Below are 55,048 nucleotides of genomic sequence, written 5' to 3'. Positions count from 1 at the left end.
TGGTGACGCAGGGGTTGGCACACGTGATCGAGTCTCACCGTCATACGATTCAGGCCACCCTTGGCACTTCATACGAATGTAAACGGTCAGACTCGAACCGTTTCAGTATGAACATATGAAGCGTTGATCGCTATCTCCGCGCGTAGACGCTTGCGGCGTCCGGGCCCAGGGTCCCGGCCGTACCGGCTCCGATGCCTCGTAAGCTGTGCGCATGGCGAAGTGGACCCCCCAGCACGAGGCGCCGGAGCCCCTTGAGGGCCCCGTGGTCGCCACCATCACCGGCGGCACGATCCTGTGGTTCGTCCTCTTCCTGGCCCAGCTGCCGTTCTACGGCTGGTTCCACGACCACGGCCGCACCTGGTGGCTGTGGACCTGCCTGGCGGGCGGGGGCCTCGGCCTCATCGGCATCTGGTACGTCCGCGGGAGGGACGCCGCCATCAAGCGTGCCGGGGCGGCTCGGCAGTAGGCCTCCGGCGGCTCGGCAGGCAGGTCGGCGAGCAGGCCGAAACGGCGCGCTCCTCGGCGGGTGAAGCGGCACGCCCGCACGTACCGTCGAAGGCATGACGCACATCGACGCGGGCGCCGAGCTGGACCCCGTGCACCCCGTCCCGGTGCCGGGCCCGACGCGGGGGCTGTCCGCCGCCGAGGTGGCGGAGCGGGTCGTCCGCGGCGAGGTCAACGACATCCCCGTCCGCAGCAGCCGGTCCCTGGGCGAGATCGTCCGCGCGAACGTCTTCACCCGCTTCAACGCCATCATCGGCGTGCTCTGGCTGATCATGCTGTTCGTGGCGCCGTTCCAGGACAGCCTGTTCGGATACGTGATCATCGCCAACACCGGGATCGGCGTGATCCAGGAGTGGCGGGCCAAGAAGACCCTGGACTCGCTCGCGGTGGTCGGCGAGACCCGCCCGACCGTGCGCCGGGACGGGGCGGCCGCCGAGGTCGGCACCTCCGAGATCGTGCTGGACGACATCATCGAGATCGGCCCCGGCGACAAGGCCGTGGTCGACGGCACCTGTGTGGAGTCCGACGGCCTGGAGATCGACGAGTCCCTGCTGACCGGCGAGGCCGACCCCGTCGTCAAACGGGCCGGCGACCCCGTGCTGTCCGGCAGCTTCGTCGTCGCGGGCGGCGGCGCCTTCCGGGCGACCAAGGTGGGCCGCGAGGCCTACGCCGCCCGGCTCGCCGAGGAGGCGGCCCGCTTCACCCTGGTCCACTCCGAGCTGCGCAGCGGTATCTCCACCATCCTCAAGTACGTGACCTGGATGATGGTCCCGACCGCGATCGGCCTCGTCGTCAGCCAGCTCGTGGTCAAGCGGAGCGACTTCAAGGACTCCGTGGCCCGTACCGTCGGCGGGATCATCCCCATGGTCCCCGAGGGGCTCGTCCTGCTGACCTCCGTGGCGTTCGCCATCGGGGTGATCCGGCTCGGGCGCAAGCAGGTGCTCGTGCAGGAGCTGCCCGCCATCGAGGGGCTCGCCCGCGTCGACACCGTCTGCCTGGACAAGACGGGCACGCTCACCGAGGGCGGCATGGACGTCACCGAACTGCGCCCCCTCCAGGGCGCCGACGAGACGTACGTCCGCAAGGTGCTCGGGGCGCTCGGCGAGTCGGACCCGCGCCCCAACGCCTCGCTCCAGGCGATCATCGACGCCTACCCCGACAGCGAGGACTGGCGCTGCGTGGAGGCCATGCCCTTCTCCTCCGCGCGCAAGTACAGCGGGGCCTCGTTCAGCGAGGGCGGCGGCGAGTCCAGCACCTGGCTGCTGGGCGCCCCGGACGTGCTGCTCGACCCCGACGACCCCGCCCTGTCCGAGACCGGGCGGCTGAACGAGCAGGGGCTGCGGGTGCTGCTGCTGGCCCGCGCCTCCCGCGACCTGGACGACCCCCACGTCACCTCCGGCGCCCGGCCCACCGCCCTGGTCGTCCTGGAGCAGCGGCTGCGCCCCGACGCCGCCGACACCCTGCGCTACTTCGGCGAGCAGGACGTCCGGGCCAAGGTGATCTCCGGCGACAACGCGGTCTCCGTGGGAGCGGTGGCCGGGAAGCTCGGGGTCGCGGGGAACGTCGTGGACGCCCGGCACCTGCCCACGAACCAGGACGAGATGGCGAAGTCCCTGGACAAGGGCACCGTCTTCGGCCGGGTCACCCCGCAGCAGAAGCGCGACATGGTGGGCGCGCTCCAGTCGCGCGGGCACACGGTGGCGATGACCGGGGACGGGGTGAACGACGTGCTCGCGCTCAAGGACGCCGACATCGGCGTCTCCATGGGGTCGGGCTCCGAGGCCACCCGGGCGGTGGCGCAGATCGTGCTGCTCGACAACAGCTTCGCGACGCTCCCGGCGGTCGTCGGGGAAGGCCGGCGCGTGATCGGGAACATCACGCGGGTGGCCACGCTGTTCCTGGTCAAGACGGTGTACTCGGTGCTGCTCGCGGTGCTGGTGGTGTGCTGGCAGGTGGAGTACCCGTTCCTGCCGCGGCATCTGACGCTGCTGTCGACCCTGACGATCGGCGTCCCGGCCTTCTTCCTGGCGCTGGCCCCCAACACGGAGCGGGCCCGCCCGCACTTCGTACGGCGGGTCATGCGCTCCTCGGTCCCCGGCGGCGTGGTGGCGGCCGTGGCGACCTTCGTCACCTATCTGATCGCCCGCCACCACTACGCGGGTCCGGGTTCCCTGGACGCCGAGACCAGCGCGGCGACCCTCACCCTCTTCCTGATCTCCCTGTGGGTGCTGGCCATCGTCGCCCGGCCCTACACCTGGTGGCGGATCCTGCTGGTCGGCGCGATGGGCGCGGCGTTCCTGGCCGTCCTGGCCGTGCCCTGGCTCCAGCACTTCTTCGCGCTCAAGCTGGTCGGGGTCGCGATCCCGGGGGTCGCGGTCGTGATCGCCGCGGTGGCGGCGGCCGCCCTGGAGCTCCTGTGGAGGTGGGTCGGCCGCCGCTTCCCGGCGTGAGCGGGAGGGTCTCCCGACTACTTGACGTCGACGAAGTCGGACGTGGAGGTGACCGCCGAGGTGGTCGAGTTGCCCGCGAAGGAGTAGCGGAAGTAGCCGTCCGCGGACGCCTTGAGCGTGGTCTTCAGGTTGCCCGCGCTGTCGGCCTTGACGGTCGTGAGCGTGGTGTAGGTGGTGCTGCCCTTCTTGGCGAACTGCAGCTTCACCGACTGGCCGCCGTAGGCGCCGTAGTGGTTGGTCTCCCAGTTGGCACGGGACAGCTTGCCCTTGACGGTGAGCGTCGCGCCCTTCTTCACCGGCTCCGGGGAGGCGTCGGTCGTCAGGGTGGCGTTGCGCTGGATCAGGGTGGTGCCCAGACCGTCCGTCTCGGCGTAACCGATCTTGGAGTAGTCGGGGTTGGTCTTGCCCTGCTGCCCGTTCCACTTGATGGCCACGGCGCCGGCGCTCCAGGAGCCCGCGTCGCTGTTCATCAGGTAGCCGTCGGCCGGGTAGACGTCGATGTCGCCCTTGCAGGTGGCCACCGTCGAGGAGACGGCGGTGCACGTGGCCGGCTCCTCCCCGCCGAGCTCGTTGACCCGCGCGGTGCTCGACCCCTTGTAGATGATCGGGCCGGTGTTGAAGTCGGAGGACTTGATGTCGACGTCGGCGCCGTGCGTCAGCGTGTACGACACCGAGAACGCGACGTGGTTGGTGGTACCGACCTTGTACGCCTTGCCGATCGTGAGCTTCGAGAAGCCGACCTTCAGGGCGTAGGGCTTGGCGACGGCGGGCCTGTCGGCGGTGAAGGCGGACATGCCGTGGGTGGCGTGAGCGGCGCGAAGGACGCCGGCGACGCCCTGCTGGTACGACGACGCCTGGGCGCCGGCGGCCTGCGCGGCCGGCACGGCGAGAGCGGAGAGGGCCAGGGCGCCGGAGACGGCGGCCACGGTGGCACGAATGCGCATGCGTTCCCCACATGGAGAAAGGGGGCCCACGGATTGACCTCACGTGGGACCCGAGTGTCTGGCGAGTCTGCTGACTCGTGACATCAGATCCCTGACCCGGCCCGACGGTTGTACACAATCCCAACAGATTTTCGCCACACCGTCGGACCGGGTACCGGACACCAGCCGCACACCGCCGCCCCTCTCAGGGGCGGGCGGTCAGTCGAACCAGCGGTCCCTGGCCAGTTCCTCGGTGCGGGTCGGGTCCTCCAGCAGGGCCGCCACCTCGAAGCGGCGGGGCCACTGGTGGGCCGCCCAGGCCAGGCCGGCGGCCACGCCCTCCAGGGTGGCGGCGTGCAGGACGCCGTCCGTCGTCAGGCGCCAGTCGACCTCGACGCCGTCCACCACCAGTTCCTCGTGCTCGACGTACGACGCCGGGGTGGCCGGGCCGAGCAGGACCCGTACGGAGTCCGGCACCTCGTGTGCGGTGCCCTCGGAGGTGACCTCGCCCGAGACCGACTCGCTCAGGCGGCGCACCTGGAACAGGTCGGCCAGGTCGGCGGCGCGGGCCGGGGGGACGGGGAGCAGCGGGACGCCCTCGGTGAAGGGCAGCAGGTCGGGCGAGTCCACGACCACCGCCTCGGCGGCGTCCACGACGACGACCCGGCCGTCCGCCACCGCCCGCAGCTCGTCCGGCAGGGTCACCTGCTCCGGGTCCAGTTCGGCCAGGGCTCCGTACAGGGCGTGCAGCTGGGAGGGCGTGACCGTGCGGTCGGGGTCGGCGAGGCGGTCGAGCAGTTCGGCGGCGCCGCCCGGCTCGTCCAGCAGCGCGGCCACGGTGGTGCGTACGCCGAGGGCGCGCAGCACCTGCTCGTCGTCGAAGCCGGTCGCGTCCGCCTCGTCGTACAGCCCGGCGAGCAGCGGATCGCCGCCGGCGGCGCGCAGTCCGGCGGGACGCCGCCCGTCGAGCACCGGGTGATCGCGCAACCACCAGGCCGTGTACGGCCGTACGATCTCGTGGGTGCCGTCCGGCAGCAGGACGCGCACGGGCTGGGTGAGCGCGTCGCGCAGCGGGGGCCGGGACAGGAGTGCGAGGGCCTCGGGCCAGCGGTCGTCGGCCACGAGGTCGAGATCCCGCACGGCGACGATCTCGGTCGCCACCGGCGGCACGGGGGCCTGTGGCAGCCGGTCCAGGACGTCCTCGCACCACACGTCCACGGCGTCGAGCAGACCGGCGTCGTCGGGCTCGGCGAAGTCCGTGTCGTGGGGCTCCAGTTCGTCCGGGTCCAGGACGACGTCGGTGGCGCGGACCAGGGCGAAGTTCGCGAGCACCCCGCAGGCGGTCAGCGGCTGCTCGCCCCACCGCTCGGCGTACTCGGCGTCCACGAAGGCAAGTTCGCCCTCGCTCATGACACGCGCGAAGGCACTTGCGGGCAGGACCAGTTCCCCGGCGGGCGCGAGTTCGCCTTCCTCGTCGGGCAGGGCCAGGGCGCCGAGCCACGGCTCGTCACCGGGTTCGAGCCCGGCGTCCCGGACGAGGGCGAGCACGGTGTCCGCCAACTCCTCGGTGTCCAGCCCCTCCTGGTCCCAGCCGGTGCCCTCGTCGTCGAGGGAGGCGGCGACCGCGGCCCGCACCTGCGGGGTGGTGAGCACCGCGCGGGGGGTGGCCGGGAGGCTGCCCAGCTTCTCCAGGAGGGGGTGGGCGGCGTCCGGGTGCGCGATCTTCAGACCGAGCCGGGCGAGCGACCCGGGGGCGACGGGGGAGCCGTCCGCGGTGGGCAGCAGGACCTGGCGGGGGCCGATGGCCGTACGGGCCGCCGTCCGGAAGGCGTCCGACGGGGCGTCCCCGGCCAGCGGGACGGGCAGCCCGGACAGCCGGTCCGGGTCGACCCCGGCCAGGCTGTCGTACAGCCGCCACCACCAGCCGGGTTCCTTCTCCAGGCCCGCGAGCCGGTCGACCGCCTCCGTCAGCGGCACCCTGGCCACGCCCAACGTCCGCAGTTCCGCGCGGCGTTCCAGGCCCGCGGGCAGCAGGCTCGGCAGCACCTCGGCGAGGACACGCACCGTCTCGGCTCCCGCGCCCTCCACGACCTCGGCGTCCCGGGGACGCAGGGCCTCGGGCAGGTCCGCGTCCTCGACCGGGCCGGCCGCCGGGGGCAGGAAGGCGGTGCGCGGGAGCAGTTCGAGGATGGCCTGGCGAAGAGCCCCGTCCAGTTCGCCCTTGCCGAGCGGTCCCGGGACCAGATCGATGACGTCGGCCGTCACCGGCCGCCAGGAGGCGAGGAGTTCGGCGTACGCGTCGGCCGCGCGCCGCACCAGGAAGTCGGTCAGCGGCCCCGGCGCGGCATGGCGCCGGGTGGGGTCCAGCGGGAACGCGGCGATGAGCAGGGCGGGCACGCCCAGGGCCTCGTCGCTCGGGGTGGGGGCGTGCACGACCGGCGCCGTACGGGGGCGGGCCGGGGTGCCGTCGTCGTTGACCGGGACGGCCCAGGTGAGGGACCAGTGGGGGCGCAGCCGCTCCTCCACCGGGCGGTCGGCGAGGAGTTCGGGGGTGAGGGGCCCGTGTCCGCCGGCGGTGCGCCAGCGGGTGATGCCGTCCCGGGAGTCCTCCACGACGGTGTCGGCGCCGTCGGTGCGGCGGCTCAGGGTGCGGGGGGCCTGCCCCTCGATCTCCACGACGACCTCGTCGAGGCCGGGCAGGGCCAGGAGCAGCGCGTCGTCCACGGTGCTCAGCAGCCGCTCGGCGAGGTCGGCGGCGGGCGCGTCGCGCAGCGGCAGGATGACGGCCGTGTCGTACGACTGCGGGGCGGTGCCCTCGGCGGCGAACGGCAGCCTGAGCAGGGGCACATGTCCGTCGCGGCGGCGGATCTCGTCGCCGAGGCCGGGGCTGCGCCGGGCGGTGTCCTCGGCGAGCTCCCGGGCCTCGGCCAGGGACCAGCGCACGCCGCCGTGCCGGCTGACCACCGCGGGTTCGTCGCTGACGGCGAGGACGGCCGCGAAGCCGACGCCGAAGCGGCCCACGGCGCTGTCGTCCGTGTCGCGCTTGGCGGAGGCACGCAGGGTGGACAGCGACTCGGCGCCGGCGGCGTCCAGGGGGGCGCCGGTGTTGGCGGCGATGAGCACGCCCTCGCGGAGGGTGAGGCGGAGCCGGCCGGGGGTCTGGGCGCGGGCGGCGGCGTCGGCGGCGTTCTGGGCGAGCTCCACGACCAGGCGGTCCCGGTAGCCGCCGAGGACGAGGTCCTCCTCGGCGTTGGCGTCCTCACGGAACCGGGCCGGGCTGGCGGCCCAGGCGTCCAGCACGCCGCGGCGCAGGCGGGTGGTCCCGAAGGGGTCGGCGCCCTCGGCTGCGGGCTGCACGAACTTGGTCACGTTCACTCTCCTCGTCGGGTGCGGCCGAAGGTACCGGGTTGCTGCGCGGGGTGCGGGGGCGGGGGATTTGCGCGGTTCCTCGCGCCCCTGAATGGGTGCGTCGTCGGCCGCGGGGCCGTGGTGGGGTTTCGCGCAGTTCCCCGCGCCCCTGATCGGGTGCGTCGTCGGCTGCGGGGCCGTCGTGGGGATTGCGCAGTTCCCCGCGCCCCTTAACCGGTGCGTGGGCGGCCGCGAGCCTGTGGTGGGGTTTCGCGCGGGTCCCCGCGCCCCTGGACGGGCGCGGGGGACTGCGTGACGAGCCGTGGCTCAGGAGTGGCCGAGTTCGGCTGATGCCTCGTCGGGGAGCGGGGGGACCGAGCCCGAGTCGGGGGACGGGCGGAGGGGGAAGGGCTCCACCCGCGTCTCGTCCACCACCGGCGGAGCCGGCCGCGGAGTCTTCGGCATCACGGCCGCCTCCGAGTGCGCCCCGCAGCCGTACGACAGGGACACCATGCGCCCGTCCGCCGGAGAGAACTCATTGGCGCACACGCCGAACGCCTGTCCGAGCGACCCGCCGACCGGCACCAGGAACGCGCAGCTGACGCAGGTCGAGGGCGCCGCCTGGGCCATCGGGGTCCGGGGCCCGAACGCGTCCTCCCAGCGGTCCGCCGCCGTGTGCAGCCCGTAGCGGGACAGGACCCGGGCGCGGCGCATGCCCAACTCCTCGGCCACGGCCGCGATCGACCCGCGCATCGGCGCGAACGGCAGGTTCGCGGGCACGCCGCCCGTCACCTCCGCGTCCTCCGCCTCGACCAGCTCCGCCATCTCCCCGGAGACCGCGGCGTTCGAGGGCGGCTCGTCCTCCCCGGAGAAGCCGGGCTCCAGACGCAGGTCCTCGGCGTCCGTCGGCAGCAGGTCGCCGGGCCCGAGGTCGCCCGGACGCAGCCGCTCGCTCCACGGCACCCACTCCGGGGCCAGCAGCGCGTCGGAGTCGGGCAGCAGCACCGTCTCGTCCAGCGTGACCACCTTGGCGCGCGAGGCACGCGCCACGGTCACCGCCCAGCGCCACCCCCGGTAGCCGAGTTCCTTGGACTCGAAGAAATGCGTGACAACACGGTCGCCCTCGGACACCGTCCCGAGGTGTTCGCCGACGACGCCGGGGGCGGCGGCCTCCTCGGCGGCCGCGCGGGCGAGGTCGACCGCCTCGGCGCACAGGCGGTCAGGGGTGCGGCTTCGCGTTGTCGCTGCGCTCACAGGTATCGCTTCTCTCCTACGCCGTCTCACGGGTGCGCCCTGGTTCTGGCTAGGGGAGCGGACGGAGCGGACCAGCGGGCCGCGTCGACGTCCGCGCCCGATCGCGCTCGGGCACACCTACACCACCCATTCTGCGGGATGGATGAGAGGCGCGCGGCCGAGAACGATCGCCACGGCGCGCTACGCACGCTACCTTCTCCCGGGCGCTGGGCCCACACCGAGGCACCGGCACGTCCTCGGCCGGGTCCACGGCAAAGCCACAGCAAAGCCGCGGATCCGCCCTCCGGGCGGGAGACACCCCCCGCTCCCCCACGCGCGGTGACCGCGCTACCCGGGCCGTTCTCGGGGCACTATGACGGGGTGGCAACCGCGAGGTCGTCCCAGGGAACCGCCCGAGCGGGCGGCCCGGAGGGGCGCGGTCGAAGGGGCGGTTCGGGCCGGTTCGGCGGGTCCGTCCGTGCGATCGGGCGTGCCCTGCACCTCCCGGTGACGGGCACCGCCCGGGGCATCCGCAAGGCGACCCACGCGCACGGCGCGGGCGAGTCCGGCCTCGGCAAGCTGATCGAACTCCACGCCGTGAACGGCGCCGGCGACGTCATGATCACCGTCGCCCTGGCCTCCACGGTCTTCTTCTCCGTACCGACCGACGAGGCCCGCGGACGCGTCGCCCTCTACCTGGCCATCACCATGGCGCCGTTCACCCTCCTGGCCCCCGTGATCGGCCCGCTCCTGGACCGCCTCCCGCACGGCCGCCGCGCCGCCATGGCGGGCTCGATGCTGGCCCGCGCCCTGCTCGCGCTGATCATCTCGGGGGCGGTCGCGAGCGGCGGCCTGGAGCTGTACCCGGCGGCGCTCGGCGTCCTCGTCGCGTCCAAGGCGTACGGCGTGGTCCGCAGCGCCGTGGTGCCCCGGCTGCTGCCGCCCCGCTTCTCCCTGGTGAAGGCCAACTCCCGGGTGACCCTCAGCGGGCTGCTCGCGACCGGTGTCGCCGCGCCCGTCGGCGCCGCGCTGCAGGCCGCCGGTGTCGCGTGGCCGCTGTACGGCGCCTTCGTGATCTTCGCCGCGGGGACGTTCCTGTCCTTCTCGCTGCCGCCCAAGGTGGACTCCGCCAAGGGCGAGGACAGGGCGCTGCTCGCGGCGGACGCCGAGCACCTCCACGGGCCGCGCCGGAGCGCGGCACAGCGCCGTCCAGGGCTGCGCACGGTCGGTCCCGCCGTCACCCATGCCCTGGGCGCCAACGCCGCCCTGCGCGGCCTGTCCGGCTTCCTGATCTTCTTCCTGGCGTTCCTGCTGCGCGAGCACCCGCTCGCCGGTCAGAGCGCGGCGGTGTCCCTGGGCGTCGTCGGTGTCACGGCGGGCGCGGGGAACGCGCTGGGCACGGCCGTGGGTGCCTGGCTGAAGTCCCGCGCCCCCGAAGTGATCATCGTGACGGTCGTGGGGTTCGCCCTGGGCACGGCGATCGTCGCGGCCGTCTTCTTCGGTACGGTCCTGGTGGCGTGCCTCGCCGCGGTCGCCGGGTTCGCCCAGGCCCTGGCCAAGCTGTCGCTGGACGCGCTCATCCAGCGGGACGTGCCCGAGCAGGTGCGCACCTCCGCGTTCGCCCGTTCCGAGACGCTCCTGCAGGTGGCGTGGGTGCTCGGTGGCGCGATCGGCATCGTGCTGCCGCTGAACGGAGTACTCGGTCTGGCGGTGGGCGCCGCGATCGTCGCGGCGGGCTGGCTGACGACGGCCCGCGGCCTGTTCGCCTCGGCCCGCCAGGGCACTCCTTTCCGCCCCCGGGGCACGGTCCGGTAGGAATCGGACACCCGGTGGTGCGAGGACCCACCTGATCGCACCACCGCCCGGCACGTCGCGCCCCCCAGGTGGGACCCGCGCCGGACGTGCCCGATAGCCTTCGGCCATGACCGCACTGCGTTCCCGCCGCGCCGTAGCCGCTTTCGGCGCCGTATCCGCCGGCCTTCTCCTGCTGTCCGCCTGTGACAAGCCGACGCCGATGGCGACCGTCACGGTCGGCACGAACTCGGTGAGCTCCCAGACCGCCTGCTACAACGACGGCCAGCAGGTCTCGGAGGCGGATCTGACGAAGTGCCTCAAGTCCAAGGACAACAAGTCGATCAAGGTCGCCGCCGATGACACGGTCCGCTTCGGCGTGGACCCGAGCATCGCGGACGAGGGCTGGACGATCCTGCTCAACGGTCAGCCGCTGACCGAGTCCAGCAAGGAGACCTACCGCACGATCCCGGGCAGCGTGTTCTTCAACTCGCAGTACGGGGCCAGCGGCAACTCCACGCTCGTCTCCATCCGCGAGGGCACCACCAAGGTGACGGGCCTGTGGAACTTCAAGTTCGAGAAGAAGGCTTCCTGATCACGTCCTCCTCGCGTGCCCTGGTGGTCACCGCGGTCCCGGTGGAACGGGACGCGGTGGCCCGGGCGTTCGCACCCGGGGCGCAGGAGGTGGCGCTGCCGGGAGCGGTCCTGCACCGCGTCCACGGCGGCCCTGACCTGCTGGCGGCAGGCGTGGGGCCCGGCCGCGCGGCGGCCGCCACGGCCTCGGCCCTCACCGCCGCCGCCCTGCGGGGCGCCCCCTACGGCCTGGTCGTCTGCGCCGGCATCGCGGGCGGCTTCGCGCCCCACGCCCCGGTGGGCTCGCTCGTCGTCGCCGACGAGATCATCGCCGCCGACCTCGGCGCCGAGACCCCGGACGGCTTCCTGCCCGTCGCCGACCTCGGCTTCGGCACCAGCGCCCACCGGCCCCCCGCATCACTCGTACGGGACCTCGCCGACGCCACCGGCGCGCGCACCGGAGCCGTGCTGACCGTGTCGACCGCGACCGGTGGCGCGGCCCGCGCCACCGAGCTGCGCGCCCGTCACCCGCAGGCGCTCGCCGAGGCCATGGAGGGCTTCGGCGTGGCCGAGGCGGCCGCCGCGCACGGCACGCCCGCCGTGGAGGTCCGTGCCGTGTCCAATCCCGTCGGCCCCCGCGACCGTGCCGCCTGGCGCATCGGTGACGCCCTGACGGCCCTCACCGAGGGCTTCGCGGCGCTGGCACCCGTACTGGAGAGCTGGAGAGTGGGAGACGCGCATGACCGCAGCACCCGGTGAGCCCCTTCGGATCGCCTACTCCCCCTGCCCCAACGACACCTTCGTCTTCGACGCCTGGGCCCACGGCCGCCTGCCGGGCGCGCCCGCGCTCGACGTCACCTTCGCCGACATCGACGTCACCAACGGCATGGCCGAGCGCGGCGAGCTCGACGTCCTGAAGGTGTCGTACGCCGTCCTGCCCCACGTCCTGGACGAGTACGCCCTGCTGCCTTGCGGCGGTGCGCTCGGCCGGGGCTGCGGCCCGCTGGTGCTCACCCGGGAGCCCTCGGCCGGGGCGCCGGCCGGCGGCCTCCGGACGGTCGCCGTGCCGAGCGAGACCTCGACGGCGTACCTGCTGTTCCGGCTCTGGGCCGCGGACGCCCTGCCCGACGGGGTCGGCGAGATCGTCGTGATGCCGTTCCACGAGATCATGCCCGCCGTGCGGGACGGCAAGGTCGACGCGGGGCTCGTCATCCACGAGGCGCGCTTCACCTACCAGGACTACGGGCTGCACAAGCTGGCCGACCTCGGCGAGCACTGGGAGTTCACGACCGGCCTGCCGATCCCGCTCGGCGCGATCATCGCCAAGCGCTCGCTGGGCGCGGACACCCTGAAGCTGCTCGCCGAGTCCGCCCGCGCCTCGGTCCGCGCCGCCTGGGAGGACCCCGAGGCGTCCCGCGCCTACGTCATGGAGCACGCCCAGGAGATGGATCCGGCGGTGGCGGACCAGCACATCGGGCTGTACGTCAACGAGTTCACGGCCGACCTGGGCGAGGACGGCTACGCCGCGGTCAGGGGGCTGCTCACCCGCGCGGCGGCCGAAGGGCTTCTGCCGCCCCTCGGCCCGGACGCGCTCGCCTTCCCCTGACCGGGATCGGACGTCCGGTGGCCGGGATCAGACGTCCAGCTGGTCGGCGACCGCGCGCAGCAGGCCCGCGATCTTCTTGCCGGAGGCCTTCTCGGGGTAGCGGCCCTTCTCGAGCATCGGGGTGATGTTCTCCAGGAGGGTCGTCAGGTCCTGGACGATGGAGGCCAGTTCGTCGGGCTTCTTCCGCTGCGCGGCGGCGACCGACGGGGCCGGGTCCAAGATCGCAACCGAGAGCGCCTGGTCGCCACGCTGACCTGCGACGACACCGAACTCCACCCGCTGGCCCGGCTTCAGGGCATCGACTCCGGCGGGGAGAACCGAGGAATGGACGAAGACGTCTCCGCCGTCGTCGCGGGAGAGAAAGCCGAAGCCCTTCTCACTGTTGAACCACTTGACCTTGCCGGTGGGCACGTCTGTCCTCGTCCTCGTACTCGTCGGAAACTGCGTCTGCAAAGGGCCGGAAACCGCGCCCGGACAACACTTGAGCGGGCCGCACGGACCCGCCGGTACCAAGGCTAATGGTCCTGGGGCCGGTGACAAGACCGTCGCCGAGTGGTTCCTCGCGCAGGGAACTACCCTGGTCCGGTGCGTGACAAAACCCAAGCGAATTCCCCGGCGGCCGGCGACCGGCTGATCCGTGCCGGCGCCCTCGTCTTCTTCGCCGGAGCAGTGGCCACTCTGGTCACCATGGCCCCACTGCTGCTCGGCACGAAGCCTTTCCCGACGTACATGTACGGCCTCTGCATGCTCATGGCCGTCGGGTTCGTGATGGCCGGAACCGGCATACTGCAGTCCATCGCGCAGGGCCGCCGCCGCGCCCGCGAGGCGAGCCGCCCGTAGGGGCCCTTTCGGGGCGCCTGTTCAGGTCGTCCGCTCATCCGCGCGCGAGCCACGCCGGGAACTCCCCGAGGTCCCGCAGCACCACGTCCGCTCCCGCCGCGCGCAGTTCCTCCTCGGAGCACGGCCCGGTGGCCACGGCCACGGACAGCGCGCCGGCGGCCCGCGCCCCCCGGACGTCCCCGGTGTGGTCCCCGACGTAGACACCCGCGCCGTGCGCGATCAGCGCCTGCGCCTTGCCCTCGGCCCACAGGTCCCCGATCACCGCGTCGGGCTCGATCCCCAGGTGCTCCAGGTGCAGCTTGGCGTTCGGCTCGTACTTGGCGGTGACGACGATCGCGCGCCCCCCGGCCGCCCGCACGGCGTCGATCGCCTCCCGGGCCCCGGGCATCGCGGGCGTCTCGGTGATCGCGATGGCCACGTACATCTCGCGGTAGAGGTCGGCCATGGTGTCCACCTGGTCCGCGGGGAACCAGTTGGCCAGCTCCTCCACCAGCGGCGGGCCCAGCCGGGTGACGGTCAGGTCGGCGTCGATGTACGTCCCCGTACGCGCGGACAGCGCCCGGTAGCAGGCGTGGATACCGGGCCGGGAGTCGATCAGGGTCATGTCCAGGTCGAAGCCGACCGTGAGCGCGCGAGGGGCCATACGGACGATTGTCCCAGGGGTGGCGCGGCCGCCCCGGGTGGATCAGCCGCGGCCCCCGCGCTGCGAGCGCCAGGTCAGGTACAGCGCCGAGGCGATCGCCGCCCCCTTGATCACCCAGGGCCAGGTCTGGGTGGCCGCCTCGTCCAGGTGGCCCGCGGCGACGGGGGTGCCCCAGCGGCCGGTGGAGCGGCCCCACAGCCAGAGGACGGCGGCGCCCGCGACCAGTCCGGGCAGGCCCATGACCGCCCACTTGGACTCGGCGGGGGTCAGCCGCCGCGACAGCCAGGCGATGAGCCAGCCGAGGCCGAGGGCGATCCAGTTGCCGGCCGCCGCGCCGGCGACGAGCAGCACGGCGGCCAGGAGCAGCAGCGGGTTGCGCCGTACGGCGACGCGGGGCAGCCGGCGCCGGCGGAACACGGTCCCCTCGATGGCCGGTTCGACCTCCCCGGCCGGGTCGGGCCCCGGCTCGGGCTCCTCGGGGTCCGCGCCGCGCCGGGGCACGTCACGCGGCGGGGGCTTCAGCAGCTCCGGGATCTCCACGCCGCCCACGAACCCCGGCACCTCGTCACCGAGCCCGAACGCCGCGCCGGGGCCGCCGCCGTCGGTGCGCCACCAGTCGGCCCGGCCCGCGCCCGGGTCCAGCTCGTGCGCTCCGGCCAGGTGCGGTGGCGAGGGGGCGTTACCGGCGGTGCCGGCGGTGCCGGCGGTCCCCGGGGCCGGGTCGGCGTCCGCGGGCGCGGGGCTCCTGCGGGGGCGGGGCACGACGCGCCGCAGGCCCCGGGGGCGGTCCTCGGCGCCGTCGTCGCCGGCCCGCTGGACCGGGACCGCGGCGGGGCGGCCGGGCTCGGCACCGCCGGGGGCGTCCGTGGACGCGGCGGTCACGACGTCGTCGGGCGAGCCGAGGCGGGAGAGGATGCGGCGGACCGCGGCCGGGCTGTCGACCGGGGACTGCGCGCGGCGGCGGTCGATCTCCTCGCGCAGCCCCGACACCAGGCGCATGCGCGCGGCGGAGGGCAGTTGGTGCTGGTGGGCCAGGTCTCCGACCCGGCTCAGGTAGTCGAAGACCAGGCGGTCGCTGTCGATCCCCACGGCGCCCCTCCGGGTGGGCCTGTATTGACCCGTACCGTATCCCGATCCCGGGGCCGGGTCCGGGGAGGGCGGTCCCGTCCTCGGACGCGGGACAGGCCGGGAGTTGCGCCCCCGGGCGCCAGGGGTGCCGCACCCGCTACCGTGGGCCGGATGACCCCCGAGGAGCGCTCACCCACCCGGGCCACGGTCGCCGGCCACGCCGCCCCGCGATCACTGGCCGAGTCGCTGCGCGCACGGGACGACGTCTCGCTCGCCGCTCTCCTGCGGGACCGCCCCGACCTCGTCACCCCCGTCCCCACCGACATCTCCCAGCTCGCCGCGCGGGCCGCGACCCGCGCCAGTGTCGTCCGGGCCCTCGAACGGCTGGACCGGTTCGCGCTGCAGACCGCGGAGGCCCTGGCGATCGCCCCGGAGCCGGCGTCCTACGACGTGCTGCTCGGGCTGATGGCGGGGGACGGGGCGGCCGAGGCCGACCCCGCGGTCGCCGAGGCCCTCCCCCGCGCCCTCGCCTCGCTGCGCGAACAGGCCCTGGTCTGGGGGGACGACCAGCGGCTCAGACTGGTGCGCACCGCGCGGGAGCTGCTGGCCCCCTCGCCCCAGCATCCGTCCCCGACCGGGCTCGGGCCCACGGCCGCCGAGGCCGCCGCCGGGATGTCGCCCGGCCGGATCCAGGAGCTCCTCGCGGCCACCGGATTGCCCAGCACCGCCGACTCCGTGTCCGCCCTCACCCGCCTCGCCGAACTGTTCGGCGACCGCGCACGGATGGCGGCCCTCCTGGACACGGCCCCGGCGGAGTCCCTCGACGTCCTCGACCGGCTGGTCTGGGGGCCGCCGTACGGCCAGGTCACCCCGGATCCGGCCCCGCGGCTGCGCTGGCTGCTCGACCGCGGTCTGCTGCTGCCCACCGCGCCCGGCACCGTCGTCCTGCCCCGCGAGGTGGCCCTGCACCTGCGGTCGGGGCGGGCGCACCGCGCCACCGAGCCGCTGCCGCCCGCCCTGGAGACCGCCGCCGCGCACCGCCCGGACATCGTGGACGCGACGGCGGCCGGACAGGCGTACACGGCGCTCGCGACCGTCGAGGAACTGCTCAAGGACTGGGACGAGGGCGGCCCGGCGGTACTGCGGGCCGGTGGGCTGAGCGTGCGGGACCTGAAGCGGACCGCGGTGGCGCTGGACGTGCCGGAGCCCGTGGCCGCCTTCTGGGTCGAACTCGCCTACGCGGCGGGGCTGCTGGCCTCGGACGGCGAGGCGGACGAGCGCTATGCCGCGACCCCCGCCTACGACGACTGGCTCGAACTGCCCCCCGCCGAACGCTGGGCCTCGCTGGCCACCGCCTGGCTCGCCGTCACCCGTGTCCCGGGGCTCGTCGGCGGGCGCGACGCGAAGGAGCGCGCGCTGTCCGCGCTCGGCCCGGGACTGGACCGTTCGGCCGCGCCGGAGGTGCGGCTGCGGGTGCTGGGGCTGCTGGCCGGGCTGCCCGAGGGCGCGTCGGCGGCCCCCGAGTCGGTGCTGGCCCGGCTGCGCTGGGAGCGGCCCGCGCGCGGCGCCCAGCCCTCCGAGGGCGACCTGCGCTCACGGCTGGCCCGGTGGGCGCTGTCCGAGGCCGAGGCCCTGGGCCTCACCGGCCGGGGCGCCCTGTCCACGCACGGCCGGGCCCTGCTGGGCGAGCATCCGGAGCCCGAGCCGGCCGCCGAGGTGCCCGGACCGGGCGACAAGCTGCCCGTGCACCACCGGCACCCGCAGCGCCCGGGCCGGCGCGAGGGCCTCAGCGCGGCCGAGCGGACGGCCGCCGCGGCGCACGCCGCCCGGCTGCTCGCCCCGCGGCTCCCGGAGCCCGTCGACCACGTCCTCCTCCAGGCGGACCTGACGGCGGTGGCCCCGGGCCCGCTGAAGCGGCCCCTGGCCGACACGCTGGGTGTGCTCGCGGACATCGAGTCGAAGGGTGGCGCGACGGTCTACCGGTTCACGCCCGGCTCGGTGCGCCGCGCGCTCGACGCCGGCCGTGCCGCCTCCGACCTGCAGGCCTTCCTCGCCGCGCACTCCCGCACCCCCGTCCCGCAGCCGCTCGCCTACCTGATCGACGACGTGGCGCGCAGGCACGGCCATCTGCGGGTGGGCGCGGCCTCGGCGTACGTGCGCTGCGACGACGACTCCGTCCTGAACGAGATCCTCGCCGACAAGCGTGCGGCCGGGCTTCGGCTGCGCCGCCTGGCGCCCACGGTCCTGGCCGCCCAGAGCGACCCGGCGGCCCTGCTCGAGGGGCTGCGCGCGATGGGGTTCGCACCGGCCGCGGAGTCCGCGGAGGGCGACGTCCTGATCGCCCGCGCGCACGCCCACCGCACCCCGCCGCGCACCGCCCCTCAGCCCGTCCCGGACGGTCCCCCGACGCCGGACGCGACCCTGCTGGCCGCCGCCGTACGGGCCATCCGCGCCGGGGACCTGGCGTCCACGACCCCGCACAAGAGCACCCCCGGTGCCCCGGACCGGCCCGGCGAGCTGCCCCGCACCACCTCCGCCGAGACCCTCGCCACGATGCAGGCGGCCGTCCTCACCGGCACCACCCTGTGGATCGGCTACGTCAACGCCGAGGGCACCGCCAGCCAGCGCGTGATCGCGCCCATCCGTGTGGAGGGCGGCTTCGTGACGGCGTACGACCACACCGCCGACGAGGTCCGCACCTATCCCCTGCACCGGGTCACCGGGGTCGCCGAACTCGCGGACGACCAGGTCTGACCGCCCGCCGCCGGCGCGGCCCCCTCAGCCGTCGTGCCCGACGCCGCGACCGGGCGCGCTCATGTCCCCCGTCGCGGGGATGCCGTCGGCGAGCCCGTAGCGCAGGTGCACGACGCCCTTCGGGCCGGCCTCCGGCGGCTGGAGGAGGGCGAGGTTGGCGGGCACCACGCCGCCGTCGAACACCTTCTTGCCCACGCCGAGCACGATCGGGTGCACCCAGAGGTCGAGGCGGTCGAAGAGCTTCTCGCGCAGGAGGGTCTGCACCAGGTCCAGGCTCCCGACCACCTTCACGTGCGCGTGCCGGTCGCGGATCTCGCGCACCGCGCGGGCCAGGTCAGGGCCGAGGTGGGTGGATCCGGCCCAGGACAGGTCGGGCCTGCCGCGGGAGGCCACGTACTTCGGGACGCTGTTGAAGAGGGTGGCGATGGCGCCGTCCTCGCCGCCCTTCTGGTGGGGCCAGTAGGCGGCGAAGATGTCGTACGTCCGCCGGCCGAGCAGCAGGGCGTCCGTGCCCTCGTACGCGGCGTCGACCTGCGCCCCGAGGACGTCGTCCAGCAGGGGCGCCTGCCAGCCGCCGAACGGGAACCCCACCGGGTCCTCGTCGGGACCGCCGGGCGCCTGCCCGACGAGGTCGAGGGTCGTGAAGAGTTCGAGGTGGATGAGGCCCATGTCCTGCTCCCTGTCGGTCGTCTTTCCACAGAGGTGGACCGGTGGGCGGCGGCGGACTCATCGGCGGCCACGGGAATGCGTCGAGCGGGCGGGACGCCGCTCACACCCGTTCCCACATTTTGCCGGAGTAGGGCAGACTTTAGGTTTGGCCGCACGAAGGGGTGACCAGTGAATTCAGGTCCGCTTATCGTCCAGTCGGACAAGACTCTGCTCCTCGAAGTCGATCACGAGCAGGCGGACGCGTGCCGCCGCGCCATCGCGCCGTTCGCCGAGCTGGAGCGGGCGCCCGAGCACATCCACACCTACCGGGTGACCCCGCTCGGCCTGTGGAACGCGCGGGCCGCCGGGCACGACGCCGAGCAGGTCGTGGACGCGCTCGTGCAGTACAGCCGGTACCCGGTGCCGCACGCGCTGCTCGTCGACATCGCCGAGACCATGGACCGCTACGGTCGGCTGACCCTGAGCAAGCACCCCGCCCACGGGCTGGTCCTCGCGACCACCGACCGGCCCGTGCTGGAGGAGGTGCTGCGCTCCAAACGGATCGCGCCGCTGGTCGGGGCCCGGATCGACCAGGACACCGTCGCCGTGCACCCCTCCGAGCGCGGCCAGATCAAACAGGTGCTGCTCAAGCTGGGCTGGCCCGCGGAGGACCTCGCCGGCTACGTGGACGGCGAGGCGCATCCGATCGCGCTGCGGGAGGACGGCTGGGCACTGCGGCCCTACCAGAAGCAGGCCGTGGAGAACTTCTGGCACGGCGGCAGCGGCGTCGTCGTGCTGCCGTGCGGGGCGGGCAAGACGCTCGTCGGCGCCGGGGCCATGGCCGAGGCCAAGGCCACCACCCTGATCCTGGTCACCAACACCGTCTCCGCCCGCCAGTGGAAGCACGAGCTGGTCAAGCGGACCTCGCTCACCGAGGACGAGATCGGCGAGTACTCCGGCACGCGCAAGGAGATCCGGCCGGTCACCATCGCCACCTACCAGGTGCTCACCACCCGGCGTAAGGGCGTGTACCCGCATCTGGAGCTGTTCGACTCGCGCGACTGGGGGCTCATCGTCTACGACGAGGTGCACCTGCTGCCCGCGCCGGTCTTCAAGTTCACCGCGGACCTCCAGGCGCGGCGGCGGCTCGGCCTGACGGCGACGCTCGTACGGGAGGACGGCCGCGAGTCGGACGTGTTCTCCCTCATCGGGCCCAAGCGCTTCGACGCCCCCTGGAAGGAGATCGAGGCCCAGGGCTACATCGCGCCCGCCGACTGCGTGGAGGTGCGGGTCAACCTCACCGACTCCGAGCGGCTCGCGTACGCCACCGCCGAGGCGGAGGAGAAGTACCGGTTCTGCGCGACCACCGACACCAAGCGCAAGGTGACCGAGGCCCTGGTGCGGCGCTTCGCCGGGCAGCAGATCCTCGTCATCGGGCAGTACATCGACCAGCTCGACGAGCTCGGCGAGCACCTGAGGGCGCCCGTCATCAAGGGCGAGACCTCCAACGCCCAGCGCGAGAAGCTCTTCGACGCGTTCCGCGAGGGCGAGATCAACGTGCTCGTCGTGTCCAAGGTCGCGAACTTCTCCATCGACCTGCCGGAGGCGACCGTCGCCATCCAGGTGTCGGGCACGTTCGGGTCGCGGCAGGAGGAGGCGCAGCGGCTGGGGCGGGTGCTGCGGCCCAAGGCCGACGGGCACCAGGCCCACTTCTACTCGGTCGTCGCGCGGGACACCATCGACCAGGACTTCGCCGCGCACCGGCAGCGCTTCCTGGCGGAGCAGGGCTACGCGTACCGGATCGTGGACGCGGACGAGCTGCTGGCCGAGAGCTGAGGGGGGTGGGGCGGGGGCCGGGGTCGGGCCGTCAGCGGTGGCTGCGGACCCCCGACTCCTCGCCGTACTCACCCAGGAGGACCACGTCGACCACGGCGCCCGCGAACACCCTCAGGGCGCGCAGGGAGTCGCCGAAGCGGTGCGGGCGGTGGTTGCCGTCGAAGGCGGTCGCGCCCGGCGGCGGGCCCTGCTGGGCGGGGGTGAAGGTTGCTGCGCTCATGTCTCCATGGTGGTCCCGCGGCACCCGAATGGCGTCGGACCAAGGTCGGAGCCTCCCCGGGTTGCGGATAGGCCTCCGGTCGGGTCCGGCATCGTCCTTCGGGGGGACCCCGCCCCTGACCCTGCCCCTAGGGACCGTCCGTCAGGCCCCGAGGGCCCTTCCCCCGGGCCCGCCCGAAAATTCCGGGCCCCCGGGAAGCCCATCCCCTAGAATCTCCTCTCTTGCCCGCCTCCTGCCACGGAGAGCCGCCGCCCGGCCGGAAACCGGACGGCACCACCGCCACCCGTCACCGTGACGGCCGACGGCGCGCGCACCGCGCCCGCCCGGCCTGCCTCCCCCGGCTCCCGGCCCCGCCGGAGCGGGGGACCCACCGCCCCGGAGGCACCTTTCCGTGTCCACGTCGTCCACGTCGTCCGCCGCCCCCTCCGCGTCCGCCGCCCCGGACCCCCTCGACCGCGAGCGCTCCCACCTCTCCTCCTCCCGGGCCGCGCTGCGCGCGATGCGGGAGGACGTGGAGAACCTGGACATCCGCGACGTCACCGCGAACTGGGTCAACGCCGCCGTCCTCGCCCGCCAGATCGACGACCGCATCAAGGCGCTCGCCGACCTCAGCCACACGCCGCTGTTCTTCGGCCGCCTCGACTACCTGCACGCTCCCGGGGCCGACCGGGCCGAGGGCGCCGAGGGCGAGCGGTTCTACATCGGGCGCCGGCACGTCCACGACGCCGACGGCGACCCGATGGTGATCGACTGGCGCGCGCCCGTGTCGCAGCCCTTCTACCGGGCCTCGACGAAGGACCCGATGGACGTCGGCCTGCGCCGCCGCTTCGGCTACACCGGGGGCGACCTGACCGCGTACGAGGACGAGCACCTTTCCGACCCGGCCGAGGCCGCCGCCACCAGCAAGCTGCTCCAGCAGGAGATCGAGCGGCCGCGCGTCGGCCCGATGCGCGACATCGTGGCCACCATCCAGCCCGAGCAGGACGAGATCGTCCGCAGCGGGCTGTCCGGCACGGTCTGCGTGCAGGGCGGCCCCGGCACCGGGAAGACGGCCGTCGGCCTCCACCGGGTCGCCTACCTCCTCTACGCCCACCGGGAGCGGCTCGCCCGCACCGGCACGCTCGTCATCGGGCCCAACGCGTCCTTCCTGCACTACATCGAGCAGGTGCTGCCCGCGCTCGGCGAGCTGGAGGTCAGGCAGGCCACGGTGGACGACCTCGTGGCGCACGTCGAGGTGCGGGGCACGGACAGCGCGTCCGCCGCGGTCGTCAAGGGCGACGCCCGGATGGCGGAGGTGCTGCGCCGGGCCGTCCGCGCGCACGTGACGATGCCGACGGAGCCCGTCGTGGTGGTGCGCGGCTCCCGGCGCTGGCGGGTGCCGGCGTACGAACTCGAAGAGCTCGTGAAGCAGTTGCTCGACCGGGACATCCGCTACGGTGCCGCCCGCGAGGCCCTGCCGCAGCGGATCGCGCACGCCGTCCTGGTCCAGATGGAGCGGGCCGGGGAGGCGCCGGACGACCGTGTGCAGGACTCCGTGGCCCGCAACCCGGCCGTGAAGGCGGCGGTCAAGGCGATCTGGCCGCCGGTCGACCCCGCGAAGCTGGTGCTGCGGCTGCTCACCGACGCGGACTTCCTCGCCGAGCACGCGGACGGGCTCCTCGGCGCCGAGGAGCAGCAGGAGATCCTTCAGGCGAAGCCCGCCCGCTCCGTGAAGTCGGCCCGGTGGACCGCCGCGGACGCCGTCCTGGTCGACGAGGCCACCGATCTGGTCCAGCGCACGCACTCCCTCGGCCATGTCGTGCTGGACGAGGCGCAGGACCTGTCGCCGATGCAGTACCGGGCGGTCGGCCGGCGGTGCACGACCGGTTCGGCGACCGTGCTCGGCGATCTGGCGCAGGGCACCACGCCCTGGGCCACGCGCAGCTGGCCGGAGGCCCTGGCGCACCTCGGGAAGGGGGAAGCGGTCGTCGAGGAGCTGACGGCCGGCTTCCGGGTGCCCACGGACGTGATCACGTACGCCTCCCGGCTGCTGCCGCACATCGCGCCGGGCCTCACACCGGTGGCGTCGGTCCGGGAGAACCCCGGGTCCTTCGACGTCCGCCCGGTGTCCGGCACGTCCGACGTGGTGGCCGCCTGCGAGGAGTCGCTGCGCAACGAGGGCTCGGTCGGCCTGATCGCGGCGGACGCCCGCGTCCCGGAGCTGGCCGAGGCGCTCACCGCCGCGGGCCTCGGCCACCTCGGCCCCGGCGAGGAGACGACCCGGGACACCCGTCTCACCCTGGTACCGGCGTCCCTGGCCAAGGGCCTGGAGTACGACTACGTGGTCCTGGACGACCCCCAGGCCATCGTGCGGGCCGAACCGGACGAACGCACGGGCCTGCGGCGTCTGTACGTGTCCCTGACCCGAGCGGTCTCCGGCCTGACCGTCACCCACACGGACCCCCTGCCGGCCCAGCTGGCCCAGGCCTGACGGCGGTGCGCGGGGGCCGCCCTCGACGGGCCCCCGCGGCGAGCCGCGGGCTACCGCGTGCCGTCGACGGCCGCCCGCCACTCCCGGACGGCCTTCGCCGACACCGGTGTGTCCCAGCCCCCCACCCGCGCCGCGCCGCCGACGTGGAACGCGTCCACCCCGGCGGACCGCAGCCGCGGCACGTGGTCGAGCCGCAGCCCGCCGCCCACGAGGAGCCGCTGGGCGTAGCCCGGCTCGCCGCGCCGGGCGGCCGCGGCCTCGGCCAGCAGGGTGGGCAGCCCGGCGTCCACGCCGTCCGGTGATCCGGCCGTGAGGTAGGTGTCCAGGCCCGGCAGGTCCGCGAGCCGCCTGCGCAGGGCGTCGCGGTCGGCGGCCCGGTCGATGGCACGGTGGAAGGTCCAGCGGCAGCCGTCCAGTTCCGCGACCACCCGCTCCACGGCGTCGGCGTCGGGACCGCCGTCCGCGCCGAGGAAGCCGAACACGAACTCGTCGGCGCCCGCCGCCCGCAGCTCGCGCGCGGCGCGCACCAGGCCGCCGACGTCACCGGCCGCGAACCCGTCGTGCAGCCGGAGCATCACCCGCAGCGAGACGTCCACGGCGGCACGGACCCCGGCGAAGGTCTCCACGGGCGGGGTGAGCCCGTCGGCGGCCATGTCGGTGACCAGCTCGAGGCGGTCCGCCCCTCCGGCCTGGGCGGCGACCGCGTCCTCGGCGTCGAGCGCGATCACCTCCAGGACTGCGCGCGTGGTCATAGGACCCCTTCCGTCGGCGTTCGGCGTATCTGAGCGACTACAGGTCTAGTCCAATCTCAGGGTACGCCGCCGGACCCGCGTCGGCCCTGGCAGAACCCCCCGGTCACCCGAAGAGGTTCAACTCCAGGGGGCGTGGGGCCAATCCGATGGCCAGGGCAAGCACTTCGGGGTGAGCATGGACGCATGCTGCTTCCCGACGCCGCCGCACGGACCGAGTTCCTGGAGGTCATCCGCATCACCTCGGCCATGGGCGATCCCTTCGCGCGCTCCCTGGCCGGCGAGGAGGCCGGCCTGTGGGTGGCGGACGAGGCCCGGCAGGTCCTCGATCGGATCGCCGGGCTGCCCGACGGCGGACTCCAGCGCTGCTTCGTCCCCGGATGGGGCGTCAGGGCGCACGACGACACGGACCTGCTGTTCGAGATCGCCTTCTGCTTCCGCTGCCACGGCGCCCGGCTGTGGGGCCCGGCCGTCCCCGCCGAACTGGCGGGCATCCAGGCCTTCGACGCGCGGACGGAGGCCGGCCGCGCCCTGCTCGACCTCTTCCGTGCCCGGGCGCGGGAGGAGTCCCGGCAGCCCTCCAAAGGGCCCGCATAGCATCTGTCCATGACAGCCACGCCGTTCACGGAGGTCGCCGTATGACCGACCTCGACGCGTTGCGTTCCCGCTGGGTGCGTGCCCTGACCGCGGTCCGCGAGGACCCGTGCCACCCCGACCGGCCCGACCCCCACCGGTACGCCGACGAACTGCTGCGCCGCTGGTCGGAGCCGCAGCGCCACTACCACACGGTCAGCCATCTGACGGCGGTCCTGGACCACGTCGACGTGCTCCAGGAGTACGCGGACGACCCGGATCTGGTGCGGCTCGCCGCCTGGTTCCACGACGCGGTGTACCTGCCGGAGCGCTCGACGAACGAGGAGCGTTCGGCGCGGCTGGCCGAACGCGCGCTTCCCGAGGCGGGGGTGGCACGGGAGCCGACGGGCGAGGTCGCCCGGCTGGTGCGCCTGACCGTCGGCCACGCCCCCGAGCCCGGCGACGCCAACGGCGCCGTCCTGTGCGACGCCGACCTGGCGATCCTCGCGGCGCCCCCGCGGGCGTACGCCGCGTACACGGCGGCGGTCCGGCGGGAGTACGGCTTCGTCCCCGACGAGGCGTTCCACGTCGGGCGGGCGGCCGTGCTGCGTCATCTGCTCGATCTGCCCAGCCTGTTCCGCACCCCGCACGGACGGCGGGAGTGGGAGGAGGCGGCCCGCCGCAACCTCACCGCCGAACTGGCCGCGTTCCCGTGAACGCCCCTGGTGGCGGGCGCCCGCGGCGTGTGGTCGAGCGGGCCGGATTCACCCAGGCGGGTGAGGACCAGGGGCGATAGGCCTACACGCCGCGCCGCTGATCGCGGGAGCCGGGGCCGGGCCGGAAGCCGGGGCCCGGCCCCGGACCGCTCGCCCGCGCCCGCCCGCCGGGCACCCGCTCCTTGCGCCTGCGCAGTCCCGACGCGTGCAGCAGCCGCACCACCTCGCGGCTGGGGACCGCGACCGCCCCGGCCCGCACCGCGTCGTCGTAGCGATGCGAGGGCAGGTCGTAGTGGTCGCGGTCGAAGGCACGGCGCGGTACGCCCAGGAGCGCCGCGAACGCGTGCAGTTCGTCGTACGAGACGTCGCTGATCAGATGCGACCACATGCGGCCGTGGCCGGGCCAGGACGGCGGATCGACGTAGATCGTCACGAGGACGGCATCCCGCCGATGGCCTGCCCGAGCGCGCCCACCGCCGCGACCTTCACCCCGGCCTTCGCGCACACCCAGTGCGGGTCGGGCCCCAGTTCCGGCTCGACGTCGAGGGCGTGCGGGTCGCCGGAGCCGCAGACGGGGCACAGCGGCCAGCGCCCGTAGCGCTCCAGCAGGGCGTCCTGGACGTCCTGGGCGACCAGTCCGGCCACGTAGTGCGCGCCTTCGGGCCACTGTTCGACCCACCAGCGGCGCTGGGTGACCGAATCCTCGACGAGCGAGACGACGTCCGCCTCGGCGACCTGGCCGGCGACCAGGTCGGCCAGCACGAGGGCGCGGGCGGCGTGCAGGGCCTGCTCCATGGGGCTGATGGGGTCCATGCCCCCATTGTGCGCACTCTTGACCGGAGGTCCGAGCGGAAAATATCTTTCACGATGTGCCTCGCGAGATGAAGGAAACTTCCCGGAGGGCGACGGGGGCCCGTTCCCGGACATCGCCGCCCCCGCCCGCGCCCGCCGCCCTCGCCGCGAAGGTGCGGACCCTCGCGCCCTCCATGACCCGGTCCATGCGGCGGGTCGCCGAGACCGTCGCCGGGGACCCGGCCGGGTGCGCGGCGCTCACGGTCACCGGGCTCGCCGAGCTGACGGGGACCAGTGAGGCCACCGTCGTCCGCACGGCCCGCCTGCTCGGCTATCCCGGCTACCGCGACCTCAGGCTCGCGCTCGCGGGGCTCGCCGCCCAGCTGCAGTCGGGCCGCGGGCCCGCCGTGACCGCCGACATCACGGTGGACGATCCCCTCACCGAGGTCGTGGCCAAGCTCGCCCACGACGAGCGGCAGACCCTCGCCGACACGGCGGCCGGGCTGGACGTCGCGCAGCTCGACGCCGCCGTGACCGCGCTCGCCGCCGCGCGCCGCATCGACGTGTACGGCGTCGGGGCGTCCGGGCTCGTCGCGCAGGACCTGGTCCAGAAGCTGCTGCGGATAGGGCTGGTCGCCCACGCGCACAGCGACCCGCACCTCGCGGTCACGAGCGCCGTCCAACTGCGCGCGGGGGACGTGGCGGTCGCCGTCACGCACTCGGGCTCCACCGGCGACGCCATCGAACCGCTGCGGACCGCCTTCGAGCACGGCGCGACCACCGTCGCCGTCACCGGCCGCCCGGACGGCCCCGTGACGCAGTACGCCGACCACGTCCTCACCACGTCCACGGCCCGCGAGAGCGAGCTGCGACCGGCCGCGATGTCCTCCCGCACGGGTCAACTACTGGTGGTGGACTGCCTGTTCGTGGGTGTGGCGCAGCGCACCTACGAGCGGGCCGGGCCCGCGCTGTCCGCGTCCTACGAGGCCCTGGCCCACCGCCACCACCCCCGCGGACCGACGAAGAGGTGAGGCGCCTGCGCCCCTAGGCCAGCGGCGTCGGCCTCTCCCCCGTCAGCCCCGGTCCGCCCGATGGGAGCTGGTCCGGTAGCGGCCGCGGAACTCGGCCAGCAGCTCGTCGGTGGCCTCGGCCCCGGAGCTCACCGCGGCGTGGACGTCACGGAAGTAGTCCTCGTATCCGGCGGGGGTGTACAGGCACAGGGCGCGCACGGTGACCGCCCCCGCGTTGCGGAAGCCGTGCGGGGTGCCGCGGGTGGCGGCGAGCAGGTCCCCGGGGCCGGCGGCTGTCTCCCCGTCGCCGGTGTGCAGCGTCAACTGGCCCTGGAGGACGTAGAAGTACTCGTCGTGCCCCTCGTGCACATGCGGCCGGGCGCCGATGGTTCCGGGGGCGAGGCTGAACTCCTCGAAGGCGAAGCGCCCCCCGGTGTGCTCACCGGTGAGCCGGAAGAAGTGCGCGACACCGGCGACGTCCAGCAGCTCACCGTCTCCGGCACGGCGCAGCAGCGGACGGGCACGATTCTCGAACTGGTCATCATCCATGGGCCATTGTGATCCAGCGGCGTAAAAAGATGGCCAGGGAGCCGCCGACCTGCGAGTGTCCACCCGTGCGCATACTCCATGATGATCTCGGCCACCTCTCCTACGACGTGACCGGTGACGGCGACGGTCCGCCCGTCGTGCTCGTCCACGCCGGCGTCGCCGATCACCGCATGTGGGACGCGGTCGTGCCCGCTCTCGCCCGGCGGCACACCGTCGTCCGCTACGACCTGCGCGGTTTCGGCGCGTCGGCGACCCCGACCGGCCCGTTCCGCGAGACCGACGACCTGCGCCGCCTCCTGGACCACCTCGGGCACGAGCGCGTACGGCTGGTGGGCGCCTCCTGGGGCGGCCGGGTGGCGCTGGACTTCACGCTCACCCACCCGGACCGGGTGCACTGCCTCGCGATGCTCGCCGCGCCCTGGCCGCGCCACGACTGGTCGGCCGCCATGGTCGCGTACGACGAGGCCGAAACGGCGGCCCTGGACGCGGGCGACCTGGACGCGGCCGTGGACATCAACCTGGACATGTGGCTGCGCGGACCCGCTCGCGGTTGGGACGACGTCACCGACGGCCTGGTCGAGCGCCTCCGGGACCCGCTGCGGACCTCCCTGCTGAACCAGGCCGTCGTGGCCGAGCACTCCCAGGGTCCCGCGACCGGGGACCTCACCGCCGTCCGCGTCCCCGCGCTGGTGGGCGTCGGCGCGCTCGACGTCGCCGACTTCCAGGACATCGCCCGCCGTTACGCCGCGACGATCCCCGGGGCCGACCTGGTCGAGTTCCCCACCGCCGCCCACCTCATCGCGCTGGACGCGCCCGCCGAACTGACCGCGGCGCTGCTCCCGTTCCTCGCTCGCTGAGATCCGCTTGCGGGGCCCGCCTACGATGCGGGCATGTCCGACTCCCCGTATCTGCGAGAGATCACCGCCGCCACCTTCGAGGCCGCCGTCGCCCTGAGGGTCCGCCCCGACCAGGAGCACCTGGTGGCCCCGGTGGTGAAGTCCCTCGCCGAGGCGTACGTCCACCCGGGGGTCGCGTGGCCCCGGCTGATCTGTGACGGTGAGGAGGTCGTCGGGTTCCTCATGGCGTTCTTCGACATCGACTGGACCGGCGAGGGCACCGACTTCCGCTCCGGGCTGTGGCGTCTGAACATCGCGGCGGGCAAGCAGGGCCGGGGGTACGGGCGGTTCGCCGTGCGGTGCGTGGCCGACGAGATCCGCCGCCGGGGCGGCACCCGCCTCACCGTCACCTGGCACCCCGGCGCGGACGGCCCGGAGGGCTTCTATCTGGGGCTCGGGTTCCGCCCGACCGGAGAGGTCAGCGGAGATGAGACGGTGGGCGTGCTGGAGGTGGCGGGCGCGCAGGACGCGGCCTGAGCCGTGCGGCCGCCGGCCGCCCCGCCTCCGAGACGCGCCCCGGGCGCGTCTCGGAGGGCTCGGGTCAGTGCAGCTTCTTCAGGGCCGCCGCGTCGAACGGCTTCAGCTCGGTGAACCGGTCGGCGAGGACCTTCGCCGCCCACTCCGGGTCCTGGAGCAGCGCGCGGCCGACCGCGATCATGTCGAACTCGTCGGCCTCCAGGCGGTCCAGGAGGTCGTCGATGCCCTTGAGGGAGGCGCCCTCACCCTGGAACGACTTGGCGAAGTCGCCGTCCAGACCCACCGAGCCGACGGAGATGACCTGCTTGCCGGTCAGCTTCTTCGTCCAGCCCGCGAGGTTGAGCCCCGAGCCCTCGAACTCCGGCTCCCAGTAGCGCCGCGTGGAGGCGTGGAAGACGTCGACGCCCGCCGCGGCCAGCGGGGTCAGGATCGCCTCCAGCTCCTCGGGGGTCTCGGCGAGACGGGCCTTGTAGTCCTGCTGCTTCCACTGCGAGTAGCGGAAGATCACCGGGAACTCGGGGGACACGGCCGCGCGGACCGCGGCGACGATCTCCGCGGAGAACGCGGCCCGGGCCACGGGGTCGCCGCCGTAGGCGTCCTCGCGCCGGTTGGTGCCCGCCCAGAAGAACTGGTCCAGGAGGTAGCCGTGGGCGCCGTGCAGTTCGACGCCGTCGAAGCCGATGCGCTCGGCGGCCGCCGCGGCCTCGGCGAAGGCGGCGACGACATCGTCCACGTCCTGCTGCGTCATCGCCCTGCCGGTCGGCTCCGCGCCCGCGGTGACCAGACCGGACGGTCCGACGGCCGGGGCGGCGGCGAACGGCGGCTCGCCCTCCTTGCGGACCATGCCGATGTGCCACAGCTGCGGGACGATCGTGCCGCCGGCCGCGTGCACCGCCTCGGCGACCTCGGCCCAGCCCGCCAGCTGCTCCTCACCGTGGAACCGGGGCACACGGTCGCTCTGGCCCGCGGAGTCGTGGCCCACGTACGTGCCCTCGGTGACGATCAGGCCGACGCCGGCGGCGGCCCGGCGGGCGTAGTACTCCTTCACGTCCTCGCCGGGGACGCCGCCCGGGGAGAACATGCGGGTCATCGGGGCCATCGCGATCCGGTTCGGGACCGTGAGGCCGTTGAGGGCGATCGGCCGGGACAGGACGCGGGCCGCGCGGGAGGCGGTGTCCGAGGCGGTGACGGTCACGGGGGGACTCCTTGTCGGTGGCTTGCTCGGTGCGGGCTCAGCACGCGGCCAACCCATGGGTATGTGCACACGCATTGTTGCACTCCCTGAAACAACCGTCGGCGGCCCCCCGCCATTCCCGGGACCCGCCGGGAATTCCCCCGGACACGCCCGAGGGCGGCACCCCCCCTTGTCGGGGAGTGCCGCCCTCGGTACGCGGGACGGTTGATCGACCGGGGTCGATCAGAAGTCCATGTCACCGCCCGGCATGCCGCCACCGGCAGGCGCGGCGGCCTTCTCCGGCTTGTCGGCGATGACGGCCTCGGTGGTCAGGAACAGCGCGGCGATGGAGGCGGCGTTCTGCAGCGCGGAACGGGTCACCTTCGCCGGGTCGATGATGCCTTCCTTGACCAGGTCGACGTACTCGCCGGTCGCGGCGTTCAGGCCGTGGCCCGGGGTCAGGTTGCGCACCTTCTCCACCACGACACCGCCCTCGAGGCCGGCGTTGACGGCGATCTGCTTCAGCGGGGCCTCGAGCGCCAGCTTGACGGCGGCGGCACCGGTGGCCTCGTCGCCCTCCAGCTCCAGCTTCTCGAACACCTGGGAGGCCTGGAGCAGGGCCACGCCGCCACCGGCGACGATGCCCTCCTCGACGGCCGCCTTCGCGTTGCGAACGGCGTCCTCGATGCGGTGCTTGCGCTCCTTGAGCTCGACCTCGGTGGCGGCACCGGCCTTGATGACGGCCACGCCGCCGGCCAGCTTCGCCAGACGCTCCTGGAGCTTCTCGCGGTCGTAGTCCGAGTCGCTGTTCTCGATCTCGGCACGGATCTGGTTCACACGACCGGCGACCTGGTCGGTGGAGCCGGAGCCGTCGACGATGGTGGTCTCGTCCTTGGTGATGACGACCTTGCGGGCGCGGCCCAGGAGCTCCAGGCCCGCGTTCTCCAGCTTGAGGCCGACCTCCTCGGAGATGACCTCGCCGCCCGTGAGGATGGCGATGTCGCCGAGCATGGCCTTGCGGCGGTCACCGAAGCCCGGGGCCTTGACGGCGACGGACTTGAAGGTGCCACGGATCTTGTTGACGACCAGGGTCGACAGGGCCTCGCCCTCGACGTCCTCGGCGATGATCAGCAGCGGCTTGCCCGACTGCATGACCTTCTCCAGCAGCGGGAGCAGGTCCTTGACCGAGGAGATCTTCTGGTTGGCGATCAGGATGTACGGGTCGTCGAGGACGGCCTCCATACGCTCCATGTCGGTGGCGAAGTACGCCGAGATGTAGCCCTTGTCGAAGCGCATGCCCTCGGTGAGCTCGAGCTCGAGACCGAAGGTCTGCGACTCCTCGACGGTGATGACGCCTTCCTTGCCGACCTTGTCCATGGCCTCGGCGATCAGCTCGCCGATCTGGGTGTCGGCGGCGGAGATGGAGGCCGTGGAAGCGATCTGCTCCTTGGTCTCGACATCCTTCGCCTGCTCCAGCAGGGCGGCGGAGACGGCCTCGACGGCCTTCTCGATACCGCGCTTGAGGGCCATCGGGTTGGCACCGGCGGCCACGTTGCGCAGGCCCTCACGGACCAGCGCCTGGGCGAGAACGGTCGCGGTGGTCGTACCGTCGCCGGCGACGTCGTCCGTCTTCTTGGCGACTTCCTTGACCAGCTCGGCGCCGATCTTCTCGTACGGGTCCTCGAGCTCGATCTCCTTGGCGATGGAGACACCATCGTTGGTGATCGTGGGGGCGCCCCACTTCTTCTCGAGGACGACGTTGCGACCCTTGGGGCCGAGCGTCACCTTGACGGCGTCCGCGAGCTGGTTCATGCCGCGCTCGAGGCCGCGCCGCGCCTCCTCGTCGAACGCGATGATCTTGGCCATGTGAAGTGGTCCCTCCAGGACTGGGGGTGATTCCTTCGGACCGCGCCCGCGCCCGCGACGGACGGCCTCGGCCGGTGGTTCCCTGCCCCACCCGGTCCGCGGCCTCACCGACCCGGTCCTTCGTTGTCACTCTCACCTTCAGAGTGCTAACGCCAATGATTAGCACTCGCCCCTGCCGAGTGCAAGCGCCTCCCCGGGATCGGGAGGTGAACAAGGGGCGCGAACCGCGGGCGGACCTGCCCATACGCTCCGGCGCGCCGCTCCGCGACACCCGCGCTCCGGACAGACCGAGGGGCTCGTACCCCTGCGGGATACGAGCCCCTCGACACGTCGATCAGTTCAGTGGTCGGCGCGCAACTCAAACGGCCAGACGGACCATGTCCGCCTGCGGCCCCTTCTGACCCTGCGAGATCTCGAACTCGACCCGCTGGCCTTCCTCCAGGGTGCGGTAGCCGTCCATCTGGATCGCGCTGTAGTGGACGAAAACATCCGCACCACCGTCGACCGCGATGAAGCCGTACCCCTTCTCCGCGTTGAACCACTTGACGGTGCCCTGAGCCATGCCTAACTCCCCTATTACTGGCCCTTGCGCAGATCCGCACTTCGCGGATCCGGGTCAGACCTCACCCCCCAAACGGTTGGGGGCGTGCGCCGGAACGCGTCGACCGCGGCTGAATGTATCTGTCCAACTGCCGTCTGCAACAGGTCAATCGGACGAGAATTCCGGGCATGGCCGATCGGAAATGTGCGGAGAATTCATCCGCATTGCGGGCAAGTCGGACCGGGCGAAAGGGGTGAAGGGCGCAAATACACCGCGCAGTTTGGCTGCTTCTTGGCGGGTGCGGAGCGCGACGCCAGGGTGCCCCATAGGGAAAACCCCGACCGCGTACCCCAACTGTATCGCGCTCAACCACACAGAATTGCCTCCTCCACTTCTTCCGCGGAGGAGGCATTTCTGTGAACTCTCGGTTACATGCGTTACCGAGGGTAATATTCAGCCGCCTGCCACCGCCGGAATGATGGAGACGCCGGCCCCGTCCGGAGTGGCGGTCTCAAGACCCTGCTCGAAGCGGACGTCGTCGTCGTTGACGTACACGTTGACGAACCGGCGCAGCCTGCCCTGGTCGTCCAGGACGCGGGCGGCGATGCCGGTGTGGTTCTTCTCCAGGTCGGTGATGACCTCGGCGAGGGTCGCGCCCTCGGCGGCCACCTCCGACCGGCCGTCGGTGTAGGCGCGCAGGATGGTGGGGATGCGGACGGTGACGCTCATGGGGTGACCTCCGGTCGGGGTACGGCGGCGAGGGGGCGGTGCGCGGGCGGCGGCTCAGGCGAGCCCGGCCTCGCGGAAGGAGTCGAGGTTCGGGCGGATCGTGGCGGTCAGCCCCGTGCCCGCCACCGCGTCCAGGGTCTTCAGGCCGTCGCCGGTGTTGAGGACGACCGTCGACTTCGCGGGGTCGAGCACACCGTTCTCGACCAGCTTGCGGGTCACCCCCACCGTCACACCGCCGGCCGTCTCCGCGAAGATGCCCTCGGTGCGGGCGAGCAGCTTGATGGCGTCCACGATCTGCGCGTCGGTCACGTCCTCCACCGCGCCGCCGGTGCGGCGGGCGATGTCCAGCACGTACGGGCCGTCCGCCGGGTTCCCGATCGCCAGCGACTTGGCGATGGTGTCCGGCTTCTGCGGCCGGACCACGTCGTGCCCCGCCTTGTAGGCGACCGACACCGGCGAGCAGCCCTCGGCCTGCGCGCCGAAGATCCTGTACGGCCTGTCCTCGACCAGGCCGAGCGCGATCAGCTCCCGCAGCCCCTTGTCGATCTTCGTCAGCTGCGAGCCGGAGGCGATCGGCACCACGATCTGGTCCGGCAGCCGCCAGCCGAGCTGCTCGGCGATCTCGTACGCCAGGGTCTTGGAGCCCTCCGCGTAGTACGGGCGCAGGTTGACGTTGACGAAGCCCCAGCCCTCGCCCGCCGTGTCGCCGATCAGCTCGGAGCAGAAGCGGTTCACGTCGTCGTAGTTGCCCTCGATGCCGACGAGCTCACCGCCGTACACCGCGGCCATGACGACCTTGCCCTGCTCCAGGTCGTGCGGGATGAACACACAGGAGCGGAACCCGGCGCGGGCCGCCGCGGCGCCGACCGCGCCCGCGAGGTTGCCGGTGGAGGAGCAGGACAGGGTGGTGAAGCCGAAGGCGCGCGCCGCCTCCAGCGCCTGTGCGACCACGCGGTCCTTGAAGGAGTGCGTCGGGTTGCCGGAGTCGTCCTTCACCCACAGTCCGCCGGTCACCCCCAGCTCGCGGGCGAGGTTGTCGGCCTTGACGAGCGCGGTCCAGCCCGGGTTCAGGTTCGGCTTGCCGGCGACGTCGGCCGGGACGGGCAGCAGCGGGGCGTAGCGCCAGATGTTCGCGGGGCCCGCCTCGATCCGCTTGCGCAGTTCCTCGGGGTCGTAGCCGGAGAAGTCGTAGGCGATCTCCAGCGGCCCGAAGCACTCCTCGCAGGCGAAGACGGGTCCGAGCGGCACCCGGTGGCCGCACTCGCGGCAGGACAGGGCCGTGGCGGGGCCGAGGTCGACGGAGTCGGTGGTGGGGTGTGCGACGTTCGCTACAGTCTGCGCAGCCATGTGAGGCGAGGCCCTTTCTCCTCATCTTCCTCACGGCGCACCTCGCCGTGAGACGGATTTGGCACCTTCCCTAGCCGGGAGCCTCGCCGCGTGCGCTGAGCCGCGAAGACGAGAATCGGCTGGAGGGTTGCCGGGGCTTCATCGGGCCGTTCCCTCTGCCCCTCTGGATGAGCTCTGTTCGGTTGTGGACGCTTCCGGCCCAGGATGTGCGAGGGTCGTCGGCGTTGTTCAAGACTGTAACCGAAGGCCACGACGGGCGAGACAGCCGTCCGAAACGCGAGACACCATGAGACACCACGAGGAGCCGCCGACCGTGCTGGAAGAAGTCGAGCGCTGGCTGGCCACCCGATCCTGGTCCGTGGCCGATCGCCCGCTCGACCAGGTCCTCGCCGCCAAGGAGCGGACCGGGCAGTCGGTCTCCGTCGTGCTGCCCGCGCTGAACGAGGAGGCGACGGTCGGTGCCATCGCCGCCGCCGTGCGCCGCGACCTCGTGGAGCGGGTCCCGCTGGTCGACGAGATCGTCGTGGTCGACTCGGGCTCCACGGACCGTACCGCCGAGGTCGCCGCGGCGGCGGGCGCGCGCGTGGTGCACCGCGACGCGATCCTGCCCCGCGTCCCGGCGCTGCCCGGCAAGGGAGAGGTGCTGTGGCGGTCCCTGCTGGTCACCGGCGGCGACATCGTGTGCTTCGTCGACGCGGACCTGCGGGAGTTCTCCTGCGACTTCGTCACCGGGATCGTGGGCCCGCTGCTCACCGACCCGGAGGTGGATCTCGTGAAGGCGATGTACGACCGCCCGCTCGGCGACGTCGCGGGCCAGGGCGGGCGGGTCACCGAACTGGTGGCCCGGCCGCTGCTCAACCTGCACTGGCCCCGGCTGGCCGGCTTCGTGCAGCCGCTCGGCGGCGAGTACGCGGCCCGCCGCTCCCTGCTGGAGCGGCTCCCCTTCCCGGTCGGCTACGGCGTCGAGCTCGGCATCCTGGTCGACGCGCTGCACCTGGTGGGCCTGGACGCCCTCGCCCAGGTCGACGTCGGCGTGCGCAGGCACCGCCACCAGGACAGCCAGGCTCTGGGCCGGATGGCCGCCGCGATCTACCGCACCGCGCAGCTGAGGCTGGCCCGCGGGCATCTGGTGCGGCCCGCCCTCACCCAGTTCGAGCGCGGCGAGGACGGGTTCGAGCCGCGGACGTACACGGTGGACACGGAGGAGCGGCCACCGATGGCGCAGATCAGGGAGTACGTGGAGCGGCGCGGCGCCGGGGCGGCCTGAACCGCCCCGCCCACCGCGGTCCCTGTCCGTATCCCGCACCACATACGGCTGAGCCGCGCGTTTGAGCGTTTTCGGCGCGGGCTAGGTTTCGTGGCATGGCTCCCACTCAAACGGCGTCCGTGCTCGTCGCCTCCAACCGCGGTCCGCTCTCGTACGCGCTGGAGGACACCGGGCGGCTCACCGCCCGGCGCGGCGGGGGCGGACTGGTCTCCGGACTGTCGGCCATCGGCCCGGACACGGACGCGGTCTGGGTCTGCGCGGCGCTCGGCGACGGCGACCGGGAGGCCGTCCGGCGCACGGGCGGGGCGCTCGACCCGGAGGACACCGGCGGTCAGCGGGTGCGGATGCTCGACATCGCCTCCGACGTGTACGCGGACGCCTACAACGGCATCGCCAACTCGGTGCTGTGGTTCGTGCACCACATGCTCTACCAGACCCCTCTGGAGCCGGTCTTCGACGCCGCGTTCCGCCGCCAGTGGGCGGCGTACGAGGCGTACAACCGCGCGTTCGCCGAGGCGCTGGCCCAGGAGGCGGCGCAGGGCGCGGCCGTCCTGATCCAGGACTACCACCTCGCCCTGGCGCCCCGGATGCTGCGCGGGCTGCGCCCCGACCTGCGCATCGGCCACTTCTCGCACACCCCGTGGGCACCGCCGGACTACTTCCGGCTGCTGCCCGACGACATCGCGGCGCAGCTGCTCGGCGGCATCCTGGGCGCGGACCGGGCGGCGTTCCTGACCCGGCGCTGGGCGGACGCCTTCACGGACTGCTGCCATGCCGTCCTCGGCCCCGGCATCCCCGCGGGCACCCGGATCGGGGTGCACGGGCTGGGGGCGGACGCCGACTTCCTGCGCCGGCGCGCGCACGAGCCGGACGTGGACGAGCGCATGGCGGCCCTGCGCGAGCAGATCGGCTCGGCCCCCGACGGCAGTGCCCGCAAGGCGATCGTGCGGGTGGACCGCACCGAGCTGTCGAAGAACATCGTGCGGGGCCTGCTGGCGTACGAGGAGCTGCTCGACACCCGCCCCGAGTGGCGCGAGCGCGTCTGCCACATCGCGTTCGCCTACCCCTCCCGCCAGGACCTGGCCGTCTACCGCGACTACACGGCCGAGGTCCAGCGGGTGGCCGACGCGGTCAACTCCCGCTTCGGCACACCGGACTGGACCCCTGTCGTGCTGCATGTGAAGGACGACTTCGCGCGCTCGCTGGCCGCCTACCGGCTGGCGGACGTGGCCCTGGTCAACCCCATCCGGGACGGGATGAACCTGGTCGCCAAGGAGGTGCCGGTGGTCTCCGACGAGGGCTGTGCGCTGGTGCTGTCCCGGGAGGCGGGGGCGCACGAGGAACTGGGCGACGACGCGCTCACCGTGAACCCGTACGACATCGGCGGTACGGCCCGGGCGCTGCACGAGGCCCTGTCGATGGGGCCGCAGCAGCGCGCGGACCGTACCAAGCGGCTGGCGGCGCAGGCCACGGCGCTGCCCCCGGCCCGGTGGTTCCTGGATCAGCTGGCGGCGCTGGAGGGGTGAGTCACCCGGGCGCGTCGGTGATCCGGCGGGCCAGTGCCTCCAGCAGTCGCACCACTCCCTGCGGCCCGTCCACCACCAGGTCCGCCCTCCTGGCCAGTTCCGTGACCTCCGTGCTGCCGCTGCACACGAGCAGGCCGGGTACGCCCTCGGAGCGGAGCTTGTCCACGGCGGCGAAGGCGGGGAGGTCGCCGAGGTCGTCGCCCGCGTAGAGGACGGCGTCGGCGCCGGTGCGGCGGACGTGGTCCAGCAGAGCCGCCCCCTTGTCCATGCCCGGCGGGCGCAGCTCCAGGACCAGGCGTCCCGGTTCGAGGATCAGGCCGTGGCGCAGGGCGAGGTCGGCGAGGGGTTCGCGCAGGGCCTCGAAGGCGGCGTCCGGGTCGTCGGCGCGCCGGGTGTGCACGGCGACGGAGCGCCCCTTCTCCTCGATCCAGGTGCCCTTCCAGGAGCCGATGCTCTGGAGGAAGCCGGGCAGCTCGGCGCGGACGGCGGCGACCCCGGGGTGCGGGGCGGGGGCGTCGACGGTGCCGGTGCGGGCGCTGAAGCGTTCGGCGCCGTAGTGGCCGAGGACCACGAGGTCGGCCAGCCCGGGCACGTCCGCGAGGCCCCCGTGGCGCACGGCGACCGCGGCGGGGCGGCCGGTGATCACCACGACGGAGGCGACGTGCGGGGCGAGCGCGGCGAGGGCGGGGACCGCGCCGGGGTGGGCGCGGGCCTGGTCGGGGTCGGGGACGATCGGGGCGAGCGTCCCGTCGAAGTCGAACGCGAGGACGGCCCGGCCGGGCCTCGCGAGGATGGCGTCGAGGCCGTCGCGCCCGGCCTCGGTGGCGGGGGTCGGCACGGAGTCCACGGCTTCCGGTTCCATAGGGCTGCCCATACGACGACCCTATCCACGTCGGGGCGCGCGCACCCAGGGCCGTGTCAGCGCTCGGCGCGGCGGGATTCGCGCACGCGGCGGAGCCGGTTGACGGTCACCGGGGCGTGGGCGAGGGCCCGGGGGTCGTCGAGGAGGGCGTTGAGCAGCTGGTAGTACCGGACGGGGGCGAGCCCGAGCTGCTCGCGGATCGCCCGCTCCTTGGCACCGGGCCCGGGGAACCCGCGGCCCTCCAGGGCGAGGACGGCCTCCTCGCGCGGCGTGAGCTCTTCCATGGGGGAACGGTAGCCCCGGGGACCGACAGTCGGCCGTCCCGCGGGCCGACCGGGCAGCCGGCCGGCCCGTGGGACGGCGTCCCTCATCCCGCCGTGGCGCTGTCCGCCGTCGTCGCCGTCTGCTGCACCTGGCTCAGTACCGCGCCCGGGTTGCCGCCGGGGCCGACGGCCTGGCCGATCCGCTTCTTGACGTCGGCGCTGACGCCGGCCCAGGAGGTCTTGCCCGCCGGGTACATCCGCGCGGTCGGGAGCTCGTCCAGGAACGGCTTGAGAGCGGCGTCCTGGGACGAGGCCGCCATGGTCTGCTGGGCCGAACTCGTCACCGGCAGCAGGTCGTACTCGCGCGAGAACGCGAGCACGTTCCTCTCGCTGTACGTGAAGTCGAGGAAGTCGCGGATCTGGGCCTGGTGGCCGCCCTGCTTGAACGCCGCCATCCAGTCGCTGACGCCCATCGTGGAGTTCGCCGGGCCGTCCTGTCCGGGCAGCGGGACCATGCCGAAGTCGACGCCCTTCGCCTTCGCGGCCTTCATCAGCGAGGGGTGACCGTTCAGCATGCCGACCTCGCCCCGGGTGAAGGCGGCGAACGCGTCGGCGCGGTTGAGCTGCGCCGGCGCGACCGGACCGGTGAGCCCCCTGCCCACCAGGTCGTCCCGGAGCCAGGTGAAGGTGGCCACGTTCCGGGGGGAGTCGATGTCGTACGAGCCGAGGGCGCCGAGGTAGCCGTCACCGCCGCCGGCGGCGCTGTCACCGGCCAGCATCCACTGCATGGTCTCCGCCTGCGCCTCCTCGGGGCCCAGCGGCAGCGCGAAGGGGAACTTCACGCCCTTGGCCTTCAGCGCCTGGGCGTCCGAGGCCAGCTCGCTCCAGGTGGTCGGAGGGGTGATGCCCGCCTGGGAGAAGAGCGTCTTGTTGTAGAAGAGCAGCCGGGTGGAGGCGGCGAACGGCATGCCGTACTGCACGTTGTCCACCTCCCCCGCCTCGCTCAGCTCCGAGGTGAAGTCGGCCTGCACGGGGATGGAGAGCACGTCGCCCGCCTCGTAGAGCTTGCCCGCCGCCGCGTAGTCGGCGTACGCCCCGATCTGCGCCATGTCCGGCGCGTGGCCCGCCGCGACCATGTCCTTGACCTTGCGGTCGACGTCCTTCCAGGAGTAGACGCTGACATCGACCTTGACGCCCGGGTGCTGCTCCTCGAAGCCGCGCGCCAGCCGGTCCCAGTACTTCGCGGAGCTGTTGGCGGGCGAGTCCCCGTAGTCCGCGGCCACCAGGCGCAGGGTCACCTCTCCGGAGCCGGAGCCCGCTCCTCCACATCCGGCGAGGGTTCCCGCCATCGCGAGTGCGGACACCCCCGCGATCAGACCGCTTCCCCACACCGTCCGACGTGACCTGCCCCGCTGCACCGCTGCGACCCACCCTCTGTTTGCCTTGTGAACGTCCATAAGGTCTACACCACATAAGTGGACTAGACCTCTCGCGGGTCAGGCTTCACACTGTCTCCGTGAGACATGTCATCGCCCTGGACGTGGGCGGCACCGGGATGAAGGCCGCCCTGGTGGGGGCCGGGGGCGAACTGCTGCACCAGGAACGCCGGGCCACCGGGCGCGAGCGCGGCCCCGACGCCTCCGTGGAGTCGATCCTCGGCTTCGCCGCCGACCTGCGCGAGCACGGCGTACGGCACCTCGGCGAGCCCGCGCTCGCCGCCGGGGTCGCCGTCCCCGGGGTGGTCGACACCGGGCGCGGTGTCGCCGTCTACTCGGCCAACCTCGGCTGGCGTGACGTGCCCCTGCGCGACCTGCTCAGCGCCCGTCTCGGCGGTGCGCCCGTCGCGCTGGGGCACGACGTGCGCACCGGCGGGCTCGCCGAAGGCCGCGTGGGCGCGGGGCGGGGGATCGACCGGTTCCTGTTCGTCCCGGTGGGGACCGGGATCGCGGGCGCCGTCTGCGTGGAGGGCCGGGTGGAGTCCGGCGCGCACGGCATGGCGGGCGAGATCGGCCACATCGTCGTGCGGCCGGACGGGGTCCGGTGCCCGTGCGGTCAGCGCGGCTGCCTGGAGCGGTACGCCTCCGCGGCGGCGGTGGGCCAGGCATGGGCCGAGGCGTCCGGGACACCGGGCGCGGACGCTGCGGACTGCGCCAGGGCCGTGGCGTCGGGCGACCCGGAGGCCGCGGCGGTCTGGCGCCGGGCCGTGGACGCGCTGGCCGACGGGCTGGTCGCCGGCCTCACCCTGCTGGACCCCCGGGCACTGATCATCGGTGGCGGGCTCGCCGAGGCCGGGGAAACCTTGTTCACACCGCTGCGGGACGCGGTCCGGCGGCGGCTGACCTTCCAGCGGGAGCCCGACATCGTCCCCGCCGCGCTGGGCGACACCGCCGGATGCCTGGGTGCGGGCCTGATCGCCTGGGACCTGCTCGCCCCCACCGACCGGGACACCGCGCCCCGGAGCACCACCGACCGCAGCACCACCGACCCCTCGGAGGTATCCGCCTGATGGCCACGAGCAAGGTTCTCGCCGGTGCCCGGGTGGTGCTGCCCACCGGGATCGTGGACGGCGGCAGCGTCGTCGTGCGGGGCACGCGGATCGCCGGGAGCGCGCCCCCGGACGCGCGGACCATCGACGCGCGGGGCCACTGGCTGGTCCCGGGCTTCGTCGACCTGCACAACCACGGTGGCGGCGGCGCGTCCTTCTCCGGCTCGGCCGAGGACGCCCTGCGGGCCGTGCGCACCCACCGGCAGCACGGCACCACCACCCTCGTCGCCTCCACCGTCACCGACGACATGGACGTCCTCGTACGGCAGGCCGGACTGCTGTCCGAGCTGGCCGAGCAGGGCGACATCGCGGGCGTGCACTTCGAGGGGCCGTTCATCTCACCGTGCCGCAAGGGCGCCCACTCCGAGGGCCTGCTGCGCGACCCCGAACCCGCCGAGGTCCGCAAGCTGCTCGACGCGGCCCGCGGCCAGGCCCGTATGGTCACGCTCGCCACCGAACTGCCTGGCGGCACCGACGCGGTACGGCTGCTCGCCGACCACGGCGTGATCGCGGCGATCGGGCACACGGACGCGACGTACGAGCAGACGAGCGCCGCCATCGAGGCGGGCGCCACGGTGGCCACCCACCTCTTCAACGCGATGCCTCCCCTGGGCCATCGGGCGCCCGGCCCCATCGCCGCCCTGCTGGAGGACGAGCGGGTCACGGTCGAGCTGATCGACGACGGCGTCCATCTGCACCCGGCCGCACTGCGGTTGGCGTTCCACCACGCGGGCGCCGGCCGGGTCGCGCTCATCACGGACGCGATGGACGCGGCGGGCGCGGGCGACGGCCGGTACCTGCTCGGCCCGCTGGAGGTGGAGGTGGCCGACGGGGTGGCACGCCTGGTGGAGGGCGGTTCGATCGCCGGGTCGACGCTGACCCTGGACCGCGCCTTCCACCGCGCGGTCACCGTGGACCGCCTGCCCGTCCCGGACGTCGTCGCCGCCATCTCGGCCAACCCGGCGAGGCTGCTGGGCCTCGACCACCGGGTGGGCTCCCTGGAACCCGGCAAGGACGCCGACCTGGTCGTCCTGGACGCCGACTTCACCCTGAGGGGCGTGATGCGGCGGGGGGAATGGGTGGTCGATCCCCGACTGGGCTGATGTGCCCGGCCGGTGGCCTCCGGCGCCGGCCGCACCGGTGCGGCCGGTACGGGCACCCGGGGCTGGGCCGGACCCGGCTGTCTTTGGCATGATCGGGCCTCCGTACGCGTTTCGAGGGAGGTCCGCGGGTGATCCTGACGGTCACGCTGAACGCCGCTCTCGACATCACCTACCGGGTACCGTCGCTCCGGCCGCACGCCACGCACCGGGTGACCGAGGTGGCCGAACGGCCCGGCGGCAAAGGGCTGAACGTGGCCCGGGTGCTCGCCGCGCTCGGCCACGAGGTGACGGCCACGGGCTTCGCGGGCGGTGTGACGGGCCGCTGCCTGCGCGAGGGACTCGCCGCCACACCCGGCCTGGTCGACGCGCTGCTCCCGGTCGAGGGCGTCACCCGGCGCACCATCGCCGTCGTCGACGCGGCGAGCGGCGACACCACCCAACTCAACGAACCGGGCCCGGAGATATCCCCGGCCGAGTGGGCGGCCCTCCGCTCGGCCTACGACGACCTGCTGCCCACCGCCTCGGCCGTCGCCCTGTGCGGCAGCCTGCCGCCGGGGGTCCCGGTGGGCGCGTACGCCGATCTCGTGCGCGCCGCCCGCGCGTCGAACGTGCCGGTCCTCCTCGACACAAGCGGGGAGCCGCTGCGCCGGGCCGTCGCCGCCCGCCCCGACATCGTCAAGCCCAACGCCGAGGAACTCGCCGAACTCACCGGCTTCCACGAACCGTTGCGGGCCGCCCGGGACGCGCGCCGGCGCGGGGCGCGGGCGGTGGTCGCCTCCCTCGGCGCGCAGGGTCTGCTCGCGGTCACCCCGGAGGGCCACTGGCGCGCCGCGCCCCCGGCACGGCTGCGCGGGAACCCGACCGGCGCCGGCGACGCGGCGGTGGCGGGCCTGCTGTCGGGACTCGTGGAACGACTGCCCTGGCCGGACCGCCTGGCCCGCGCCGCCGCCCTGTCCGCGGCGACCGTGCCGGCGCCCGTGGCGGGCGAGTTCGACCGGGACGGCTACGAGGAGCTGCTGGGGGGCGTGGCGGTGACGGACGGGGTCGGCGCGGTGTGAGGACTCAGCCGTTCTGCAGGTACATCTGGTCGATGTTCGCGTTGCACTGGTCACCCGGGTTGCAGACGAGCTGGACGGTGTTGGTGCCCTTGGTCAGCTCGACGTTGGCCCAGGTGGTCTGCCAGCCCTTCTCCCAGTCCCCCTGGGGGGAGCCGGCGAAGTTCTTCATGTTCAGCTTCTGGGTCCTGGACTTGCCGTTGACCACCAGCGTCGCGTTGGCGTCCACGCCCGGGATGCCGTAGCGCACGTACAGCCGGTAGGTGCCCGCGGTGTCCACGGAGTTGATCGTCCAGGTCAGTTTGGCGCCGACCTGGTTGAAGCCGGCCACGTAGATCCCGCCGGCGGACTTGGCGCCCTTCACGTCCGAGGCCGTGGTGGCGCCGCCCTCGATGCGCAGCGCCTTCGCGTCGATCTTCGGCAGCTCCGCGGGAGCGGCGGAGCCGCCCGCCGAGTCGCTCGGCGAGGCGCTCTGCGCGTTGGACGGCCCGGAGCCCGCCCGGTGGTCGCCCTTGTCCCCGCCGCCGCCGATGATCGCGACGCCGATGCCGATCACGACCGCGGCGACCACCGCGATGGCGCCGATCAGCAGGCCCTTGGTGTTGGGTCCGCGGCGGCCGGGACCGTCCTGGCCCGCCCCCGGGCCCTGGCGTGTCCCGGCGCCGCCGGGCATGGTCTCGGGCGCGGCGTAGTGCGCGTTCGGCTGGCCGTAGGGCTGCTGCTGGGGCACCTGGCCGTAGGCGGCCGTCTGGGTGCCCTGCTGGCCGTACGCCTGCTGGCCCTGGGGCTGCTGCTGGCCGTACTGGCGCTGGCCGACCGCGCGCACTCTGTTGACGGAGCCCGGGTAGCCGTAGCCGCCGGAGGGCGGCTGGGCGCCGTTGGCCTGACCGTCGGCGTAGAGATAGCCGAACGGGTCGTCGTCCTCGGGCGTGCTCGCGCCGTTGTTGCCGGGCGTCATCCCTAGGTCTCCTCAAGCGGTGCGGGTCCAGATGCGTACGTGGCTGAATGGCGAGCCTACCCGCTCCCAGAGGCCCAAACAGGCGTTCTCCTCATGACCTGTACAAGGACTCGACGGCTGACCTGCGCCGTCCTTGCCGCTACCCCGCCCGTCGATGCTGTTTGGGACGAGATCGTTTCTCCACGTACATCCGCTCGTCGGCGGATTTCAACACCTCGTCCGCCGTCATGCCGCAGTGCGCCCAGCTGATGCCGAAGCTCGCGCCGACCCGCATGGCGCGGCCGTCGACGCGGATCGGCTGGATGATCTCGTTGCGCAGGCGTACGGCGAGGTCCTGGGCGTCGGCCTGGCCGAGCCCGTCGGCGAGCACGACGAACTCGTCACCGCCGAGCCGGGCGACCGTGTCCCCGTCCCGCACCCCGTGGCTGAGCCGCCGGGCGACCTCGATCAGGACCGCGTCGCCCGCGTTGTGCCCGAAGCGGTCGTTGATCGACTTGAAGCCGTCGAGGTCGCAGAACAGCACCGCGAGGCCCTTGGTGCCGTCGTCGGTCCCCTCGGCGGGGGCACCGGTGTGCACATGGTGGTCGAAGCCGTCGTACGGCCCGGGTCCGGGGCCCGGCTGGAAGTCGAAGCCGTGCCCGTCGTAGGCCGGATGCCCGCCCTCGTAGGTCCCGTACCCGCCGAAGGCCCCGAAGCCGCCCTGGCCGCCGTAGGGGTCCAGGGTGTCGGACGCGCCCGGCGGCAGGGAGTGCGGGCGCTGGCAGATGCGGGCGGACAACCGGGAGCGCAGTTCGGCGGAGTTGGGCAGGCCGGTGAGCGAGTCGTGGGAGGCCCGGTGGGCGAGCTGGAGCTCGCGGCGCTTGCGCTCCTCGATGTCCTCTACGTGTGTGAGCAGGAAGCGGGGCCCGTCGGCGGCGTCGGCGACCACCGAGTTGCGCAGCGACACCCAGACGTAGCTGCCGTCCCGGCGCCCGAGCCGCAGTTCCGCCCGCCCGCCCTCGGCGGAGGTGCGCAGCAGCGTGCCGATGTCCTCGGGGTGGACGAGGTCGGAGAAGGCGTAGCGGCGCATGGCGGAGGCGGGGCGGCCGAGCAGGCGGCACAGGGCGTCGTTGGTGCGCAGGATCCGGCCCTGCTGGTCGCCGCCCATCTCGGCGATGGCCATGCCGGAGGGGGCGTACTCGAAGGCCTGCCGGAAGGATTCCTCACTGGCCCGCAGGGCCTGCTGTTCGCGCTCCAGGCGGACCAGGGCCCGCTGCATGTTGGCCCGCAGCCGGGCGTTGCTGATGGCTATGGCCGCCTGGAAGGCGTACATCTGGAGCGCCTCACGGCCCCAGGCGCCGGGCAGCCGCCCGTTGCGCGGCCGGTCCACGGAGATGACGCCGACGAGTTCGCCGGGTCCGCCCTGCACGCCCGGGGTGGCCATGGGCGCGAAGAGCCGGTCGGCGGGGTGCCACTCGTCCTCGAAGCGGGGGTCGGGGCCCGCGGTGTGCCACTGCGGGACGTCGTCGTCGTCGAGCACCCAGCCCTCGGTGTGCGGTATGAACCGCAGGTCGCCCCAGGCCTCGCCCATGTTCAGCCGGCGCTCCCAGGAGGCGCGCGAGCCGACGCGGCCGGTGATGAGCGCCTCGGCCGCGGAGTTGCCGGCGAGGGCCGCGACGACGAGGTCTCCGTCGGGGCGTACGAGGTTGACGGCGGCCATCTCGTAGCCGAGGCCGGTCACGATGCCGTCGGCGACGGTCTGCAGGGTGTCCGCCAGGCTGCGGGCGGTGTTCATGTCCGCCATGACCCGGTGCAGCTGCCGCAGGGTCGCAAGACGGACATACGGCTCCGACTCGCTCTCCATGCGCCCTCCCCTCGACATCTCGCGGCAACTCAGGGATGCGTCGGCGTGCCACGGCTCCCCGTTTCCCCCGGCGCGCTACTCGGCGTACTCCTCGGGTAGCGTCGTGCAGCGTCCCCGCCACTGAATCACAGCGCGCTGCCCACTAGGTACACAGGGTCAACAAAATAAGGCACCTGTGACTCAAGTCACAGTCGAACGTGAACAATTGAGTATGGAATCCGTGATTTCCCTGTGCGTTTAACGCATGCATTCTGCGGATCCCCGCAGATCCCCCGATCACTCATCGATCGATTTTGATCGTGCACGATCATTTTCGACCGTCCGCCCCACCTCGCGATCTCCTCGATCCTACGCGCCAACCGCGGGGAGGCCGGGGGGCGTTGAGCTGACGGCGAACTCCGGGGCGAAAGCCCGGGCGGGATGCGCCAGGGCCGCCGCACACCCCCCGGGTGGGCCTCCACCGATGGTCCTAGGCCCCGGCTCGGGCGCGGGGCCGATGTGCGGCGCGCGGGGCGCCGACTAGCGTTCCCGACGTGCTGAAGACTTCCTCCGCCCCGCTCATACCGGCCGCTCCGCCCGCCTCCGGGCATCCTGAGGGTGTGAGCGACGACGCGTTCCGGGCCGCCATGTCCCGGTTGGCCGCGGGCGTGGTCCTGGTGACCTCGCACGAGCCCGCGCTGGACCCCGAGGGTCCGCCGGGCGAGGACGTCGGCATGACGGCGACGGCCTTCATGTCGGTGTCCCTGGACCCGCCCCTGGTGCTGGTCAGCCTGCGCGAGGGCTCCCGCATGGACGACCTGCTCGCCGAGCAGCCCCTGTGGGCCGTCTCCGTGCTCGCCCAGAGCCAGCGGCACATCGCGGGACGGTTCGCGATGAAGGGCCGCATCAGCGACCGGCTGCTGTTCGAGGACATCGCGCACAGCCGCGGCGCGGTCTCGGGCGCCCCGCTGGTCGGTGGCGCGCTGGCGACCCTGGAGTGCCGCACGGAGCAGCGGGTGCCGGCGGGCGACCACACGCTGGTGATCGGCAGGGTGCTGGCGGCCGGGCTGCCGAGCACGGAGGGCGGGCCGCTGACGTACTTCCGTGGCCGGTACCGCCACCTGGGCTGAGGGCCGGGGCAGGGGCACGGCGGTCGGAGGCAATTGCGCGGGCCGCGGAATTGCCCTTCGGGGCAGCGCGACAGCAATTCACGGGAAATGGGGGCCGTCCCGCAATGCCCGGTCGGCGTGCGGGACGACGGGGCGACCGTCAGCCCCAGTCCCGCGCGGAGCGCCCCCGTTTCGTTTCCGCACGCTGCTTCTTCTCGCGCAGTCTGCGTTCGTTGATGCCCCGGGGGATGCGGGTCGGTTTCCGGGGTTTGGGCGGCGGTGCCGTCGCCTCGGCGAGCAGGGCCGCGAGCCGTACGGCGGCGGCCTCTCGGTTGCGCCACTGCGAGCGGTGCTCGCTCGCGCGCACGCTGACCACGCCGTCGGTCAGCCGGCCGGCGAGCCGCGCGAGGGCCCGCTCCTTCCACACCGGGGGCAGCGCCTCGGTCGCCGCGAGGTCGAACTTCAATTCGACCTGGGTGTCGCTGGTGTTGACATGCTGTCCGCCCGGACCCGACGACCTGGAGAAACGCCACAGGAGCTCGGCCTCGGGAAGCGAGACGGAGCCGCGAATGACATACGGACCGGACATGCCGCCATGGTCGCGCGCCGACGCCCTCCGTGTCATCCCGATAACACGCCCGCCCGGGGGACACCGCCGGGCGGGGTAAAGAAAGTAAAGGGGCGCGGAACCAAAGGCACCCCCCTCGGCGTTCATACGGGTGGCTGTAGCTTCGTGCCGTACGGAGCGCACGGACACGCACCGTGTCACGCGAACAAGGGAAGGGACTCCCGACCATGGCTGTAAGCCTGTCCAAGGGTGGCAACGTCTCGCTCACCAAGGAGGCTCCGGGCCTGACCGCCGTCACCGTGGGTCTCGGCTGGGACGTCCGCACCACCACCGGCACCGACTTCGACCTCGACGCGTCCGCGATCGCGGTCAACACCCAGGGCAAGGTCTACTCCGACCAGCACTTCGTCTTCTTCAACAACAAGCAGACCCCGGACAGCTCGATCGTCCACACCGGCGACAACCGCACGGGCGAGGGCGCGGGCGACGACGAGGCGATCAACGTCAACCTGGCCGCTCTCCCGGCCGACATCGACAAGATCGTCTTCCCGGTCTCCATCTACGACGCCGAGAGCCGCTCGCAGAACTTCGGCCAGGTGCGCAACGCCTACATCCGCATCGTCAACCAGGCCGGCGGCGCCGAGATCGCCCGCTACGACCTGTCGGAGGACGCGGCCACCGAGACGGCCATGGTCTTCGGCGAGCTGTACCGCAACGGCGCGGAGTGGAAGTTCCGCGCGGTGGGCCAGGGCTACGCCTCGGGCCTGGTCGGCATCGCCCAGGACTTCGGGGTCAACGTCTGACCCTTTCGGGCAACCCGAGCCCGGCCCCCGGCCGCGATGCGCCGCGTCCGGGGGCCCGGACCGCTCACTTCCGCGCCGGCCTGCCCTCGCCGTACAGCCAGTCGCGCCAGAGCGCGGTGAAGTCGTGGTCCGGTTCCTTCTTCTCGACGTACGCCGTGAAGTCCGCGGTGCTCGCGTTGCCGTGGCGGTGGTCGGCCGCCCAGCCCTTGAGGAGGGCGAAGAAATCCCGGTCGCCGATCGCCTGGCGGATCCGGTGCAGGACCATCGCGCCGCGTTCGTAGACGGGGCTGTCGGAGATGTGCGCGGCGCTCGGCGGACTGCCGGGCGGGAACGCCCAGACGGCCTTGCCCTCGTCGGGATCGTCGTAGTAGTCCCCCGCGTAGAGCGCGTCGAAGGTCTCCTGCGCCGTGTCACCGCCGTGCTCCTCGTCCCACAGCCACTCCGCGTAGGTCGCGAAGCCCTCGTTGAGCCACATGTCCCGCCAGCTGCGGGGGGTGACGGAGTCGCCGTACCACTGGTGGGCGAGTTCGTGGACCAGGGTCAGGGTGTCGGGCGCGCCGGGGAAGACCGGGCGGTTCTGGGTCTCCAGGGCGTACCCGGACTCATGGGGCCGGGCCACGATCGCGCCGACGGAGGAGAACGGGTACGGGCCGAAGGTCCGCTCCTCCCAGCCCATGACGTCCGGCAGCTTCGCCAGCACCCCGCGGCTCGCGTCGGCCTGGTCCGGGGTGACGGCCGTGTAGACGGGCAGGCCGTTCGGGAGGGTGGTGCGGGTGATGTCGTACGCGCCGATCGCGAGGACCGCGACATAGCTCGCCATCGGCTGGGCGGTGTGCCAGGTGTAGGTGGTGAGCGCGCCCCTGGTCGACCGGTGCGTCAGCTCCCCGTTGGACACGGCCTGGAGGTTCTTGGGGACCGTGATCTCGATGTCGTACGTCGCCTTGTCGGACGGATGGTGGTTGCCGGGGAACCAGGCCATCGAGCCGGCCGGCTCGCCGAGGGCCAGCGCGCCGTCCCGCGTCCCGAGCCATCCCTCCTTGGCGTCGTCCGCGTCGGTGACGGTCCGCGGTGTGCCCGAGTAGTGCACCGTCGTGCGGAACGTCTCGCCCTTGTCCAGGTCCCGGGCCGGGCGGACGGTCAGCTCCTGGCCGGCGCGGTTCCAGCGGGCGCCGCGTCCTTCGACCGTCACGTCGCCGACGTCCAGTCCCGTGAGGTCCAGGTCGAAGGCGGAGAGGTCCTGGGTGGCGCGGGCCGTGATCACGGCGGTGCCGGTGAGGTGGTGGCGGCCGGGGTCGTAGGCGAGGGTCAGGCCGTAGTGGGTGACGTCGTAGCCGCCGTTGCCGAGCCGGGGGAAGTACGGGTCGTGCACGCCGGGGCCGCCGGGGGTGCCGTGCACGCCGGCGTCGCACGCGGTGAGCGCGAGGGCGAGCGCGAGGGCCGGGACGAGGCGTACGGATCTGGGCACGAGCGTGATCCTATGGCGCGGGTCGCGAGCGGTGGCCCGTGAGGGCGCGGGCGGCGGGAGCGTGACACCATCGCCCCGTGCTCGACATCGGCTACGCCCTCTCCAACCGCTTCCCCGACCCCCCGCAGACCGACTACCGCCGCGCGGACGTCCACGCGCTGCGTCACGACCTGTTCTGCGGGGACGTCTACCTCGCCGACACCAAGGCGGACCGGGAGTTGTCCACAGCCTGGGGATGGGTGCCGGTGCTCGACTTCGCGTGGGCGCTGTGCGACATCGCGGAGCACCTGGACCGCGACCCGCTCGGCAGCCGGGCCGCCCGGCCGCAGTACGCGGAACTGGACTTCACCGAGTCCACCGACCGCCTGCTCTTCGAGCGCCGCTTCGGCTGGGTGGACATCGAGGCGGAGTGGCTGCCCGGCGACGAGCCGCCGCTGTCCTTCTCCCACACCGAACTGCGCCGCGAATCGCGTGACTTCCTGCACGACCTGCTCGCCGACCTCACGGACCTGCACGACGACCTCGGCGAGAACCCGGCCATCTGGACCCTCCAGTCCCGCTTCCCCCGACTCCGCTGACCCGCAGCGCGCCCCGAAGGGGCGCGGTGCACCGCGCTGCCGGGCATCCTCCGAGCAGGCCTTCGCGACGGGCCCCTTAGGCTCGGCCCATGGCTGAACAGATCTCCCGTCATCAGCGGTCCGCCCTCGCCGGGTTGGCGTCCGGCGAGCAGCTCCTCACCTTCGGCGTCGTGGTGCCGGCCAAGCACGCGAAGGGCGTCCGAATGGGCCGCATCGGCGGGGAGCTCGGCACCGAGCTGGTGCGCGGCGTCGGCGCCGAGTCGGGTGGGCCCGGCAGCATCGCGGCGGGCCTGCCCCGGTCGTCGGGCGCGCTGCTGCTGCGCGTCACGGACCAGCGCGTCGGGCTCGTCCAGCCCCTGGACGGCGTGCCGGTCCACGAGATACCCCGCGCCTGGGCCGCCCGCGTCGAACGCCGCCCGCGCCTCCAGCTCATGGCCCGCTTCCGGCTGCACTTCGTGGACGGCTCCTGGCTCGCCTTCCTGACCTTCCGCCGCCGCACGATCGAGACGTTCCAGGGCGCCATCGGCGGTTAGGACCCGCGAATGCCCCTCGGGGCTGTCCCCGCGCCGCGTTGTCAGTGGCGGGGTGCAGCATGGGGGCATGGCGCGCAAGGAGCGGAACGAGCGGGTGGTGAAGGCGGCGCGGCGGCCCGAGGTGCGGCTGCCGGAGCTGGTGGCGTGGGCGGACGGGGAGCTGGTGCCGGACGGGGACTACGACGGGCTGGAGTTCCGGGACGCGGACCTGGTGGGGCAGGACGGCGGGGGCGCCCGGTTCATGGACTGCGCGCTGACGGGCTGCGCTCTGGACGAGACGCTGCTGCCGCGGGCACGCGTGCTGGACTGCGTGCTCACCGGCCTGCGGGGGGTGGGCACGGACCTCGCCGAGGCGACCCTGCGCGATGTGGAGCTGGTGGACGCCCGGCTCGGTGGGACGCAGCTGCACGGCGCGGTGCTGGAGCGGGTCGTGGTGCGCGGCGGCAAGATCGACTACCTGAACCTGCGCACGGCCAGACTCAAGGACGTCGTCTTCGAGGGCTGTGTCCTCGTCGAGCCGGACTTCGGGGGTGCCCGGCTGGAGCGCGTGGAGTTCGTGGACTGCGTCCTGAAGGACGCGGACCTGACGGCGGCGACCCTGGTGGACGTGGATCTGCGGCGCGCGGCGGAGCTCGGCATCACCCGCGGGGTGGGGCGGCTGTCGGGCGCGGTGATCAGCCACGCCCAGCTCCTGGACCTGGCACCCGTGCTGGCCGCGGAGCTGGGGCTGCGGGTGGCGGGCGACGACTGAGCCGGACGTCCGGCGACCGGCCCCCGCGGGCCGCGCGAGGTCAGTGGCGCCCCGTCACCCGGTCCGCCAGCCGGGCCAGGCGGGACGAGGTGGTGCCGGGCGTGGTCAGTTCGCGGCGGTCGGCCGCGCGGTAGGTGGCGTACAGGCCGTGCACGCCCAGCCAGCGCAGCGGCTCCGGCTCCCACTTGCGCACCCGGTGGTTCACCCAGGGCAGCGCGGTCAGGTCGGTGGGGCCGCTCTGCCCCGAGTCCTGCTGGACGAGGTCGCTCAGCCGGGCGGGGAGGCCGTCGTCGGCGTACCCGTAGGAGACCCCGCCGTTGACGGCGCCGCTCGCTGCGCTGCTCATGCGCGGGACGTCAACCCCTGAGGGCGGTCAGTGTCTCCTTCGGATTCCATGGTTCTCCGCGCCCCAGGGTCAGCGGATAGCAGGCGAGTCCGATGAGCACGGAGATGACGTGCCCGAAGTCGGTGAAGGTGGGCGCGGAGGCGAGGGGCAGGGTGTAGGCGAGCAGCACGAACGCGAGATACGCATAGCGCCAGGGCGCGGCGATGCGGTAGGTGAGCACGGCGATCACCCCGGCGAGTGCGTAACTCACCCCGACGTCGAGGGTGTTGACCGCGGAGTACGGCACGGCGCCCTGCCGTATCGCCCGCAGCAGGACTCCCTCGCTGGCCAGGGTCGCGAGGACGTGCGCGGCCACGCACACGGTGAGCCAGCGCGCGGTGCCCAGCCAGTGCTCCGCCTGCGCGTGGAAGACGGTGTAGAGCGCGGCGTAGGGCAGCCAGCGCCCCCCGTCGATCCACATCGCACTGGTGACGAACACACGTACGGGGTTGGCGGAGAGCTCCCGGATGTTGGTGGAGCGCTGCCGCAGGAAACGCTCCTCGAAGTGGGGCGACATGTGGTGCAGGGCGATGGTGGTGACGAACAGGATGAACAGCCAGAGGTAGGTGCCCGGGGCCGCCCGGACATAGGCGACCACCGCTTCGAGCCCACGCCTCGGCCGCAGGAACCTGTTCACGTCCTCAGTATGGTCAAGGACGCGACCGCCGTGCCCGGCGAACAGGCCCGCTTCCAGGGGCAACCGGCGAACGGGTGACATCGCGGCCGGGCGCGCCCCCGTCGGGCACGCCGCCGCCGGACACGGTCGGACACGCCGCCGGATGGCCGATCCGGCGTTCGGCGGGTGATCAGGTCATAGCGTAAAGAATATGACGAAAAGCCACATCGCCCGCCTTGTGTGCAGCACGGCACTCCTGGGAACGGCGGTCGGCTGTGCGGCCACCGAACCCCCCGCCGCGGGCCCCGCCGCCCGCACGGTGCACCCGGGGGAGTCGATCCAGCGGGCGGTGGACGCCGCGAGGACCGGCGACACCATCGCCCTCTCCCCCGGCACCTACCGCGAGAGCGTCCGGATCACCACCTCCGGACTGACCCTGCGCGGCACGGGCACGGACACCGTCATCTCCCCCGCCGCCCCCTCCTCATCGAACGCGTGCGCGAAGGCCGGCAGCGGCATCTGCGTCGAGGGGACGTCCGGACGCCCGGTGGAGGACACCACCATCGAGTCGCTGACCGTGGCCGGGTTTCCCAGGAACGGGGTGTGGTCGGCCTGGACCGACCGGCTGACCGTCCGGCAGGTGACCGCCGAGAAGAACGGCCAGTGGGGCATCGCCCAGGAGCACTCCACCCACGGGGCCCTCCTGGACAACACCGCCCGCAGCAGCGGCAACGCGGGCCTGTACATCGCCAACACCGCCACCACCGCCGAGGCGGCGGCCCTGGACACCCAGGGGACCGTCCTCACGCGCAACCGGCTCCAGGACAACCGGGTCGGCATCACGCTGCGCCGCGTACGGGACCTGACCGTCGCGAGCAACGACGTCACCGGGAACTGCGCGGCCGTGTTCGTCATCGGCGACGAGAACAAGCCCCGGGCCGGCGCGCTGACCGTCAGCGACAACTTCATCCACGCGAACAACAAGGTGTGCCCGGCGGCCGGCCGGCTGCCCGTCATCCAGGGCGCCGGAATCGTGCTGTCCGGCGTCGAGGACACCCAGGTCACCCGGAACGTGATCACCGACAACGCGGGCAGCTCCCCGTACGCGGGCGGAGTCGTGCTCTTCAAGAGCATGGTCGGCATCCCCGGCGCACGGAACCGCGTCACCGGCAACACGCTGAAGCACAACTCCCCGGCCGACCTCGTCGACGCGGACAAGGGAAAGACCAACAGCCTGCAGGGCAACACCTGCCAGGTCTCCAAGCCCGCCGGGCTGTGCTGAGGGGCCGGCTCCCGCCGGCCCCGCCCGTAGCGAACCAGACAGGAGAGGCGGCCCATGACGACCGCGACCACCGCCGCGCCGACCACCGCGAGCCCCGCCCCACCGCCGTCCATGCGGCTGAGGGAACTCGTCTTCGGCGCGGCGTGCGCCGCAGCCCTCCGGGCGGCGGCACGACTGCGCCTGCCCGACGCGCTCGGCGACGACCCTGCCTCCGTGGAGGACCTGGCGACCGCCACCGGAGCCGAACCCCGGCCCCTGCGAAGGCTGCTGCGGGCCCTGGCCTGCTACGGCGTCTTCGCCGAGCAGGAGGACGGCTCCTTCGTCCACACCGACATGTCCCGGCTGCTGCGCGAGGACGACCCGAACAGCCTGCGCTTCATCTCCCTGTGGTGCACCGAGCCCTGGACCTGGGCCGCCTGGCCGAAGCTGGACGAGGCGGTGCGCAGCGACCACAACGTCGTCCAGGAGCTGTTCGGGAAGGAGTTCTTCGACTACCTCCACGAGGACGCGCCCGAGTCGGCCGACGTCTTCAACCGCGCCATGACGACGTCGAGCGAGCAGTCGGCGCGCGACGTGGCCGCGCTCCTGGACCTGTCGGGCAGTTCCTCGGTCGCCGACATCGGGGGCGGCCAGGGGCATGTGCTGGCCGGCCTGCTGGAGAAGTACCCCTCGATGCGGGGCACCCTGCTCGACCTGCCCCGCGTGGTGGAGCACGCGGATGCCCGGCTGCGCCGGGGCGGATCCCTCGCGGACCGGGCCGACGTCGTGCCCGGTGACTGCCGCGCGGCCATCCCGGTGCGGGCGGACGTCTACGTCATCAAGAACATCCTGGAGTGGGACGACGACAGCACCGCGCGCACCCTGCGCAACGTCATCGACGCGGGCGGCCCCGGGGCGCGGGTCGTGGTCATCGAGAACCTCGTGGACGACACCCCGTCCATGCGGTTCAGCACGGCCATGGACCTGCTGCTCCTGCTCAACGTCGGCGGCGCCAAGCACACCACCCGGAGCATGGTCGAACGGCTGACGGCCGCCGGCCTGGTCATCGACTCGGTCCGCCCGGTGAACCCGTATCTGCACGCCTTCGACTGCGTCGTCCCGGCCTGACCGGCCTCTCCCACGGCCCTCGCACACCGGTCGCCGGGCCCGCCGACTGCGCGGGCCCGGCGGCGCGGGTGGGTGGTTTTTTGGAAACGGGTAAATGAATATTAGCGAGTTGTGTTTTTGGTGG

General features: G+C 73.3%; 52 protein-coding genes, 1 pseudogene and 1 riboswitch. Of the genes and pseudogenes, 27 read left to right on the top strand and 26 right to left on the bottom strand.

Features of this window, described 5'->3' with window-relative positions:
• Positions 1-211 precede the first annotated feature (211 nt).
• Together AB0C59_RS18945 and AB0C59_RS18940 are read left to right on the top strand one after the other, a co-directional pair.
• A complete protein-coding gene (locus tag AB0C59_RS18945) occupies positions 212-466 on the top strand; it encodes a DUF2530 domain-containing protein (RefSeq protein WP_363005902.1) in 255 nt (84 codons plus the stop codon).
• A 94-nt stretch (positions 467-560) separates the two neighbouring features.
• On the top strand, positions 561-2,954 hold the full coding sequence (locus AB0C59_RS18940) for an HAD-IC family P-type ATPase (protein ID WP_363005900.1): 2,394 nt from the start codon (positions 561-563) through the stop codon (positions 2,952-2,954).
• Between the two features lie 17 nt (positions 2,955-2,971).
• Here AB0C59_RS18940 and AB0C59_RS18935 read toward each other — a convergent pair whose 3' ends face one another.
• From AB0C59_RS18935 to AB0C59_RS18925, 3 genes are all read right to left on the bottom strand, one after another.
• A complete protein-coding gene (locus AB0C59_RS18935) occupies positions 2,972-3,898 on the bottom strand; it encodes a hypothetical protein (RefSeq protein ID WP_363005898.1) in 927 nt (308 codons plus the stop codon).
• Between the two features lie 198 nt (positions 3,899-4,096).
• On the bottom strand, positions 4,097-7,246 hold the full coding sequence (locus AB0C59_RS18930; RefSeq protein WP_363005896.1) for a molecular chaperone Hsp90: 3,150 nt from the start codon (positions 7,244-7,246) through the stop codon (positions 4,097-4,099).
• A 306-nt stretch (positions 7,247-7,552) separates the two neighbouring features.
• On the bottom strand, positions 7,553-8,479 hold the full coding sequence (locus AB0C59_RS18925) for a DUF3027 domain-containing protein (protein ID WP_363005894.1): 927 nt from the start codon (positions 8,477-8,479) through the stop codon (positions 7,553-7,555).
• Positions 8,480-8,839: 360 nt separating this feature from the next.
• On the opposite strand from AB0C59_RS18925, the gene AB0C59_RS18920 reads away from it, so the two are divergent.
• From AB0C59_RS18920 to AB0C59_RS18905, 4 genes are all read left to right on the top strand, one after another.
• Positions 8,840-10,273 carry an MFS transporter gene (locus tag AB0C59_RS18920; RefSeq protein ID WP_363005892.1) on the top strand — a complete coding sequence of 478 codons (1,434 nt, stop codon included), beginning with the start codon at positions 8,840-8,842 and terminating at the stop codon, positions 10,271-10,273.
• A gap of 106 nt (positions 10,274-10,379) precedes the next feature.
• Positions 10,380-10,844 carry a DUF2771 domain-containing protein gene (locus AB0C59_RS18915; RefSeq protein ID WP_363005890.1) on the top strand — a complete coding sequence of 155 codons (465 nt, stop codon included), beginning with the start codon at positions 10,380-10,382 and terminating at the stop codon, positions 10,842-10,844.
• A complete protein-coding gene (locus AB0C59_RS18910; RefSeq protein WP_363005888.1) occupies positions 10,811-11,581 on the top strand; it encodes a futalosine hydrolase in 771 nt (256 codons plus the stop codon). The genes AB0C59_RS18915 and AB0C59_RS18910 overlap by 34 nt, the downstream gene beginning before the upstream one ends.
• Positions 11,562-12,428 carry a 1,4-dihydroxy-6-naphthoate synthase gene (locus tag AB0C59_RS18905; protein WP_363005886.1) on the top strand — a complete coding sequence of 289 codons (867 nt, stop codon included), beginning with the start codon at positions 11,562-11,564 and terminating at the stop codon, positions 12,426-12,428. Before AB0C59_RS18910 ends, AB0C59_RS18905 begins: the two co-directional genes overlap by 20 nt.
• Positions 12,429-12,455: 27 nt before the next feature.
• On the opposite strand, the gene AB0C59_RS18900 is transcribed toward AB0C59_RS18905, so the two are convergent.
• Positions 12,456-12,839: a cold-shock protein gene (locus AB0C59_RS18900; protein WP_363005884.1), complete on the bottom strand. Its 384-nt coding sequence runs from the start codon at positions 12,837-12,839 to the stop codon at positions 12,456-12,458.
• Between the two features lie 174 nt (positions 12,840-13,013).
• On the opposite strand from AB0C59_RS18900, the gene AB0C59_RS18895 reads away from it, so the two are divergent.
• Positions 13,014-13,268 carry a hypothetical protein gene (locus tag AB0C59_RS18895; RefSeq protein ID WP_363005882.1) on the top strand — a complete coding sequence of 85 codons (255 nt, stop codon included), beginning with the start codon at positions 13,014-13,016 and terminating at the stop codon, positions 13,266-13,268.
• A gap of 34 nt (positions 13,269-13,302) precedes the next feature.
• Here AB0C59_RS18895 and AB0C59_RS18890 read toward each other — a convergent pair whose 3' ends face one another.
• Both AB0C59_RS18890 and AB0C59_RS18885 read right to left on the bottom strand, forming a co-directional pair.
• Positions 13,303-13,911, bottom strand: a complete 609-nt coding sequence (locus AB0C59_RS18890; RefSeq protein WP_363005880.1) for an HAD family hydrolase — start codon at positions 13,909-13,911, stop codon at positions 13,303-13,305.
• Positions 13,912-13,953: 42 nt separating this feature from the next.
• Positions 13,954-15,000: a hypothetical protein gene (locus tag AB0C59_RS18885; protein WP_363005878.1), complete on the bottom strand. Its 1,047-nt coding sequence runs from the start codon at positions 14,998-15,000 to the stop codon at positions 13,954-13,956.
• 150 nt (positions 15,001-15,150) lie between these two features.
• On the opposite strand from AB0C59_RS18885, the gene AB0C59_RS18880 reads away from it, so the two are divergent.
• On the top strand, positions 15,151-17,733 hold the full coding sequence (locus tag AB0C59_RS18880) for a helicase-associated domain-containing protein (protein WP_363005876.1): 2,583 nt from the start codon (positions 15,151-15,153) through the stop codon (positions 17,731-17,733).
• 24 nt (positions 17,734-17,757) lie between these two features.
• Here the strand turns inward: AB0C59_RS18880 and AB0C59_RS18875 are convergent, their stop codons facing one another.
• On the bottom strand, positions 17,758-18,402 hold the full coding sequence (locus AB0C59_RS18875; RefSeq protein WP_363005874.1) for a dihydrofolate reductase family protein: 645 nt from the start codon (positions 18,400-18,402) through the stop codon (positions 17,758-17,760).
• Between the two features lie 168 nt (positions 18,403-18,570).
• Between AB0C59_RS18875 and AB0C59_RS18870 the strand changes: the two genes are divergently transcribed.
• Positions 18,571-20,217, top strand: a complete 1,647-nt coding sequence (locus AB0C59_RS18870) for a DNA repair helicase XPB (RefSeq protein WP_363005872.1) — start codon at positions 18,571-18,573, stop codon at positions 20,215-20,217.
• 31 nt (positions 20,218-20,248) lie between these two features.
• On the opposite strand, the gene AB0C59_RS18865 is transcribed toward AB0C59_RS18870, so the two are convergent.
• Positions 20,249-20,437 (bottom strand): hypothetical protein, encoded by a 189-nt coding sequence (locus tag AB0C59_RS18865; RefSeq protein WP_363005870.1) that lies wholly within the window; start codon positions 20,435-20,437, stop codon positions 20,249-20,251.
• A gap of 499 nt (positions 20,438-20,936) precedes the next feature.
• Here AB0C59_RS18865 and AB0C59_RS18860 point away from each other — a divergent pair, with 499 nt between their 5' ends.
• A complete protein-coding gene (locus AB0C59_RS18860) occupies positions 20,937-22,907 on the top strand; it encodes a UvrD-helicase domain-containing protein (RefSeq protein ID WP_363006100.1) in 1,971 nt (656 codons plus the stop codon).
• A gap of 50 nt (positions 22,908-22,957) precedes the next feature.
• Here AB0C59_RS18860 and AB0C59_RS18855 read toward each other — a convergent pair whose 3' ends face one another.
• Positions 22,958-23,659, bottom strand: coding sequence for a copper homeostasis protein CutC (locus tag AB0C59_RS18855; RefSeq protein ID WP_363005868.1), 702 nt, complete (start codon positions 23,657-23,659; stop codon positions 22,958-22,960).
• A gap of 183 nt (positions 23,660-23,842) precedes the next feature.
• On the opposite strand from AB0C59_RS18855, the gene AB0C59_RS18850 reads away from it, so the two are divergent.
• Both AB0C59_RS18850 and AB0C59_RS18845 read left to right on the top strand, forming a co-directional pair.
• A complete protein-coding gene (locus AB0C59_RS18850; protein ID WP_363005866.1) occupies positions 23,843-24,253 on the top strand; it encodes a hypothetical protein in 411 nt (136 codons plus the stop codon).
• A 41-nt stretch (positions 24,254-24,294) separates the two neighbouring features.
• Positions 24,295-24,945: a hypothetical protein gene (locus AB0C59_RS18845; protein WP_363005864.1), complete on the top strand. Its 651-nt coding sequence runs from the start codon at positions 24,295-24,297 to the stop codon at positions 24,943-24,945.
• A gap of 82 nt (positions 24,946-25,027) precedes the next feature.
• On the opposite strand, the gene AB0C59_RS18840 is transcribed toward AB0C59_RS18845, so the two are convergent.
• Together AB0C59_RS18840 and AB0C59_RS18835 are read right to left on the bottom strand one after the other, a co-directional pair.
• Entirely contained in the window at positions 25,028-25,378 is a 351-nt protein-coding gene (locus AB0C59_RS18840) for a DUF4031 domain-containing protein (RefSeq protein ID WP_363005862.1), read from the bottom strand.
• Positions 25,375-25,758: a hypothetical protein gene (locus tag AB0C59_RS18835; RefSeq protein ID WP_363005860.1), complete on the bottom strand. Its 384-nt coding sequence runs from the start codon at positions 25,756-25,758 to the stop codon at positions 25,375-25,377. The genes AB0C59_RS18840 and AB0C59_RS18835 overlap by 4 nt, the downstream gene beginning before the upstream one ends.
• A gap of 68 nt (positions 25,759-25,826) precedes the next feature.
• On the opposite strand from AB0C59_RS18835, the gene AB0C59_RS18830 reads away from it, so the two are divergent.
• A complete protein-coding gene (locus AB0C59_RS18830; protein WP_363005858.1) occupies positions 25,827-26,768 on the top strand; it encodes a MurR/RpiR family transcriptional regulator in 942 nt (313 codons plus the stop codon).
• A 42-nt stretch (positions 26,769-26,810) separates the two neighbouring features.
• On the opposite strand, the gene AB0C59_RS18825 is transcribed toward AB0C59_RS18830, so the two are convergent.
• Positions 26,811-27,296: a cupin domain-containing protein gene (locus AB0C59_RS18825; protein ID WP_363005856.1), complete on the bottom strand. Its 486-nt coding sequence runs from the start codon at positions 27,294-27,296 to the stop codon at positions 26,811-26,813.
• Positions 27,297-27,361: 65 nt separating this feature from the next.
• On the opposite strand from AB0C59_RS18825, the gene AB0C59_RS18820 reads away from it, so the two are divergent.
• Complete coding sequence (locus AB0C59_RS18820; protein WP_363005854.1) at positions 27,362-28,153, top strand: alpha/beta fold hydrolase; 792 nt, start codon at positions 27,362-27,364, stop codon at positions 28,151-28,153.
• Between the two features lie 33 nt (positions 28,154-28,186).
• Positions 28,187-28,669 carry a GNAT family N-acetyltransferase gene (locus AB0C59_RS18815; RefSeq protein ID WP_363005852.1) on the top strand — a complete coding sequence of 161 codons (483 nt, stop codon included), beginning with the start codon at positions 28,187-28,189 and terminating at the stop codon, positions 28,667-28,669.
• Positions 28,670-28,733: 64 nt separating this feature from the next.
• Here AB0C59_RS18815 and AB0C59_RS18810 read toward each other — a convergent pair whose 3' ends face one another.
• The 5 genes from AB0C59_RS18810 to thrC form a co-directional block, all read right to left on the bottom strand.
• Entirely contained in the window at positions 28,734-29,864 is a 1,131-nt protein-coding gene (locus tag AB0C59_RS18810; RefSeq protein WP_363005850.1) for an NADH:flavin oxidoreductase, read from the bottom strand.
• A 222-nt stretch (positions 29,865-30,086) separates the two neighbouring features.
• Positions 30,087-31,709: a chaperonin GroEL gene (gene groL / locus AB0C59_RS18805; protein ID WP_363005848.1), complete on the bottom strand. Its 1,623-nt coding sequence runs from the start codon at positions 31,707-31,709 to the stop codon at positions 30,087-30,089.
• Positions 31,710-32,067: 358 nt separating this feature from the next.
• A complete protein-coding gene (locus tag AB0C59_RS18800; RefSeq protein WP_037910665.1) occupies positions 32,068-32,271 on the bottom strand; it encodes a cold-shock protein in 204 nt (67 codons plus the stop codon).
• 432 nt (positions 32,272-32,703) lie between these two features.
• The gene (locus AB0C59_RS18795) at positions 32,704-32,979 is read right to left on the bottom strand and encodes a MoaD/ThiS family protein (RefSeq protein WP_363005846.1); all 276 of its coding nucleotides are present in this window, start codon (positions 32,977-32,979) and stop codon (positions 32,704-32,706) included.
• A gap of 54 nt (positions 32,980-33,033) precedes the next feature.
• Complete coding sequence (thrC, locus tag AB0C59_RS18790) at positions 33,034-34,326, bottom strand: threonine synthase (RefSeq protein ID WP_363005844.1); 1,293 nt, start codon at positions 34,324-34,326, stop codon at positions 33,034-33,036.
• Positions 34,327-34,344: 18 nt separating this feature from the next.
• A riboswitch (SAM riboswitch) is annotated at positions 34,345-34,500 on the bottom strand.
• A 139-nt stretch (positions 34,501-34,639) separates the two neighbouring features.
• Between thrC and AB0C59_RS18785 the strand changes: the two genes are divergently transcribed.
• On the top strand, positions 34,640-35,593 hold the full coding sequence (locus AB0C59_RS18785) for a glucosyl-3-phosphoglycerate synthase (protein WP_363006098.1): 954 nt from the start codon (positions 34,640-34,642) through the stop codon (positions 35,591-35,593).
• 95 nt (positions 35,594-35,688) lie between these two features.
• Complete coding sequence (locus AB0C59_RS18780) at positions 35,689-37,119, top strand: trehalose-6-phosphate synthase (protein WP_363005842.1); 1,431 nt, start codon at positions 35,689-35,691, stop codon at positions 37,117-37,119.
• Position 37,120: 1 nt separating this feature from the next.
• Here the strand turns inward: AB0C59_RS18780 and otsB are convergent, their stop codons facing one another.
• The 3 genes from otsB to AB0C59_RS18765 all read right to left on the bottom strand — a co-directional run bounded on the left by otsB (position 37,121) and on the right by AB0C59_RS18765 (position 39,593).
• A complete protein-coding gene (gene otsB, locus AB0C59_RS18775; RefSeq protein ID WP_363005840.1) occupies positions 37,121-37,993 on the bottom strand; it encodes a trehalose-phosphatase in 873 nt (290 codons plus the stop codon).
• Positions 37,994-38,037: 44 nt separating this feature from the next.
• Complete coding sequence (locus AB0C59_RS18770; protein ID WP_363005838.1) at positions 38,038-38,265, bottom strand: DUF3263 domain-containing protein; 228 nt, start codon at positions 38,263-38,265, stop codon at positions 38,038-38,040.
• An 83-nt stretch (positions 38,266-38,348) separates the two neighbouring features.
• Positions 38,349-39,593 carry an extracellular solute-binding protein gene (locus tag AB0C59_RS18765; protein ID WP_363006096.1) on the bottom strand — a complete coding sequence of 415 codons (1,245 nt, stop codon included), beginning with the start codon at positions 39,591-39,593 and terminating at the stop codon, positions 38,349-38,351.
• A gap of 167 nt (positions 39,594-39,760) precedes the next feature.
• Between AB0C59_RS18765 and AB0C59_RS18760 the strand changes: the two genes are divergently transcribed.
• The 3 genes from AB0C59_RS18760 (at position 39,761) to AB0C59_RS18750 (ending at position 42,950) form a co-directional block, all read left to right on the top strand.
• Entirely contained in the window at positions 39,761-40,750 is a 990-nt protein-coding gene (locus AB0C59_RS18760; protein ID WP_363005836.1) for an ROK family protein, read from the top strand.
• A complete protein-coding gene (gene nagA / locus AB0C59_RS18755) occupies positions 40,750-41,892 on the top strand; it encodes an N-acetylglucosamine-6-phosphate deacetylase (protein ID WP_363005834.1) in 1,143 nt (380 codons plus the stop codon). Before AB0C59_RS18760 ends, nagA begins: the two co-directional genes overlap by 1 nt.
• 128 nt (positions 41,893-42,020) lie before the next feature.
• Positions 42,021-42,950: a 1-phosphofructokinase family hexose kinase gene (locus AB0C59_RS18750; protein WP_363005832.1), complete on the top strand. Its 930-nt coding sequence runs from the start codon at positions 42,021-42,023 to the stop codon at positions 42,948-42,950.
• A 4-nt stretch (positions 42,951-42,954) separates the two neighbouring features.
• Here the strand turns inward: AB0C59_RS18750 and AB0C59_RS18745 are convergent, their stop codons facing one another.
• Positions 42,955-43,905: a carbohydrate-binding protein gene (locus tag AB0C59_RS18745; RefSeq protein ID WP_363005830.1), complete on the bottom strand. Its 951-nt coding sequence runs from the start codon at positions 43,903-43,905 to the stop codon at positions 42,955-42,957.
• Between the two features lie 139 nt (positions 43,906-44,044).
• Entirely contained in the window at positions 44,045-45,748 is a 1,704-nt protein-coding gene (gene cdgB / locus AB0C59_RS18740; protein ID WP_363005828.1) for a diguanylate cyclase CdgB, read from the bottom strand.
• A gap of 626 nt (positions 45,749-46,374) precedes the next feature.
• Between cdgB and AB0C59_RS18735 the strand changes: the two genes are divergently transcribed.
• On the top strand, positions 46,375-46,857 hold the full coding sequence (locus tag AB0C59_RS18735; RefSeq protein WP_363006094.1) for a flavin reductase family protein: 483 nt from the start codon (positions 46,375-46,377) through the stop codon (positions 46,855-46,857).
• A gap of 139 nt (positions 46,858-46,996) precedes the next feature.
• On the opposite strand, the gene arfB is transcribed toward AB0C59_RS18735, so the two are convergent.
• The gene (gene arfB / locus AB0C59_RS18730) at positions 46,997-47,425 is read right to left on the bottom strand and encodes an alternative ribosome rescue aminoacyl-tRNA hydrolase ArfB (protein ID WP_363005826.1); all 429 of its coding nucleotides are present in this window, start codon (positions 47,423-47,425) and stop codon (positions 46,997-46,999) included.
• 206 nt (positions 47,426-47,631) lie between these two features.
• On the opposite strand from arfB, the gene AB0C59_RS18725 reads away from it, so the two are divergent.
• The gene (locus tag AB0C59_RS18725) at positions 47,632-48,207 is read left to right on the top strand and encodes a TerD family protein (protein ID WP_363005824.1); all 576 of its coding nucleotides are present in this window, start codon (positions 47,632-47,634) and stop codon (positions 48,205-48,207) included.
• A 64-nt stretch (positions 48,208-48,271) separates the two neighbouring features.
• Here the strand turns inward: AB0C59_RS18725 and AB0C59_RS18720 are convergent, their stop codons facing one another.
• Positions 48,272-49,672 (bottom strand): M1 family metallopeptidase, encoded by a 1,401-nt coding sequence (locus AB0C59_RS18720; protein WP_363005823.1) that lies wholly within the window; start codon positions 49,670-49,672, stop codon positions 48,272-48,274.
• Between the two features lie 77 nt (positions 49,673-49,749).
• Between AB0C59_RS18720 and AB0C59_RS18715 the strand changes: the two genes are divergently transcribed.
• The 3 genes from AB0C59_RS18715 (at position 49,750) to AB0C59_RS18705 (ending at position 51,534) form a co-directional block, all read left to right on the top strand.
• Positions 49,750-50,250, top strand: coding sequence for a hypothetical protein (locus AB0C59_RS18715; protein ID WP_363005822.1), 501 nt, complete (start codon positions 49,750-49,752; stop codon positions 50,248-50,250).
• An 89-nt stretch (positions 50,251-50,339) separates the two neighbouring features.
• The gene (locus AB0C59_RS18710) at positions 50,340-50,783 is read left to right on the top strand and encodes a hypothetical protein (RefSeq protein ID WP_363005820.1); all 444 of its coding nucleotides are present in this window, start codon (positions 50,340-50,342) and stop codon (positions 50,781-50,783) included.
• Positions 50,784-50,850: 67 nt separating this feature from the next.
• Positions 50,851-51,534 (top strand): pentapeptide repeat-containing protein, encoded by a 684-nt coding sequence (locus AB0C59_RS18705; RefSeq protein ID WP_363005818.1) that lies wholly within the window; start codon positions 50,851-50,853, stop codon positions 51,532-51,534.
• A gap of 40 nt (positions 51,535-51,574) precedes the next feature.
• Here the strand turns inward: AB0C59_RS18705 and AB0C59_RS18700 are convergent.
• Positions 51,575-51,811: pseudogene (locus tag AB0C59_RS18700) on the bottom strand (FAD-dependent oxidoreductase); the annotation flags it as partial.
• Positions 51,812-51,890: 79 nt separating this feature from the next.
• The gene (locus AB0C59_RS18695; protein WP_363005816.1) at positions 51,891-52,556 is read right to left on the bottom strand and encodes a rhomboid-like protein; all 666 of its coding nucleotides are present in this window, start codon (positions 52,554-52,556) and stop codon (positions 51,891-51,893) included.
• Positions 52,557-52,746: 190 nt separating this feature from the next.
• Here AB0C59_RS18695 and AB0C59_RS18690 point away from each other — a divergent pair, with 190 nt between their 5' ends.
• Positions 52,747-53,817 (top strand): right-handed parallel beta-helix repeat-containing protein, encoded by a 1,071-nt coding sequence (locus AB0C59_RS18690; RefSeq protein ID WP_363005814.1) that lies wholly within the window; start codon positions 52,747-52,749, stop codon positions 53,815-53,817.
• A 54-nt stretch (positions 53,818-53,871) separates the two neighbouring features.
• A complete protein-coding gene (locus tag AB0C59_RS18685; RefSeq protein ID WP_363005812.1) occupies positions 53,872-54,924 on the top strand; it encodes a methyltransferase in 1,053 nt (350 codons plus the stop codon).
• Positions 54,925-55,048: the final 124 nt, after the last annotated feature.

Source organism: Streptomyces sp. NPDC048664 (assembly GCF_040650555.1).
GTDB lineage: Bacteria > Actinomycetota > Actinomycetes > Streptomycetales > Streptomycetaceae > Streptomyces.
This window is presented reverse-complemented; position numbering and strand designations above follow the sequence as displayed.

What these genes read in the sequence shown, in the direction of transcription:
- AB0C59_RS18945 (WP_363005902.1), top strand. Translation starts at nt 212, where the DNA reads ATGGCGAAGTGGACCCCCCAGCACGAGGCGCCGGAGCCCCTTGAGGGC.
- AB0C59_RS18940 (WP_363005900.1), top strand. Translation starts at nt 561, where the DNA reads ATGACGCACATCGACGCGGGCGCCGAGCTGGACCCCGTGCACCCCGTC.
- AB0C59_RS18935 (WP_363005898.1), bottom strand. Translation starts at nt 3,898, where the DNA reads ATGCGCATTCGTGCCACCGTGGCCGCCGTCTCCGGCGCCCTGGCCCTC.
- AB0C59_RS18915 (WP_363005890.1), top strand. Translation starts at nt 10,380, where the DNA reads ATGACCGCACTGCGTTCCCGCCGCGCCGTAGCCGCTTTCGGCGCCGTA.
- AB0C59_RS18905 (WP_363005886.1), top strand. Translation starts at nt 11,562, where the DNA reads ATGACCGCAGCACCCGGTGAGCCCCTTCGGATCGCCTACTCCCCCTGC.
- AB0C59_RS18890 (WP_363005880.1), bottom strand. Translation starts at nt 13,911, where the DNA reads ATGGCCCCTCGCGCGCTCACGGTCGGCTTCGACCTGGACATGACCCTG.
- AB0C59_RS18880 (WP_363005876.1), top strand. Translation starts at nt 15,151, where the DNA reads ATGACCCCCGAGGAGCGCTCACCCACCCGGGCCACGGTCGCCGGCCAC.
- AB0C59_RS18875 (WP_363005874.1), bottom strand. Translation starts at nt 18,402, where the DNA reads ATGGGCCTCATCCACCTCGAACTCTTCACGACCCTCGACCTCGTCGGG.
- AB0C59_RS18865 (WP_363005870.1), bottom strand. Translation starts at nt 20,437, where the DNA reads ATGAGCGCAGCAACCTTCACCCCCGCCCAGCAGGGCCCGCCGCCGGGC.
- AB0C59_RS18860 (WP_363006100.1), top strand. Translation starts at nt 20,937, where the DNA reads ATGCGGGAGGACGTGGAGAACCTGGACATCCGCGACGTCACCGCGAAC.
- AB0C59_RS18855 (WP_363005868.1), bottom strand. Translation starts at nt 23,659, where the DNA reads ATGACCACGCGCGCAGTCCTGGAGGTGATCGCGCTCGACGCCGAGGAC.
- AB0C59_RS18850 (WP_363005866.1), top strand. Translation starts at nt 23,843, where the DNA reads ATGCTGCTTCCCGACGCCGCCGCACGGACCGAGTTCCTGGAGGTCATC.
- AB0C59_RS18845 (WP_363005864.1), top strand. Translation starts at nt 24,295, where the DNA reads ATGACCGACCTCGACGCGTTGCGTTCCCGCTGGGTGCGTGCCCTGACC.
- AB0C59_RS18835 (WP_363005860.1), bottom strand. Translation starts at nt 25,758, where the DNA reads ATGGACCCCATCAGCCCCATGGAGCAGGCCCTGCACGCCGCCCGCGCC.
- AB0C59_RS18830 (WP_363005858.1), top strand. Translation starts at nt 25,827, where the DNA reads ATGAAGGAAACTTCCCGGAGGGCGACGGGGGCCCGTTCCCGGACATCG.
- AB0C59_RS18825 (WP_363005856.1), bottom strand. Translation starts at nt 27,296, where the DNA reads ATGGATGATGACCAGTTCGAGAATCGTGCCCGTCCGCTGCTGCGCCGT.
- AB0C59_RS18815 (WP_363005852.1), top strand. Translation starts at nt 28,187, where the DNA reads ATGTCCGACTCCCCGTATCTGCGAGAGATCACCGCCGCCACCTTCGAG.
- groL (WP_363005848.1), bottom strand. Translation starts at nt 31,709, where the DNA reads ATGGCCAAGATCATCGCGTTCGACGAGGAGGCGCGGCGCGGCCTCGAG.
- AB0C59_RS18800 (WP_037910665.1), bottom strand. Translation starts at nt 32,271, where the DNA reads ATGGCTCAGGGCACCGTCAAGTGGTTCAACGCGGAGAAGGGGTACGGC.
- AB0C59_RS18795 (WP_363005846.1), bottom strand. Translation starts at nt 32,979, where the DNA reads ATGAGCGTCACCGTCCGCATCCCCACCATCCTGCGCGCCTACACCGAC.
- thrC (WP_363005844.1), bottom strand. Translation starts at nt 34,326, where the DNA reads ATGGCTGCGCAGACTGTAGCGAACGTCGCACACCCCACCACCGACTCC.
- AB0C59_RS18780 (WP_363005842.1), top strand. Translation starts at nt 35,689, where the DNA reads ATGGCTCCCACTCAAACGGCGTCCGTGCTCGTCGCCTCCAACCGCGGT.
- otsB (WP_363005840.1), bottom strand. Translation starts at nt 37,993, where the DNA reads ATGGGCAGCCCTATGGAACCGGAAGCCGTGGACTCCGTGCCGACCCCC.
- AB0C59_RS18770 (WP_363005838.1), bottom strand. Translation starts at nt 38,265, where the DNA reads ATGGAAGAGCTCACGCCGCGCGAGGAGGCCGTCCTCGCCCTGGAGGGC.
- AB0C59_RS18765 (WP_363006096.1), bottom strand. Translation starts at nt 39,593, where the DNA reads ATGGCGGGAACCCTCGCCGGATGTGGAGGAGCGGGCTCCGGCTCCGGA.
- nagA (WP_363005834.1), top strand. Translation starts at nt 40,750, where the DNA reads ATGGCCACGAGCAAGGTTCTCGCCGGTGCCCGGGTGGTGCTGCCCACC.
- AB0C59_RS18745 (WP_363005830.1), bottom strand. Translation starts at nt 43,905, where the DNA reads ATGACGCCCGGCAACAACGGCGCGAGCACGCCCGAGGACGACGACCCG.
- cdgB (WP_363005828.1), bottom strand. Translation starts at nt 45,748, where the DNA reads ATGGAGAGCGAGTCGGAGCCGTATGTCCGTCTTGCGACCCTGCGGCAG.
- AB0C59_RS18735 (WP_363006094.1), top strand. Translation starts at nt 46,375, where the DNA reads ATGTCCCGGTTGGCCGCGGGCGTGGTCCTGGTGACCTCGCACGAGCCC.
- arfB (WP_363005826.1), bottom strand. Translation starts at nt 47,425, where the DNA reads ATGTCCGGTCCGTATGTCATTCGCGGCTCCGTCTCGCTTCCCGAGGCC.
- AB0C59_RS18725 (WP_363005824.1), top strand. Translation starts at nt 47,632, where the DNA reads ATGGCTGTAAGCCTGTCCAAGGGTGGCAACGTCTCGCTCACCAAGGAG.
- AB0C59_RS18710 (WP_363005820.1), top strand. Translation starts at nt 50,340, where the DNA reads ATGGCTGAACAGATCTCCCGTCATCAGCGGTCCGCCCTCGCCGGGTTG.
- AB0C59_RS18705 (WP_363005818.1), top strand. Translation starts at nt 50,851, where the DNA reads ATGGCGCGCAAGGAGCGGAACGAGCGGGTGGTGAAGGCGGCGCGGCGG.
- AB0C59_RS18690 (WP_363005814.1), top strand. Translation starts at nt 52,747, where the DNA reads ATGACGAAAAGCCACATCGCCCGCCTTGTGTGCAGCACGGCACTCCTG.
- AB0C59_RS18685 (WP_363005812.1), top strand. Translation starts at nt 53,872, where the DNA reads ATGACGACCGCGACCACCGCCGCGCCGACCACCGCGAGCCCCGCCCCA.